39 protein-coding genes and 2 tRNA genes are annotated in these 43,527 nt (G+C 37.7%); 9 read left to right on the top strand and 32 right to left on the bottom strand.

The genetic code is table 11. The annotated features are described in order from the left end of the window. Positions 1-113: 113 nt before the first annotated feature. Together FB379_RS16260 and FB379_RS16255 are read right to left on the bottom strand one after the other, a co-directional pair. Positions 114-674 (bottom strand): AlwI family type II restriction endonuclease, encoded by a 561-nt coding sequence (locus FB379_RS16260; RefSeq protein ID WP_144598408.1) that lies wholly within the window; start codon positions 672-674, stop codon positions 114-116. Between the two features lies 1 nt (position 675). Further along, positions 676-2,490, bottom strand: coding sequence for an AlwI family type II restriction endonuclease (locus FB379_RS16255; protein WP_144598407.1), 1,815 nt, complete (start codon positions 2,488-2,490; stop codon positions 676-678). Positions 2,491-2,976: 486 nt separating this feature from the next. Here FB379_RS16255 and FB379_RS16245 point away from each other — a divergent pair, with 486 nt between their 5' ends. Then, entirely contained in the window at positions 2,977-3,837 is an 861-nt protein-coding gene (locus tag FB379_RS16245) for a nuclease-related domain-containing protein (protein WP_144598406.1), read from the top strand. 410 nt (positions 3,838-4,247) lie between these two features. Here FB379_RS16245 and rlmH read toward each other — a convergent pair whose 3' ends face one another. From rlmH to FB379_RS16145, 20 genes are all read right to left on the bottom strand, one after another. After that, positions 4,248-4,727, bottom strand: coding sequence for a 23S rRNA (pseudouridine(1915)-N(3))-methyltransferase RlmH (gene rlmH, locus FB379_RS16240; RefSeq protein ID WP_144598405.1), 480 nt, complete (start codon positions 4,725-4,727; stop codon positions 4,248-4,250). A gap of 125 nt (positions 4,728-4,852) precedes the next feature. After that, positions 4,853-5,008, bottom strand: coding sequence for a CxxH/CxxC protein (locus tag FB379_RS16235; RefSeq protein ID WP_144598404.1), 156 nt, complete (start codon positions 5,006-5,008; stop codon positions 4,853-4,855). A 56-nt stretch (positions 5,009-5,064) separates the two neighbouring features. Beyond that, positions 5,065-6,288, bottom strand: a complete 1,224-nt coding sequence (locus FB379_RS16230) for a S1C family serine protease (RefSeq protein WP_144598403.1) — start codon at positions 6,286-6,288, stop codon at positions 5,065-5,067. A gap of 120 nt (positions 6,289-6,408) precedes the next feature. Next, positions 6,409-7,203, bottom strand: coding sequence for an MBL fold metallo-hydrolase (locus FB379_RS16225; protein ID WP_144598402.1), 795 nt, complete (start codon positions 7,201-7,203; stop codon positions 6,409-6,411). A 9-nt stretch (positions 7,204-7,212) separates the two neighbouring features. Next, entirely contained in the window at positions 7,213-8,028 is an 816-nt protein-coding gene (locus tag FB379_RS16220) for a two-component system regulatory protein YycI (RefSeq protein WP_063387770.1), read from the bottom strand. Further along, positions 8,015-9,358 carry a YycH family regulatory protein gene (locus tag FB379_RS16215; RefSeq protein WP_066251767.1) on the bottom strand — a complete coding sequence of 448 codons (1,344 nt, stop codon included), beginning with the start codon at positions 9,356-9,358 and terminating at the stop codon, positions 8,015-8,017. The genes FB379_RS16220 and FB379_RS16215 overlap by 14 nt, the downstream gene beginning before the upstream one ends. Then, positions 9,355-11,187, bottom strand: a complete 1,833-nt coding sequence (walK, locus tag FB379_RS16210) for a cell wall metabolism sensor histidine kinase WalK (protein ID WP_144598401.1) — start codon at positions 11,185-11,187, stop codon at positions 9,355-9,357. Before walK ends, FB379_RS16215 begins: the two co-directional genes overlap by 4 nt. Before the next feature lie 2 nt (positions 11,188-11,189). Further along, complete coding sequence (yycF, locus tag FB379_RS16205) at positions 11,190-11,903, bottom strand: response regulator YycF (RefSeq protein ID WP_063387767.1); 714 nt, start codon at positions 11,901-11,903, stop codon at positions 11,190-11,192. A 309-nt stretch (positions 11,904-12,212) separates the two neighbouring features. Continuing rightward, positions 12,213-12,285: transfer RNA gene (locus FB379_RS16200), tRNA-Phe, on the bottom strand. A gap of 104 nt (positions 12,286-12,389) precedes the next feature. After that, positions 12,390-12,465 (bottom strand) — tRNA-Lys (locus FB379_RS16195). Between the two features lie 671 nt (positions 12,466-13,136). Beyond that, positions 13,137-14,429: an adenylosuccinate synthase gene (locus tag FB379_RS16190; protein ID WP_063387766.1), complete on the bottom strand. Its 1,293-nt coding sequence runs from the start codon at positions 14,427-14,429 to the stop codon at positions 13,137-13,139. 155 nt (positions 14,430-14,584) lie between these two features. After that, positions 14,585-15,955 (bottom strand): replicative DNA helicase, encoded by a 1,371-nt coding sequence (dnaB, locus tag FB379_RS16185; RefSeq protein ID WP_063387765.1) that lies wholly within the window; start codon positions 15,953-15,955, stop codon positions 14,585-14,587. A gap of 114 nt (positions 15,956-16,069) precedes the next feature. Then, a complete protein-coding gene (gene rplI / locus FB379_RS16180) occupies positions 16,070-16,516 on the bottom strand; it encodes a 50S ribosomal protein L9 (protein WP_063387764.1) in 447 nt (148 codons plus the stop codon). Then, positions 16,513-18,489: a DHH family phosphoesterase gene (locus FB379_RS16175; RefSeq protein ID WP_063387763.1), complete on the bottom strand. Its 1,977-nt coding sequence runs from the start codon at positions 18,487-18,489 to the stop codon at positions 16,513-16,515. Before FB379_RS16175 ends, rplI begins: the two co-directional genes overlap by 4 nt. 36 nt (positions 18,490-18,525) lie before the next feature. Further along, positions 18,526-19,452, bottom strand: coding sequence for a YybS family protein (locus tag FB379_RS16170; RefSeq protein WP_066251762.1), 927 nt, complete (start codon positions 19,450-19,452; stop codon positions 18,526-18,528). Between the two features lie 126 nt (positions 19,453-19,578). Next, positions 19,579-19,815, bottom strand: coding sequence for a 30S ribosomal protein S18 (gene rpsR / locus FB379_RS16165; protein ID WP_044748995.1), 237 nt, complete (start codon positions 19,813-19,815; stop codon positions 19,579-19,581). Between the two features lie 43 nt (positions 19,816-19,858). Further along, positions 19,859-20,356 (bottom strand): single-stranded DNA-binding protein, encoded by a 498-nt coding sequence (ssb, locus tag FB379_RS16160; protein WP_063387761.1) that lies wholly within the window; start codon positions 20,354-20,356, stop codon positions 19,859-19,861. Between the two features lie 66 nt (positions 20,357-20,422). Beyond that, positions 20,423-20,710, bottom strand: a complete 288-nt coding sequence (rpsF, locus tag FB379_RS16155) for a 30S ribosomal protein S6 (protein WP_063387760.1) — start codon at positions 20,708-20,710, stop codon at positions 20,423-20,425. Between the two features lie 103 nt (positions 20,711-20,813). After that, positions 20,814-21,911 (bottom strand): redox-regulated ATPase YchF, encoded by a 1,098-nt coding sequence (gene ychF, locus FB379_RS16150; RefSeq protein ID WP_063387759.1) that lies wholly within the window; start codon positions 21,909-21,911, stop codon positions 20,814-20,816. Between the two features lie 148 nt (positions 21,912-22,059). Continuing rightward, positions 22,060-22,266, bottom strand: coding sequence for a DUF951 domain-containing protein (locus tag FB379_RS16145; RefSeq protein ID WP_063387758.1), 207 nt, complete (start codon positions 22,264-22,266; stop codon positions 22,060-22,062). A gap of 250 nt (positions 22,267-22,516) precedes the next feature. Between FB379_RS16145 and yyaC the strand changes: the two genes are divergently transcribed. Then, positions 22,517-23,134, top strand: coding sequence for a spore protease YyaC (gene yyaC / locus FB379_RS16140; protein WP_063387757.1), 618 nt, complete (start codon positions 22,517-22,519; stop codon positions 23,132-23,134). A 13-nt stretch (positions 23,135-23,147) separates the two neighbouring features. On the opposite strand, the gene FB379_RS16135 is transcribed toward yyaC, so the two are convergent. The 10 genes from FB379_RS16135 to rpmH form a co-directional block, all read right to left on the bottom strand. Next, positions 23,148-24,002 carry a ParB/RepB/Spo0J family partition protein gene (locus FB379_RS16135; RefSeq protein WP_063387756.1) on the bottom strand — a complete coding sequence of 285 codons (855 nt, stop codon included), beginning with the start codon at positions 24,000-24,002 and terminating at the stop codon, positions 23,148-23,150. Further along, complete coding sequence (locus FB379_RS16130; RefSeq protein ID WP_063387755.1) at positions 23,995-24,756, bottom strand: ParA family protein; 762 nt, start codon at positions 24,754-24,756, stop codon at positions 23,995-23,997. Before FB379_RS16130 ends, FB379_RS16135 begins: the two co-directional genes overlap by 8 nt. A gap of 266 nt (positions 24,757-25,022) precedes the next feature. Then, positions 25,023-25,865 carry a nucleoid occlusion protein gene (noc, locus tag FB379_RS16125; RefSeq protein WP_063387754.1) on the bottom strand — a complete coding sequence of 281 codons (843 nt, stop codon included), beginning with the start codon at positions 25,863-25,865 and terminating at the stop codon, positions 25,023-25,025. 105 nt (positions 25,866-25,970) lie between these two features. Then, positions 25,971-26,687, bottom strand: a complete 717-nt coding sequence (rsmG, locus tag FB379_RS16120) for a 16S rRNA (guanine(527)-N(7))-methyltransferase RsmG (protein WP_063387753.1) — start codon at positions 26,685-26,687, stop codon at positions 25,971-25,973. A gap of 36 nt (positions 26,688-26,723) precedes the next feature. Then, positions 26,724-28,610: a tRNA uridine-5-carboxymethylaminomethyl(34) synthesis enzyme MnmG gene (gene mnmG / locus FB379_RS16115; protein WP_063387752.1), complete on the bottom strand. Its 1,887-nt coding sequence runs from the start codon at positions 28,608-28,610 to the stop codon at positions 26,724-26,726. Between the two features lie 17 nt (positions 28,611-28,627). After that, positions 28,628-30,013, bottom strand: a complete 1,386-nt coding sequence (mnmE, locus tag FB379_RS16110; protein ID WP_063387751.1) for a tRNA uridine-5-carboxymethylaminomethyl(34) synthesis GTPase MnmE — start codon at positions 30,011-30,013, stop codon at positions 28,628-28,630. A gap of 458 nt (positions 30,014-30,471) precedes the next feature. Continuing rightward, positions 30,472-31,140, bottom strand: a complete 669-nt coding sequence (gene jag / locus FB379_RS16105) for an RNA-binding cell elongation regulator Jag/EloR (protein WP_063387750.1) — start codon at positions 31,138-31,140, stop codon at positions 30,472-30,474. After that, entirely contained in the window at positions 31,137-31,910 is a 774-nt protein-coding gene (gene spoIIIJ, locus FB379_RS16100; RefSeq protein ID WP_063387749.1) for a YidC family membrane integrase SpoIIIJ, read from the bottom strand. Before spoIIIJ ends, jag begins: the two co-directional genes overlap by 4 nt. A gap of 102 nt (positions 31,911-32,012) precedes the next feature. Beyond that, on the bottom strand, positions 32,013-32,363 hold the full coding sequence (gene rnpA / locus FB379_RS16095) for a ribonuclease P protein component (RefSeq protein WP_063387748.1): 351 nt from the start codon (positions 32,361-32,363) through the stop codon (positions 32,013-32,015). Between the two features lie 86 nt (positions 32,364-32,449). Beyond that, a complete protein-coding gene (gene rpmH / locus FB379_RS16090) occupies positions 32,450-32,584 on the bottom strand; it encodes a 50S ribosomal protein L34 (protein WP_063387747.1) in 135 nt (44 codons plus the stop codon). Between the two features lie 499 nt (positions 32,585-33,083). On the opposite strand from rpmH, the gene dnaA reads away from it, so the two are divergent. The 7 genes from dnaA (at position 33,084) to FB379_RS16055 (ending at position 43,294) form a co-directional block, all read left to right on the top strand. Then, a complete protein-coding gene (gene dnaA, locus FB379_RS16085; protein ID WP_063387746.1) occupies positions 33,084-34,448 on the top strand; it encodes a chromosomal replication initiator protein DnaA in 1,365 nt (454 codons plus the stop codon). A gap of 204 nt (positions 34,449-34,652) precedes the next feature. Further along, the gene (gene dnaN / locus FB379_RS16080; RefSeq protein ID WP_066251628.1) at positions 34,653-35,789 is read left to right on the top strand and encodes a DNA polymerase III subunit beta; all 1,137 of its coding nucleotides are present in this window, start codon (positions 34,653-34,655) and stop codon (positions 35,787-35,789) included. 166 nt (positions 35,790-35,955) lie between these two features. After that, on the top strand, positions 35,956-36,171 hold the full coding sequence (gene yaaA, locus FB379_RS16075) for a S4 domain-containing protein YaaA (RefSeq protein WP_066251626.1): 216 nt from the start codon (positions 35,956-35,958) through the stop codon (positions 36,169-36,171). Positions 36,172-36,186: 15 nt separating this feature from the next. Beyond that, positions 36,187-37,296, top strand: coding sequence for a DNA replication/repair protein RecF (gene recF, locus FB379_RS16070; RefSeq protein ID WP_066251623.1), 1,110 nt, complete (start codon positions 36,187-36,189; stop codon positions 37,294-37,296). A gap of 195 nt (positions 37,297-37,491) precedes the next feature. Next, a complete protein-coding gene (gene gyrB, locus FB379_RS16065) occupies positions 37,492-39,417 on the top strand; it encodes a DNA topoisomerase (ATP-hydrolyzing) subunit B (RefSeq protein ID WP_063387742.1) in 1,926 nt (641 codons plus the stop codon). A gap of 80 nt (positions 39,418-39,497) precedes the next feature. Continuing rightward, complete coding sequence (gene gyrA / locus FB379_RS16060; RefSeq protein WP_066251621.1) at positions 39,498-41,954, top strand: DNA gyrase subunit A; 2,457 nt, start codon at positions 39,498-39,500, stop codon at positions 41,952-41,954. A 239-nt stretch (positions 41,955-42,193) separates the two neighbouring features. Beyond that, positions 42,194-43,294 carry an HD-GYP domain-containing protein gene (locus FB379_RS16055; RefSeq protein ID WP_066251618.1) on the top strand — a complete coding sequence of 367 codons (1,101 nt, stop codon included), beginning with the start codon at positions 42,194-42,196 and terminating at the stop codon, positions 43,292-43,294. Positions 43,295-43,527: the final 233 nt, after the last annotated feature.

Below are 43,527 nucleotides of genomic sequence, written 5' to 3'. Positions count from 1 at the left end.
TAGAAAGGACGATTTTTTTGTGCATTTTTTTTAAAAAGTGAAAAAATGAGGGGCTCCAAAAAGTCAGTTACCCTGACTTTTTGGACAGCCCCTTTTCAATTTCATTTTCAATTTCATTTTAAATTGTACTCAATGAAAGTTAGCCATTCTTCAGCTTGATCATATCCTAAGTCACTTCGTAATAATTTTATCAGTATTTCTTTTAGTTTATTAGGATTAAAGTGTTCTCCATCACCTTTTAGCTGTGTAACTAGCTTTTTAAACTGGTCTACTGTTAATGGAATTACAGGTTCTGATTCCTTGTTAAAACCTATATGTCTTGCAAAAGAAAGATCAATACTTTTTCCTAAGAAAAGAGTATATGCTTCTATTCCTTTTTTTTTATATTCTTGTAGGTGCCTGACTACTGAATCCCCTTCATAATCTAGTTGCTTTTCCCCTATCGTGAGGGAACATTCAATTAAAATTGAAAAATGCTCATATTCAACTAATATATCTTCAACACCTGGTATGGCATTACCAATTGGATGACCTGAATCATCAAGCTTAAAGTTTGGGACTAGATTCTTATAGGAACCTAGTTTTTTAAAAACTCTATATGTGTTCCACTCGAAGTAATTTGGAGGATTTATCGTTTTTTCAACTTCTTCATAAAAGTCCAGAATATCTTGCATTTTAAAACCTTACCTCCTTGTCAACAACCCAATTATTTAAAGTTTCTTCTAAACCAGCTTTAATTTGAGTATATTTTCTTTCACACTCTATAGTTGTTCGATATAATGAGACCATCAGATTCTTAATATCATAAGAAGATAACCTTCTTCCTTTTTCAATTAATTTCTTCTGTACCATTAGGAGCATGTTAAACTGTTTTAATGAGAGAGGGATAATTCTTGTGTTTTGAACAATATTGTATTTCATAAACTCCTCAAAAGTATTCTTATTGATTTCTGGCGCAATGAATAAACAATATAGTTCTTTCTCTACTCCTTGCTTTTCTAATTCTTTTTTCATGTTTAAATAATGCCTTGTTACTGGTTCTGATTCCATCTTAAACTGGGTTGCTCCCTTAGAAGTTGTTACTTCACCAAGAACAATAAAGTCTTCATATATAATTTCCATATCAGGCTGGTTACCTGCGGCATGAGTAACTGGTTGTAACTCTTCATCAATAACGAAGTTGTTTTTATATTCTAAAGCATTTCCAAGAATAATGAAGCCATTCCACGTAAGCCATTCAAATACAGTATTTTTATTTGCAATAAAGCGAGCTTTAATTTTCTCTTCAATCACATTCTTTTTCTCATGATATACCTCAAGAAGGTCAATGACTTCTTCAAGTTGACGTGGGTCATTAAAATCTGCTTGTAACTTTTTCTTTTTGAGTTCTAGCTGTAATTCCTTAGCATGGTAAATAACATCTTTTAATGTTTCTACATCAACTTTTTTATTAAGAGAATTATAAATGTCTTCAAGGACTTGTATTTCAACTTTAACATTTGGAAAATGTTCTACTAATTGCTCAGCTAGTCTGGTATTTTCATCTCGTATTCTATGGGCTAGATCTAAAAGTTGTTCTTTTGTCTCAAATGAAAACTGTGGTAAACTCGGATTTCCATAATATTCATGAAATTCCTCTACTCTCGTATAGTTCTTTACAACTTTTGATGAACTGATAATTTCATCAATTAAATCAGATTTTTCTGGATTTAAGACGAGTTGATTCCCTCTTGCAACAAATAGACCTGTATATCGAAAATATCTTGTGGTTGCATCTGCCACATCTCGTGCATTTCTCATTTTAGTTTCAATTTTTGACTTATGTGAAGAGTCAGATTTCCCTTCACGAATTTTACCTACATTTCCATAAATCTTTTCGAATCTTTTAAAAAAGTAATTCTCAGTAAACTCAAGTTTCTTATTTTGTCCTTTTATTTTTTCACGTTCATTACGGAACTGCATTATTTCCTCTGCAATTTCATCCACCTGATTATTATTTGTTGCTGTTAAACAGAACATAGCAATATCTAATTTACTGAGGCCGCCTACCTTTTTTAGTAAGCTAAGAACAAATACAAGAGGATTTATACTCCATTCCTCCTCGGGATATTCCTTACCTTTGTGTTGAAACGATGGATATTGCCACTTTACTAACTGTTTTAAGAAAACATCTTTGGGTCTTCGGTTATTTGCAAGCATTTTCCCTGCTTCAGTTATACGAAGATAACCTTCTTCATCTACAAATACGAAACCATAAGTTTTCATTGGTGCCACTCTGTCTCGAGTAGAAAATGCAGCTTCTTTTTTATAAGTAGTACCTAAGAATTGTGGTAAAGCAGCAAGTTCTTTAGCAAATGCCTCTTGTGCTTTATACCCTTTTACCCCTTTCCAATAACTTCCCTCAAAATTTGCTAGTACTTTTAACTCAGGCTGAATTTTTTCTGGACTTCTAGGTGAACAAGAAACATACCAATTAACTTTTTTAGCCATCTAATCCCTCCTGTAAGACCCATAAATGTGATGTATACCTAGATTATACTGATTAACCAAAAAAAGTAAATGTCCTTTACTCAAAAACTTTAATATTTTTCGTTTTTGAGTAAAAGACATAATAAATATTTATACACTTTATTGTTAAGTTGAACCATTTAGAAATAACTTTTATGCTTATAGTTAGAGTAGAATTTAAAAGGGGAATTTAAAAATTGAAGAAAAAAAATATATCAATAATAGGGGTTCCAATGGATTTAGGTTAAATGCGCAGAGGTGTTGATATGGGGCCAAGCGCAATTCGATATGCTGGTATAGTTGAGCGATTAGAGCGATTAAACTATTCAAATGAATCATATACAATCAAATCTTATTTTTCGTTGCAATACTCTGCACTTGTTTTTTTTCCATACATAGTCTTCTCGCATTATTGATAATCAACTCAACAACATATAACCAATTCCATTAAATGAAAGGACGTAGACTATGCTTTATAAAGCTCGAACTAAGTCTAAAGAATTGTTGATTATGGAGCTTTTGAACACTCGAATGGATTATGAAGGGGAAGTTTTATTTGATGCCTTAACAGAGAAACTTCAATGTGAATGCATTATTTTAAATGACTTACTACTAAATATAAATAATACCAACTTCCAAATTGATTCTTTAATTATAACTTCAGAGAAAAATTATTTATTTGAGGTCAAAAATTATGAAGGGGATTATTATCACGAATCAGATATGTTGTTTAAAATAACCAAATCCGAAATTATTAATCCTCTTCATCAATTGAATAGAAGTAATTATTTATTACGCCAGCTACTCCTTAATCTTGGTTTTAATCCTCAAATTGATGCTTCGGTTGTTTTTATCAATCCTAATTTTACCCTATATCAAGCACCTCTCGATAAACCATTTATTTTTCCTACTCAGCTAGACCAATATTTGGACAAACTAAATACCAAACCTTCAAAGTTAAATAGAAAACACAAGAAGCTAGCGGATAAGCTTATTTCCTTGCATATAACTGAATCGCCTTATCAACAGTTACCATCATATGATTATGAACAGGTACGAAAAGGAATCACCTGTGTTCAATGCAAGTCTTTTTCTATCTACATCGAAGGAAGAAAATGTGTATGTAAGGAATGTAGACACGAAGAATTAGTTACAGCTTCCGTAATGCGGAGTGTGAAGGAATTTAAGCTTCTTTTTCCAGATCATCGGATTACTACGAATGCAATTCATGAATGGTGTCAAATGGTACCATCTAAAAAAAGAATCAGAAGAATTCTAAACAATAATTTTAATCAAGTAGGAGTTCGTCAATGGACTTATTATGAGTAATAAGTAGAAGATCTATCCTTTAGTTAGACTGTATTATTCTTATTTTGGGGTTGTCCAGAAAGTCAAAATCCATTGAAAACGAAACATCATAAGCATTGATATATCAACGTTTCTAAAACATTAAAGGGGCGTCTATAAGCCGGAAAATCGACTTATTAGACAGCCCCTTTTCCTATGTTTCCTATCTTGTTTATGTCCTTCAGGAGTCTTATGAAGGACTTTTCTTATGCTCTCTTTCTTAATTATGTTCTTCAATAGTTTTATGACGGACATTTAGCATATACAATTGCTTCTTTTTGGACTTCATCGCCTCTATGAATGACATTTACAAATTTTATTAGATTATTTTTGTCCTTCACAGTGGCATTTCTCCAAAATCCATCTACTAAGCTATCTCCAAAAACCGCTATTCACTTATGGTACGGTTCCCCCCTCATAATCCGAAATGCCCGATAGATTTGTTCGAGCAAAATGAGGCGCATGAGCTGATGGGGGAAGGTCATTTTGGAAAAGGAGAGGGCTTCGTCCGCCCGTTTCATTACCTCTTTGCTTAAGCCGAGAGAGCCTCCGATTAGAAAGGCGATTTTGCTTTTTCCGTATGTGGCCAGTTTATCTATACTATGTGCGAACTCTTCCGAGGATTTCATCTTGCCTCCAATGGCAAGGGCGATGACGTATGCATCGGTCGGGATTTTGGCTAAAATTCGTTCGCCTTCTTTGTTTTTGATTAGTTCCATTTCCTGCGGGCTTATTTGTTCAGGAGCCTTTTCGTCAGGAAGTTCAATGATGTCAACTTTTGCGTACGATGAAAGACGCTTTAAATATTCGTCGATTCCCTGCTTTAAATATTTTTCCTTCAGCTTCCCAATCGCTATAATTTGAATGTTCAACTTTCATATTTCCCCTTTTTTATTTTATCAACATGTTGATAACTATTTCCCACATAAAATAACAAATATTCCACAGATTTTATCCACAATTGTGGATGAATACCTCTATATTTCGTGTCCGAAAATCAGTTCCCAACTATATATACTGCGGTTTTTTCGCACAATTCACAGGTTGTGGATAAGCTGTGATTAAATTCAATTTTTTGAATATTTGGTGCTGTTTCATACTGGTCTACATACATGTCGATTGCTAAATCAATATGATCCTCGCAGCAATACATTTATAATCCTCCTACCCCATAATGAAAACAGGAAAGCTGATTCGCCTTCCTGTTCTTTAAAAAGATTTTTGTTCAACGAGCTTCAGCTTCACTGTTTTCAACTCGCCGTTTCGATAGAATTTTACTTCCACTGTGCTTCCAACCTTTTGGCTGTATAGCTGCTTTCGAAGCTGGAGAACATTTTCGACCTTTTTCCCAGCAAGCTCTATAATTACGTCCTTCTCTCTCAAACCTGCGCGTTGAGCTGGCGACATCGGCTCAACACTCATCACAATCACGCCGTTTTTAACGTCCTTTGGCAAATTTAATGCCTCTTCCCAATAATAGCTTGGGATGTCTTCAAGAGACTGAAGACCGATTCCCATATATGGACGCTTCACTTCGCCGAATTTTTCAAGATCATTAATAATCGGAATTGCAATGTTAATTGGGATAGACAGTCCGATTCCTTCCACCGCGGATTCAGCAATTTTCATGGAATTAATTCCAATTACTTTCCCGTCTAAATTCACAAGTGCTCCGCCGCTGTTTCCGGGATTAATTGCGGCATCCGTCTGCAGCACTTCCGCCTGCCAATCCACTGTTCCGTTTTCATCAATATCAACAGGAATGGTCCGTTCTGTTCCGGAAATAATCCCTTGTGTAACAGACCCAGCAAATTGCAAGCCGAGCGGGTTTCCGATTGCCAGCACCGGCTCACCCGGTTTGACTGTGTCCGAATTGCCGAATTCAGCAACCTTCTTAACATGCTTTGCATCCACAACCAATACTGCTAAATCCATCAGCTGATCACTGCCGACAAGTTCAGCGGGAATGCGTGTTTCGTCGTTTAATACAACTTCCAATTGATGCGCTCCGGCTACAACATGGTGATTTGTTACAATATAGGCTTTATCGCCTTCCTTTTTGTAGATGACCCCTGATCCTGTTCCTGCTTCTCCCTCTTGTGTTTGATCCCAGAAGCTTACTTGCTGAATATTGACGACTCCGACAACCGCATCACTCACTTTATTAACTGCTTCTGTAACTGCTGAATTCACATTTACATTTACTGTTTTGACTGGCCCTTGGACATTTCCTGTTTCCCCTTCCTCATTTTGCTCTGGACTGATGTTCAGATCATATGGAAGAATATTGAATTGTGCTAATGCTGGAAGGGAGAAAATAACTAATAACGCGCCTAACACGGCTCCGATTAACCCAGCCAATAATGATCCGCCCCGGTTTCCCCTTTGTTTTCTGTTATTATACCGTTCAAAATCATCATCATAATATCCCATCGCCTCATCATTCCTTTCCGATGACGAATGATTTTATCTACATTATTATAGTATAACGCGAGCTGGCAGGAAAAATATATGACAACATTAACATACCCAACGATGGGGAAATTCAAACATTTAAACAGCTACGAGAGGCGTCGGTTTCTTTGGATCTGTATCATATAATTCAAATTGTTCTCCAACAACGAGTCCTTTTTTCTCTAATACTTGCTGGACAGACATTCGTGCGAGCTCTTTCATATTATTTTCTTTACTTAAATGCGCCAAATAAATTCGTTTCGTCTTGTCGCCAATGACATCAGCCATAGCAAGTGCAGCATCTTCATTTGAAACATGTCCAACATCAGATAAAATTCTTCGTTTTACATTCCAAGGATACCGGCACATTCGCAGCATTTCTACGTCATGGTTGCTTTCAAAAATAAAAACATCTGCACCGCGTATGATCCCTTTCATTCTGTCGCTTACATATCCAGTATCAGTAATTAACGCTAGTTTTTTTCCATTGTGGTGAAACACAAAAAACATTGGTTCTGCTGCATCATGGGAAACGCCAAATGATTCAACCTCTAAACTTCCAAACGATTTCGTTTCGCCGATTTCAAAAGTAAACTTTTGTTCTAAATGAATTTCGCCGATTTCTCTCTCCATTGCTTTCCACGTTTTTTCATTCGCGAAAATCGGAATTTCGTATTTTCTCGCTAAAATTCCAAGTCCCTTGATGTGATCGCTATGCTCATGGGTGACTAATATACCGCTTAAATTTTTTATGTCCCGTTGAATTTCTTGAAACAAATTTTCCATTTGTTTACCACTTAATCCTGCATCGATTAACAGGGAATGTTCATCTGTTTCTACATAAATGGCATTCCCTGTGCTGCCGCTCGCAAGAACACTGAAATTAAGGCTCATTTCCTTCACTCACTCCAAATTATTATTCTCTTTCTCCGGTTTAATGACCTGACCTTCCAATGCATTCACATAATAATCTTCTGTTTTATTGACAACTACATGCCATGTCGGAGCCAAAATTTGCTGTTCCGACAGCGGGTATTGTGTGTAATATCCGTATTCTACATCGGTTACTTTACTGTTAGATTTCAAATCATTTTTTTCATAAAGAGCTTCCAATGCTTTAATCGCAGGCAATATTTCCTGCTTCTCCAATTCTTTTATATCTTCTAGCAATGTTTGCTGATAAGACACAATTTCATTTTTATCATTTAAATAAAAGACAATCATACCGATTCCATCACTTACATCTTGAAAAATAATTTTTCCTTTGTATTCCTGCAGACAAATAATTTCCCTTGTTTCTTTGCTGTAGCGCCAAAACTTGTATTGACTGCCCGCAATGATTTGTGTTGTTAAAATTTGCTTGATCTTATTTTCGATATTTTCTCCTACAATTGGAATCGGTTTGTCAAAACTCATCCGAAGCTTTGTTACCGAACGAGTCAACTCCTCATCAGGCAGCATCGGCTTTTGATTTTTCAGTTGTTCGATTTCTTCTTCCTTAAATATTTTACTTTCTGCCGTTATATAAGAACCTTCTATTACTTCTTTTGGAAGCTTCCCAAATTGTATATTTTCCGCTGCAAACTGCTCTTCAATCGTCGTTTTCGTGATCATATCATATTTGGAGCTTTTGATTTTTTCAACATACTGAAAAGCTAAATAAATATCAAGGATCAGGAAGGCAATAATAAACACCGTTTTCGTTTTACTCCAATCCAATACCTTCCCCTCCTTTACCCGCTTTTTTCACATTCAGCCTTTGATATTTATCGTTTTCGAGTTCAATGCACCATATCGGCTCCAAATTTACGATATTTTGCCGTGACGACTGTTGTATGTCATAAGCGGGAAAAATACGTTTTATTTTGTCGGCTTCAATGCTTGGATTATCCTTAATTGCTTCAATTATATCTGCTGCTTTAGGCAAAGTCGTTTTATCTTCCCGGATAAAATCATCCAAATAAAATAACGGACGCTGATATAAGGCAATATCATTCTTTCCCCAGCTTTGCATGATCGTCGTGATCGAATAATGCGAATCGCTGAACGAAAATACTGGCAAATTTCGAACCGTTAGACGAAAATAAATTTTCTGTTCTTGATCCGTTTTTTCGAAGCGATAATCATTTAATCCTGACAGCCAACCGCCATGTTTGTTCAAAAAATCAATGCTCTGCAAGATCAATTTTCCTTTTTCCGTCGTTAAAGACTGGTCAATTGTCGGATTAACGTAAACAACCCTTTCTTTATCTTCGTTGATGACAAGCTGACGGGAGCTGTCTGTATACACAAATTCGGAAGCATTGACATCCCGTTTTACATAACTTGGATCATTAAACAATGCATTTTTAATCTGCTCACCGCTCATTGATTTTGTAAAATATTGAAGGCGATGAATCGGAAACGGCTTTTCAGGCAAAAATAATCCGTTCCAAAACACGTAGCTTTCAAAGTTTTCTTTTTCTTTATACACTTCCGTCCACAAATTGCTTAAAACGGTTTTCACCTGTGCTTCTACAACATATTTATGCTCGTAGTCGACTAAATAAAGTTTTCGGTTCGCTTTCTCGTTTGTCAGAGGAATGTAAATCCGATCAAATTCTATATTGAAATCTTCTTCATCCGTCCAGTCGGTTATTGATAAGAGGGCTGACATCGGAATCGAGTCGTTAAAAATAACTTCAAAGTTAGGGGTTGAATTATGTATTTCCCTGTTTATCCATTGATTAAAACCATATTGCTTTTCAATCTCTCCAGAAATATTTTTGAATTCCTCTAGCTCCCACTGACGAATATCCTTCCAAAGTCTTTCGATGACGATTTCGTCATAAGTTGCGTAATGTTTTATTTTTTCATGAATCATAATATGATCCGGCTGCACGACTTCATAAGGCTTTTTTGTTACATTACTTAACGGGTTGTTTTCAATATAGTTGGAGTTTGAAATTTCCCCGTAGTTTGGCTGATATGTCCAAATATTCCAGGTGAAGAATAAACTTGTCAGCACTAAAAATGTTAAAATAATGGATTTTATCGTTTCCCGGTTCATAGCCAATCATCCTCTTGGTTCTGTTCATATGGCAATGTGAAAAATACAATCGTGCCTTTTCCTTCTTCACTTTCCACCCAAATTTCTCCTCCGTGTGCTTCCACCATCTCTTTTGCAATTGCAAGACCAAGACCGGTTCCGCCCATTTTGCGTGATCTAGCCTTATCAACACGATAAAAACGTTCAAAAATTTTTTTCACACTTTCTTTTGGAATTCCAATGCCTTCATCTTTTACACTGACTTCAATATGGTCAACTTGTTCTTTTACTTGAAAAGAGATTTTTCCGCCTTCAGGAGAATATTTCAAAGCATTGGAAATAATATTATCGAGCACTTGCGTAATTTTATCGGGTTCAATTTCTACATAAAGGCTTTTTTTCGGAATGTTTCGTACAAATGTGACATGCTGCTGCTTAGACATTTCAAAACGATCAATAATTTTGTGGAAAAAGTCTGTGAAATTCACCATGTCTTTATTTAATTGATAATCTTTACTATCTAGTTTTGATAGCTGGAGCAAGTCATTAACAAGCCTAATCATCCGCTCCGTTTCGTTTTGCGTCACTTGTAAAAATTTTGGTGCGATCGTTTCGTCTTTCCAAGCCCCTTCCGCCAATGCTTCCAAATAACTGCGCATTGTAGTAAGCGGCGTCCGCAGCTCATGAGAAACGTTTGCGACAAATTCACGCCGCTCTTGGTTGATTCGTTCCTGCTCTGTTACATCGTAAACTACTGCAATCAATCCGTTAATATGATCTTCATCAATTTGTATTGTAGAAAAGCTGATTCGTAATATATACGGTTTTTCCTCTGTGCTGAAATCTAACAGCATCGGTTCTTGCTGGTTCACTAAATCTTCAAAAGTACATTCATCCGTTAAATCTAAAAGCTCCACAATTGATTTTCCTAAGGCTGTTTCACGTGAAACATTCAACATTTCATGGGCCGGATTGTTCATGACAATTACTTTTCCATGCCGATCTGTAGCTATGACACCTTCTGTCATATGAGTAATAATAGACGCCAGCTTTCTGCGCTCTTCTTCAGTTGTTTCCTGTGCTTCCTCCAATTTTTCCGTGAGATGATTGAACGTTAATGCAAGCTGTCCAATTTCATCTTCTCCATACACTTTTACTTTTCTGGAAAAATTCCCTTTTGCCAGCTCCAACGCTTGCCTTCTCATATCTGACAACGGACGGGTTATAGTGCGGGCAAGAAAAATTCCTAGCGCCGCGGTAATAAGAAGGGACATCCCTGTGCCTGTTGCAAAAATTTTGTTAATCGTCCGCAATTGTGAAAAAACTTCCTCCATTGAGGCAACGACATAAACAACGCCAATTGTTTCTCGTTTATAATCTGTGACGATCGGAGTCGCTGATACGTACATTCGATGCTTCGTTTGCGGATCAAGCAAAATATTGCTTTCAGGCGAACCGACGATTAAAGTCCGTTTAATCATATTTTCAGTTGTTCTTTTCCCGATCACATCTTTGTTGTAATCAGATGTCCCGATGACACGCGCATCTTGGTCCACTACGCGAACTTCATGAATTTCCTCCCGTTTAAAATCTTGCAAAATAGCAGATATCTCATCTTCCATATTCAATGATTCGTCCACTTCTTCATTCGTCATCGCTTGCTCAATCTGGTAAGCCAGCAAATCAATCCGCTGCGAAAGGGAAGATTTAAAATTTTCTATAAGAGAAGATTCCAATTCCTTAACGAAGTAAATACCGATGATTTGCATAGCCAAAATAATCAGAAGCACATAGATCAGCACAATTTTAAAATGTATCGAACGGAAAAAACTCACTCGACTGCTATACATGTTCACTGCTCCTGTTCAGGATTGCGCAAATAATAACCTACCCCTCTTCTTGTCACAATCCATATTGGATGGCTTGGGTTGTCTTCAATTTTTTCCCTAAGTCTTCTAACCGTGACATCTACAGTTCTGACGTCTCCGAAATAGTCATATCCCCAAACGGTTTGCAGCAAATGCTCTCGGGTCATGACCTGTCCAATGTGCTTCGCTAAATAGTGAAGCAATTCAAACTCACGATGAGTAAGCTCGATCGTTTCTCCCCGTTTTGAAACGACATATGCATCAGGATGAATAACGAGAGAGCCGATTTGAATTTCCGACTGTTCAGAAGCCGCTTCCCTTGCAGCATTTGTTTGCTGTCTTCGTAAATTTGCCTTTACCCTTGCCAAGAGCTCTCTTGTGCTGAATGGTTTTGTCACATAATCATCAGCACCAAGCTCCAGACCAAGCACTTTATCGATTTCTGAATCTTTCGCAGTCAACATAATAATCGGCATTTCATATTTTTTTCGAACTTCCCGGCACACTTCCATTCCATCCTTGCTGGGAAGCATAATATCTAACAATATCAAGTCAGGTTTAATTTCTTCCACCATTTCAATCGCGCTTGTTCCATCATAAGCACAGTATACATCAAAACCTTCTTTTTTAAGATTAAACTCTAATATATCTGCAATTGGTTTTTCATCATCAACAACTAATATTTTTTTATTTTCCATCATTTTCTCCCCTTTTGATCTATTAACTTTACTTTACCACGATTACATTCATCTCATCATCAACTTTCAATACAAATGGAAAAAACAAGCAGAAAACCCCTAGCTATTGCTAGAGGTCTTAAATTCAATAGGTTTTGGAACTTAGAGTAAACCCCTGTAAATTCCTATCAAACCTATTATATCAATTTTTATCTTATTGTAACAGCTTGAGATGAGAAATCAAATTTCTATTTACAACCACAAATGTTACCAATTTTGGTTTAACTTACTTATAGCCAAAAATAGCACGGATAAACCGTGCGTATGAAGTGGCTCGGGACGGAATCGAACCGCCGACACAAGGATTTTCAGTCCTTTGCTCTACCGACTGAGCTACCGAGCCGTATAAAGTTTTCAAGAATGCGAACTCTTTTTCCCTCTCTCAAGCCTTTCATATATGTGGATTCTCGAATGTGAGGCAGCTTGTATAATATTTCTCGATTGTAATGGTGAGCCATGGAGGATTCGAACCTCCGACCCTCTGATTAAAAGTCAGATGCTCTACCTACTGAGCTAATGGCTCATAAAAAATTTTTTCCTTCTAATCCATTTTAAAATTTGTCAGATGTCCCTTCCTCTTCTAGCTTTTTCGAGGATGATGGATGCGTCGGGACAACTCGTCGCTTATTCGATGAAGCCTTGCTCGTTGCTCTACCGACTGAGCTAATGGCTCATAAAAAAATTTTTTTCTATCTAATCCATTTTTCATTTGTCAGATGTCCCTTCCTCTTCTAGCTTTTTCGAGGATGATGGATGCGTCGGGACAACTCGTCGCCTATTCGATGAAGCCTTGCTCGTTGCTCTACCGACTGAGCTAATGGCTCATAAAATTTTTTTTTCTTCTAATCCATTTTAAAATTTGTCAGATGTCCCTTCCTCTTCCGGCTTTTTCGAGGATGATGGATGCGTCGGGACAACTCGTCGCCTATTCGATGAAGCCTTACTCGTTGCTCTACCGACTGAGCTAATGGCTCATAAAAAAATTTTTTCTATCTAACCCATTTTAAAATTTGTCAGATGTCCCTTCCTCTTCCGGCTTTTTCGAGGATGTTAGATGCATTGTGCGAACAGTTCGGAGCCAATACGCTCATTTTTCTCAAGACGTGTATAATAATATCATTTCTAGAGGGACAAAACAACGATTTTTTTTAATTTCACAAAAAAAAGAGGGAACAGCCGATCCCTCCAAGTTTATTATATTGGACTGTATACACTGCGGACAACATTTGTTTGTGAACGATCTGGACCAACTGAAAAGATGGAAAGTGGGATACCTGTTAACTGGGAAATCCGTTCAACATAATGGCGTGCATTGTCAGGAAGATCGTCCAAGCTTTTTGCCCCCGTAATGTCTTCCTTCCAACCCGGCAATTCCTCATAGACAGGTTCGCACTGTGCAAGTACTTTTAAACTTGCTGGAAATTCTTCTAAAATTTCACCTTTGTATTTGTAGGCGATGCATATTTTTAATGTTTCGATTCCTGTCAATACATCGATGGAATTTAAAGATAAATCAGTTATTCCGCTTACCCGGCGCGCATGGCGAACAACAACGCTGTCAAACCAGCCCACTCGACGTGGACGTCCTGTTGTTGTGCCATATTCCCGTCCAACTTCACGAATTTGATCGCCAATTTCATCGTGGAGCTCTGTCGGAAACGGACCGTCTCCTACACGAGTTGTATAAGCTTTTGATACGCCGACAACATGTTTAATTTTCGTAGGACCTACACCTGCTCCAATTGTCACACCGCCTGCTACTGGATTGGAAGATGTAACAAAAGGATATGTACCTTGATCGATATCAAGCATAACGCCTTGAGCTCCTTCAAATAAAACACGGCGTCCTTCATCAAGCGCGTCGTTCAGCACAACAGATGTGTCGCATACATATTGTTTGATTTGTTGGCCGTACTCGTAGTATTCATTTAAAATCTCTTCCAGTTTAAACCCTTCAACTTCGTATACTTTTTCAAACAGGCGATTTTTTTCTTCTAAATTTCTTCTCAATTTTTCTTCAAAGACTTCACGATCCAATAAATCGGCGATGCGGATGCCAATACGGGCTGCTTTATCCATATAGGCTGGACCTATTCCTTTTTTCGTCGTCCCGATCTTGTTGGCTCCTTTTCGTTCTTCTTCCACTTCATCCAATTTTAAATGATAAGGCAAAATGACGTGAGCGCGGTTGGAAATTCGCAGATTATTTGTTTGAATTCCCCGTTTATGCAAACCGTTCAACTCTTCTACCAGCGCTTTAGGATCGACAACCATTCCGTTTCCGATGACACAAATTTTATCTTGATAAAAAATACCGGATGGGATTAAATGCAGTTTATATGTTTCACCGTTAAATTTGATTGTATGGCCAGCATTGTTTCCACCTTGGTAACGGGCGATCACTTCCGCATTTTGAGAAAGGAAATCGGTTATTTTCCCTTTTCCTTCATCCCCCCATTGTGTACCAACAACAACAACTGATGACATGTGTGCACCTCCGTGTTCACCAAAAATCCAATACAAAGAAACAAGTTTATTCTACCAATTGTAGCAAGTAGAGTCAATAAAATCCGAACGTTCACTTTATTATTAAATATTTTGTTCGTGTTATATAAGATGCTTACAAAAAAACAACTGCCTCATCAAGAGACAGCAGGAGGAATATGATCGTCTTCATATCTCCTTTCAAGATTTACAAATTTATTATATTCTTTTACAAATGCAAGCTGAACAGTTCCTACAGGGCCGTTCCGCTGCTTGGCTATAATGATTTCAATAATATTTTTGTTTTCTGATTCCGTATTGTAGTAATCATCTCTGTATAAAAAGGCGACGATATCTGCATCCTGCTCAATACTACCGGACTCCCGAATATCTGACATCATCGGGCGTTTATCTTGACGCTGCTCGACGCTTCGTGATAGCTGGGATAATGCGATGACCGGCACTTCCAATTCACGTGCCAAAGCCTTAAGAGATCTTGATATTTCCGAAACTTCCTGCTGGCGGTTTTCCCGATTCCGCCCGCTTCCTTGAATTAATTGCAAATAATCTATGATAATTAAACCAAGGCCCTTTTCCTGTTTTAACCGTCTGCATTTGGCGCGAATATCACTCACTCTTATGCCAGGTGTATCATCAATATAAATGCCGGCATTTGATAAACTCCCCATTGCCATCGTCAACTTTCCCCAATCATCCGGGGTTAAATTTCCCGTTCGCAAATTTTGGGCATCTATGTTTCCTTCTGCGCATAGCATACGCATGACAAGCTGTTCCGCACCCATTTCCAAGCTAAAAATCGCTACATTTTCGTCCGTTTTCGTCGCAACATTTTGAGCGATGTTTAAGGCAAATGCAGTTTTACCGACAGACGGGCGGGCCGCTACGATAATTAAATCATTTCGCTGAAAGCCGGCCGTCATACGATCCAATTCGGAAAAGCCTGTAGGAATTCCTGTAATTTCCCCTTTGCGATTGTGGAGCATTTCAATTTTATCGTATGTTCGAACAAGAATATCTTTAATGTTTTGAAACAATCCGGCTTTTCTCCGCTGCGCCACTTCCATGATGCTTTTTTCGGCTTCTGTTAAAAGTGTTTCCACATCGTCTTCCCGATTATAGCCTTCTTGAGCTATAGCCGTTGCTGTTCGTATAAGTCTTCTTAATATCGATTTTTCTTCAACAATTTTCGCATAATATTCGATATTTGCTGCTGTAGGAACGGATCCCGCTAAATCGCTTAAATAAGAAACCCCGCCAACCTCTTCCAAAATTTTCGCATCCGCCAAGTCTTTTGTCACAGTTACTAAATCGACGGGCTCTCCTTTTTCCGAAAGCCTCAACATCGATTGAAAAATCTTTTGATGGCTGGATCGATAAAAATCTTCAGGAACTAATATTTCGGAAGCTAACATAAGCGCTTCAGGTTCTAAAAAAATTGCCCCAAGCACTGCCTGCTCTGCTTCTATATTTTGTGGTGGAATTCGATCACTGACCAGAAGATCATTCAAGATGATCACCGCCTTACCGTGGACACATAAATTTTTTCTCCAAAAAGTATAAAGAGAAATGTGGCATTACTTCAAGATCAACTTCTTTCCATAATACCACATTGCTCCTTGCCATTATTCTTCTGTAACATGTACCTTTAACGTCGCCGTCACTTCCGAATGAAGCTTAATCGGAACATTTGTATAGCCTAAAGAACGAATCGCATCTGGAAGATCAATCTTCCGTTTATCGATTTGAATATTATGTGCTTTTTTTAATTGATCAGCAATTTGTTTGCTTGTTACGGAACCAAATAATCTTCCGCCCTCACCGGCTTTCGCTTTTAATTCAACCGTGATTTTTTCAAGCTGTTCTTTTAATTTTTTTGCCTGCGCTAATTCTTCCGCTGCCTCTTTTTCTTCTTTTTTCTTTTGCGCTTCCAGCTGTTTTAAATTGGCACTTGTCGCTTCAACAGCCAAACCTTTTTTAAAAAGATAATTTTGGGCATAGCCGTCAGCTACATTTTTTACTTCACCTTTTTTCCCTTTCCCCTTTACATCTTGTAAAAAAATCACTTTCATTCTTCATTTCTCCCTTCTAAATATTGTTGAACAGCTTCTTTTAATCGTTTTTCTGCTTCATTTATCGTAACATGCTCCAGCTGGGTCGCGGCATTTGTTAAATGCCCTCCACCTCCAAGTGCTTCCATTATTAATTGAACATTAAAATCGCCCAATGATCTAGCACTAATACCGACTGTATGTTCATCACGCTTCGCAATGACAAACGACGCCAATACGCCGTTCATTGATAAAAGAGTGTCAGCTGCCTGAGCAATGATCACTTGATCGTAATATTCATCTTCTCGATCTGCTTTTGCTATTGCAACCCCATTATTCATAATCTCTGTGTTTTGAATGAACTTGGCACGTTGAACAAATTGTTGAATATCCTCTTTCAACAATTTTTGGACAAGGATTGTATCCGCTCCTTTTGATCGCAAATAAGACGCCGCATCGAATGTTCTAGAGCCTGTTCGAAGCGTGAAGCATTTTGTATCTACCGTAATACCTGCCAACAATGCAGTTGCCTCTATTGTACTCATTTTAAATTCTGCAGGCTGATATACTAAAATTTCCGTAACAAGTTCAGATGTAGATGATGCATAAGGTTCTATATAAACAAGCAGTGGATCTTGAATAAATTCTTCTCCCCTGCGATGATGGTCAATGACTACTACATGGTCAATTTCGCTCAGCAATTTTTGTTCAGCCACCATTGAAGGTTTATTCGTATCTAGAATCACGAGAAGAGAATGATCTGTTGCAATATTCAGGGCTTCATCCGGAGTGATGAATCTGGACCATAACTCAGCGTCCTTCTTTACTTCCTCCACAAGCTTTTGAAGTCCTTGGCCGAATTCTTCATGATTTACAACAATAAAACCTTCTTTATGATTGATTTGCGCCACCTTCAATATTCCAATTGCTGAACCAATTGAATCCATGTCAGGATTTTTATGACCCATAATAAATACTTTATCACTTTCACGAATGATTTCTTTTAATGCATGAGAAATCACTCGAGCTCTAACGCGTGTGCGTTTTTCGATCGGATTTGTTTGTCCGCCGTAAAATTTAACCTTGCCATTTCCCCGTTTAATAGCAACTTGGTCTCCTCCGCGGCCTAAAGCAAGATCTAGACTCGACTGCGCCAGATGCCCCAATTCAGACAGATCTTTAATGCCGGCTCCAATCCCGATGCTTAAGGTGAGAGAAACATTTTGAATAACCGCTTTTTCTCTGACTTCATCTAAAATAGAAAATTTCGTTTTTTCAAGCTCAGCCAAAATTTTTTCATTAAAAACCGCAATAAAACGTTCAGAGGAAACTCTTTTTAAAAAAATACCGTTATCGACTGCCCATTTATTTAATATGGATGTCACAAGGCTGTTTAAATTGCTCCGCTTTTGATCGTCGAGCCCTTGTGCGATTTCATCATAATTATCTAAAAATATATAAGCTAAAACAATCCGTTCGCTTTCATACTGCTTTTTTAGTTCCGTGTGGTCCGTTTCATCAAAAAAATAAAGAAGCCTTTCTTCTTTTTTGACAATGACGCGAAATTTACGGTTTTGAAGAGTCACGATATCGGAATCTATCCCTTTTTGAAATAACACTTTTAATGTTTCAGAAATTTCGTCAAGAGGACGACCGACCAGCTTGTCGTTCTTAAAATATGAAGCTAAAAATGGATTGACCCATTCCACGGCAAATTGATCGTTGATAAGCATAATGCCAATCGGCATCTTCATAAAAACTTCATCGCCAGCTTTTTTCAAACGAAACGTTAAATCAGAAATAGAATGTTCCAATTCCAATTTCAATCGTTTAACAGCATAAAAGAAAAAAAACAACAGACAACCTGCAACGATTGCGCTAATACAGCCAATCACCCAATTATAAAATAACAGAAAACCGATCATTGCCGCTATTACGCCAATGAGTGCGTATAACGGGTAAAAGAATAAAGGTTTTTCAAAAAAACTCGGCATTTTATTCAGCTCCTTGCAAAAAGAACGAACCAAGGCCTAACGTATTTTTTCGCGGAGATTAAACCCTAAATCAATGATTCCCAATATTCGTACTGGATAAAGAAGAATTGGCAAAATAAATGTTCCAATTACAATCAATACCGGCACTGCTTTCGAAAGTTTTTTCACATGACAAAAATAAAAAATAAAGGAAAACCCTTGAATTAAAAGCACAGTCTGTAAAACAAACACAATATTGTAAAGCGCGATATTTAAAAAAGATTCTTTAGGCAAATTGATAAGCATAAGGAGAGTGGCGATTAAATAATACCAAATAATACTTTTTGGAAATTTCCAGTCGCGGAAAGGGGTGATTGTTCCAACATTCAATTTTAATCTTTTTATAATTCCAATGTTCAATATATGTATAATCACGGCTAACATAAATGACACAATGACAAACATGCTCGGAAGCAAGTTCATTAATAAATCAAACTGCTCGTTCATTTGCTCCATCATTGTTTTTTTCATTTCTTCATCCATTGAAGGGAATGCGGCTAATGTTTCCCTTACTGAAGACTTGGTTTGTTGTATAACATCACTAAAAAGATCAACGCCCAAAAAAACAATTGATAACGCATAATCAAGAACGAAATTGATGAGCAATGAAATGGTGCCGCCTATTAACGCAAACAGCTGCCGTTTTTGACGATAAAAGTATGCCATTATGATACCTGTCACACTGAACATGAGCCCAATCGGCAGCGAAACGATGGAGCCGACCAAAAATGTCATCACGATTGATGCTAATAATAAAACAAAAGACTGCTTGATTCCGTGGCGGATACCGAAAATAATAAACGGCGTCGAAAGGAAAAATATTGATATAACGCTTAATATCGGAACATATAAAGTAATTAATAGAAAAACGGTATAAATAGCAACGAATATAGCACCTTCTGTTAAAACATTCGTACGTTTCACAGACTCACCTCAATCAAGACTCATACCATTATTTTAATCTAGACTTTTTAAACAATCAAATCATGGTTTCATTTAACGGACAAGAAAAAAGCAACAAGGGATTCACCTTGCTGCCTTTGAAATTTCTTATTTATCATCTGCAACATAAGGAAGCAATGCCATTTGACGGGCCCGTTTAATGGCAACTGTTAATTTCCGTTGATATTTTGCACTCGTTCCTGTTACACGGCGAGGCAAAATTTTTCCGCGTTCAGAAATGAATTTTTTAAGCAAATCAACATCTTTGTAATCAATGTGCGTAATGCCGTTTGCTGTGAAATAGCACACTTTCCGGCGTTTACCGCGGCCTCTGCGTCCAGCCATTACAATTCCTCCCTTCTTTACATTTATCTAGGCGTACAATCGGTTAAAATGGTAAATCATCATCTGAAATATCAATCGGTTGTCCATCATTAGCAAATGGATCATCGTCAAAGTTTTGGTGGTTCTGATTATTCCGGTTTGGATCAAATGGTGCACCGCCATATGGATTTGCATTTCCTTGATTTCCTGCAAAAAATCCCGAATTATTCCCGACTGCGGCACTCTTCGGTTCTAAAAATTGAACGCTGTCCGCCACAACCTCTGTTACAAATACTCTTCTTCCCGTTTGATCTTCATAGCTGCGTGTTTGAAGACGGCCATCAACACCCGCAAGGCTGCCTTTTTTTAAATAGTTGGCTACGTTTTCCGCAGGACGCCGCCAAACGACACAGTTGATAAAATCTGCTTCGCGTTCCCCTTGCTGATTTGTAAAATTTCGATTAACTGCCAATGTAAAGGTTGCAACGGCTACACCGCTGGGCGTGTATCGTAATTCGGGATCTCTTGTAAGCCGACCGACCAAAACGACACGATTCATCATTTCAGAACCACTCCTAAAATGTCTTTTAAGATGATATTACCATTTTAACACGTATATTGGAACAAATTACTCTTCTTCTTTAACAATGATATGACGTAAAATATCTTCATTGATTCTTGCCAAACGGTTAAATTCTTCAACCGCTTGAGGTGAAGCTTGAACGTTTAAAATCATGTAAATACCATCTCGGAAGTCTTTAATTTCATAAGCGAGACGGCGTTTTCCCCATTCCTTCACCTCTGTAATCTCCGCACCATTGTTCACAAGAATGCCGTTAAAACGCTCAACTAGCTCTTTTTTAGCATCCTCTTCAATGTTTGGACGGATAATATACATAATTTCGTATTTTCTCATTCTCTTACACCTCCTTTTGGTCTTGACGGCCCAATTCGGGCAAGGAGTAATTATCATTACTCACAAACCAAGATTATAGCAAAATTTTATTGATCCCGCAACATTAGACATTGAATCGAAAATGAATAATATCTCCGTCTTGAACCTCGTAATCTTTTCCTTCCAATCGAACCTTTCCAGCTTCTCTTGCAGCAGCCATCGAACCTGCCTCAATTAAGTCTGTATAGGAAACTGTTTCGGCCCGAATAAATCCCCGTTCAAAATCAGAATGAATGATGCCTGCGCACTCAGGTGCTTTCATTCCTTTGCGGAACGTCCATGCCCGAACCTCTTGTTCCCCAGCAGTAAAATATGTGGCGAGTCCCAGCAAGCTGTAAGATGCTTTAATTAATTGATCTAAACCAGATTCTTGAATTCCAAGCTCCTGCAAAAACATTTCTTTTTCTTCCGAATCAAGCTCGACCATTTCAGATTCAATTTTTGCACATACGACAATTACTTCGGCATTTTCCGCAGCAACATATTTGCGCACTTTTTCCACATATTCATTACTTCCAGAGGATATATCTTCCTCACTAACATTTGCTACATAAAGTACAGGTTTAATGGTGAGCAAATGAAGCTGTTTTACATATTTCATCTGTTCTTCCGTGAATGAAACAGAACGGGCGGGCTTTTCATTTTCAAACGCTTCTTTTAACTTCATTAAAATTTCATATTCAAACATAGCTTGCTTGTCTTTTTGTTTTGCTATTTTGGCAACGCGATCGATCCGTTTATCAACTGTTTCCAAATCGGCCAAAATTAACTCGATGTTAATTGTTTCAATATCTGCAATCGGATCCACTTTTCCGTCAACATGCGTAATATTTTCATCATCAAAACAGCGAACAACATGGCAAATTGCATCCACTTGGCGAATGTGAGACAAAAATTTATTGCCAAGGCCTTCTCCCTTGCTTGCCCCTTTGACAATTCCTGCGATATCAGTAAATTCAAATGTTGTCGGAACCGTTCTTTTCGGCTTAAATAATTCTGAAAGCTTTTGCAGGCGATAATCAGGCACTTCAACAATTCCTACGTTCGGATCAATGGTGCAAAACGGATAGTTCGCACTCTCGGCCCCCGCTTGTGTGATCGCATTAAACAGCGTTGATTTTCCAACATTCGGAAGACCAACAATACCAGCAGTTAATCCCATGAATTTTCCACTCCTCTTTTTGTACGGACACTATCTCATCAACTAATCTTCACCCATTATAGATAGGAACAAGAAAAATGACAAGCTTTCATCCTCCAAATCGATCAGCTCTATAAAAAAAAGACTGCCGATTTAAGGCAGCAGTCTTTCATTGTTGCTTCTCACTATGTTTTTCAATGACTTTTTTCATCTTTCTTACAAATTCTTTTCTCGGCATGAGAACACTATGGCTGCAACCTTCACATTTAATACGGATATCCATTCCCATTCGGATCACTTTCCAGCGATTTTCTCCGCAAGGATGAGGTTTCTTCATTTCAACAATATCATAAAGGTCAAATTCCTTGTTAACCATCTAAGCCGTCATCATCCCTTCCTTAAATATTCCATTTATAGCAAACATACAGTATATCTTTTTAGTTAAAGCGAAAAGCCATCTATACTTAGATGGCGCCATGATAGATTTATTTTAACAAGTTTTGTATTTGATTTGTACCTTTCATCAAGCCAATTCCGTTTGAAGGTATAAACACTATTCATTTTTAGGTATAGAAAATTTAAATATTCCGTATACTGGTAATACTATTTCAGGGGGTGAATGGCCGATGAATGTAAAAACAAATTTTTTCCCTTATAAAAAAGAAAAAGAAAGAATCTTTTATCATCATACAGATGCTGTTACTAAATTATCACTAAAAATTGGAAGTCTTATACCAAAAGAACATCAAGATTCCATCGTCGTTTTATGCATTGGAACAGATCGTTCAACAGGAGATGCGTTAGGTCCGATAGTCGGAACGAAGCTAATGGAACAAAATTTAACTCATGTTCATATATTTGGGACTTTGAAATCTCCGGTTCATGCTGTCAATTTAGGAGAAACGATTGAGACAATAAACAATCAGTTCGAACATCCCTTCATCATTGCTGTGGATGCTTGTTTAGGTCTCTATCAAAACATTGGTTCTTTTCAAGTAGCGGAAGGTCCCTTAAAGCCAGGTGCAGCTGTCAATAAATCGCTTCCGGCGGTCGGAGACATGCACATCACTGGAATCGTTAATGTCAGCGGCTTTATGGAGTTTTTTGTTTTGCAAAATACGAGGCTCCATCTTGTTATGAGCATGGCTGACGTCATCTCAGCAAGTTTGATCAATACCTTCAATTCTATAAGGGAATCTGAACAATCAAACGTATCGCTATTTCGAAGAGGGTTTGAATTTTAGCTGTTCTTCAACATCAAGATGATACTTTTACATCCAACAGTTCTAAAATACGCACCAAATCTTCTTTCGAAAAAAACTCAATCTCTATTTTACCTTTCTTCTTTTGCTGCTTAATGGAAACGGATGTTCCAAATTTTTCTCGTAAAAACGATTCTTGTTCACGTATAAAAGCATCTTTTTTCTCTATCTTTTTCTTTGTTTCACGTGAAACACTTTCATTCATCTGCTGCACTAACTGTTCTACTTGCCGGACATTTAAATTTTCTTTTAAAATTTTATTCACTAAATATTCAAGTTTCTCTTTTTTCTTTATGCCAAGCAATGTTCTCCCATGACCCATTGATAGCTTGCCTTCAGATATCAATGTTTGGACGAACGGTGGAAGGCTTAGGAGCCGCAAATGATTGGCAATATGCGGACGGCTTTTGCCAAGACGTTTTGCCAATTCTTCTTGTGTAATGTTCAAATGCTCCAAAAGCGATTGGTACGCTTTCGCCTCTTCGATCGGGGTTAAATCTTCCCTTTGCAAATTTTCTAATAGAGCGATTTCCATCATTTGCTCATCTGTCAACTCTTTCACAACTGCCGGAACTGTCTTAAGCTTCGCTTCTTTTGCTGCTCGATAACGGCGTTCACCGACTACAATTTCATAGCCTTTTATGCTCTTTCGGACTATCAGCGGCTGTAAAATTCCGTGCTGCAAAATGGATTGCTTAAGCTCTTCAATCGAACCAGGGTCAAATGTTTTTCGCGGTTGATAAGGATTTGGACGTAAATCCCCTATTTTAATATCTTGCACCACTTCTTCCTTATTCAGTTCTAAATTGGCAAAAAGTGCATTAATTCCTTTCCCTAATCCTCTAGCCATTTGCCACCACTTCCTTTGCTAATTCTAAATAAACCTCTGCTCCTTTGGATCTTGAATCATAAAGGATAATAGGCTGTCCATGGCTCGGTGCTTCACTAAGCCGCACATTTCGTGGAATAATGGTTTGATACACTTTGTCTTGAAAGTATTTTTTTACCTCATCAATTACTTGAATGCCTAAATTAGTCCGCGCATCAAGCATTGTCAGCAATACACCTTCAATCATCAAATCCGAATTCAAATGTTTTTGAACCAACCGAATAGTATTTAACAGCTGGCTTAATCCTTCCAAAGCATAGTACTCGCATTGAACTGGAATAATGACCGAATCCGAAGCCGTTAGCGCATTGAGTGTTAAAAGTCCGAGCGAAGGCGGGCAATCTATTAATATGTAATCATATTGCTGCTTCACTGGTTCAAGCGCTCTTTTTAATCGGACTTCACGGGAAATCGTCGGAACTAATTCAATTTCAGCACCTGCAAGTTGAATAGTTGCTGGAATCACATCAAGATTTTCAATCTGTGTTGTTTTAATGACTTTTTTTACATCTGCATCCTCTACTAAAAGATCATACACACAAAGGTCGACATCCGCTTTTTCAATACCAACCCCACTTGTCGCATTACCTTGAGGGTCTATATCGACTAATAGAACCCGCTTTCCTGTGTATGCTAAGCAAGCTCCGAGGTTAACGGAAGTTGTTGTTTTTCCAACGCCGCCTTTTTGGTTCGCTATGGAAATGATCTTACACACGGTGTCACCTGCTTTCTCCTACTTCAAATGTTCTATTGTATTTTATTTTATCACGAAAATGCTTAATTGTAGGTGATATCTTTGGGGATGTTTCACAAACTTTTTTCTTTTGTAGGTGGAAATGCTAGGAATTCATCCTTTTTTCGAAAAAAATAAAATATTGTCGTATTTCCCGGAAAATAATTTGTTGCTGTCGAACATTCTGTCCAAGTCTTTTTGCTAAGTTTTTTTATAATAAAAAACTCTTCACGAAAAAGTGTGAAGAGTTATTTTGGAATTTTGATCGTTAATTGTATATAGTTTTCAAATTCTTCTTCTTTTGAATCTATTTTAACTCCTGTTTCAGCCACCATAGTCAAAGATTTCCGAATCGTATTCAAAGCAATTCTCGTATCTCTGCTGAAAGCTTTTCTTTTCGGTTTTTGCTTTTCTTCTTTTTGGTCTAACATTTTAACTACGCGATCTTCTGTTTGTTTAACATTTAACTGTTTTTCAATAATTTCGTTTAACAATTTAATTTGCAATTCATGATCTTTTAAAGGAATGAGTGCTCGCGCATGACGTTCCGTAATGGATTTGTTTAACAATGCCTCTTGAACTTCTTTTGGGAGCTTCAGCAGACGTAGTTTATTGGCAATCGTCGATTGTCCTTTTCCAAGCCTTTGAGCTAGCGCTTCTTGAGTCAGCTGATGGAGTTCAATTAATTTTGCATAAGCAACTGCTTCTTCAATGGCTGATAATTCTTCCCGCTGCAAGTTTTCAATTAAGGCGATTGAAGCGGTTTCTTTATCATTATAATTTTTTACTATAGCCGGAATTTCCATCCATCCAAGTTTTTTGACAGCTCTCCATCTTCTTTCCCCGGCAATAATTTCATACCGTTCATCCGTTTTTCTGACAACAATCGGCTGTATAATGCCATGAGTTCGGATTGTTTGCGCCAATTCATCAATTTTATCTTCAGAAAAAACAGTTCTCGGCTGAAATGGATTAGGGACGATCTCATCAACAGGAATATGCAAAATTTCTTCTTTTACATCTTTTTCTTCTTCAAAGTCCGTCACATCTTTTTCCCCAAAGCCAAATAATCGAGAAAAAGGATGCTTCATATGCTGACACCACCTTTAGAAACTACCAGCATTTATTAAATTTCTCGTTTTCTAGACAAATTTCCTGCTAAAAATGACAAACAAAAAATATTATTTTCGAACAAGTTACTCAATAGGCATTTTATTTGGTGTGCCGGGCTTCCTAGGATACTTTTTCGGAGTAGCACGATGTTTATGAATCACAATGATATTGCGCTGACTTTTTTCAATGGGCAATTGAAAGGAATGAATCGTCTGGACTTGTCCGCCAAATAATGAGATCGCTTTATTTGCCCCTTTTAATTCTTCTTTTACCGATTGAGCCTTCAATGCCAAAAAATCACCATTTACTTTCACGAGCGGGATACAAAGTTCACTTAGTACGGATAATCGTGCTACAGCCCTAGCTGTCACGATATCAAAAGATTCCCGAAATATTTTCTTTTGACCGAACGTTTCCGCACGATCGTGGTATAAAAAGACATTTTCCAAATTTAGTTGAGCAGTTAAATGCTCTAAAAACGTAATTCGTTTTTTCAAAGAGTCAACGATTGTCAACTGCAAATGAGGAAAGCAAATTTTCAGCGGAATGCCGGGAAAACCAGCACCCGCTCCAACATCGCAAACGGAAAGAGGTCTGTTAAAATCATAAAAAAAAGCAGCCGAAATAGAATCATAAAAATGTTTGATATACACTTCTGTCCGATCCGTTATGGACGTCAAATTCACTTTTTCATTCCATTCCGTTAGGAGCTTAAAATATGCTTCAAATTGTTCCAATGCTTGTGAGGAAAGTGAAATCCCTCTTTCCTCCAGCAACGTTTGAAACTGAATACTGTCCATCGCTCTATCCTTTCGTCTCCATTGTAATAAATCTCTTTATTCATTAGACACGCGGGCGATACGGCCTTGTTCCAAATAAACAAGTAAAATAGAAATATCCGCCGGATTGACGCCTGATATGCGTGAAGCCTGTGCAACTGATATCGGCCGAACCTGTTTTAATTTTTGCCGCGCTTCTGTTGCAAGTCCATTGATAGCGTCATAATCAATGTCTTCTGGTATTTTTTTGTTTTCCATGCGTTTTAATTTCTCTACTTGCTGCAACGATTTTTCAATATATCCTTCATATTTGATTTGAATTTCTACCTGCTCCTCCACTTCTTTAGGCAAAGCTTCACTTTCGGTAAGCATTTTTATATGTTCATAATTTATTTCTGGACGCTTCAAAAGGTCTGAGGCACGGATGCCGTCTTTTAACGGACTTCCTCCGACTTCTTCAATCAATTTTTGAGTCTGTTCATTCGGCTTGATAATGATGGAACGGAGGCGTTTTTTCTCATTTTCTATCGCTTCTTTTTTGGCCAAAAACTTTTCATACCGCTCTTTTTTAATCAAACCGATTTTGTATCCGAGTTCTGTCAAACGCAAATCCGCATTGTCATGGCGAAGGAGAAGACGGTATTCGGCTCTTGATGTTAAAAGACGGTATGGTTCGTTCGTTCCTTTTGTCACCAAATCGTCTATTAATACACCGATGTAAGCATCAGAACGGCTGAGAATGATCTCTTCTTTATTCAACGCTCTTCTAGCAGCATTAATACCGGCCATAATTCCTTGACCAGCTGCTTCTTCATATCCTGAAGTTCCGTTAATTTGTCCTGCCGTATATAAATTTTTCACTTTTTTCGTTTCTAGCGTCGGCCATAGCTGTGTTGGTACGATCGCATCATATTCAATGGCATATCCAGCTCTCATGATTTGTGCATTTTCAAGCCCCGGAATGGTAGATATCATACGGCGCTGTACATCTTCCGGCAGGCTTGTAGAAAGCCCTTGAACATAGACTTCTTCCGTATTACGGCCCTCAGGCTCCAAAAAGATTTGGTGGCGCGGTTTATCATGGAAACGGACAATTTTATCTTCAATAGACGGACAATAACGAGGTCCTGTCCCTTTGATCATACCAGAATACATGGGCGATCTGTGCAAATTTTCGTCAATGATTTTATGAGTTTCACTGCTTGTATACGTCAGCCAACAAGGAAGCTGATCGGTAATATATTTCGTTGTTTCGTAGGAGAATGCACGCGGCTCCTCGTCTCCAGGTTGAATTTCTGTTTTGCTGTAATCAATGGTTTTACTGTTGACTCTTGGAGGTGTCCCTGTTTTAAAACGAACAAGTTCGAATCCAAGCTTTTCTAAATGCTCTGACAGCTTAATGGACGGCTGTTGATTGTTTGGTCCGCTTGAATAAGAAAGGTCGCCGATAATGATTCTTCCACGCAAAAACGTCCCTGTTGTTAAAACAACTGTTTTCGAACGGTATTCGGCTCCTGTCTGCGTCACGATCCCTTTGCATATACCGTCTTCTACAATTAATTCTTCGACCATTCCTTGAAGCAATGTTAAATTTTCTTCCTGCTCCAGCGTCTTTTTCATTTCCCTTTGATATAAAACTTTATCGGCTTGTGCCCGAAGTGCACGAACAGCAGGTCCTTTTCCTGTATTTAACATTCTCATTTGAATATATGTTTTATCAATGTTTTTTCCCATTTCTCCGCCAAGCGCGTCAATCTCACGGACGACAATTCCTTTTGCCGGCCCGCCGATTGAAGGATTACATGGCATAAAAGCTACCATATCCAAATTAATGGTCACTACTAATGTTTTAGCACCAAGCCTTGCAGCCGCAAGACCCGCCTCACAGCCCGCATGACCTGCGCCAACCACGATTACATCATATTCACCGGCTTGATATCGCATCAAATTCACACCCTTTCCTATTTACCTAAACAAAATTGCGAAAACAACTGATCAATTAAGCTTTCATGTACACTGTCGCCAATAATTTCGCCGAGGAGTTCCCACGTTCTTGTTAAGTCGATTTGAACAATATCGATTGGGACGCCTTGTTCTATTCCCTCTATAGCCTCTTCAACAGCTTTTTTGGCCTGAGATAACAACGCAATATGGCGTGTATTGGAAACATAAGTTAAATCATCTGCTTGAAGATCCCCTTTAAAAAACAAAGAACTGATCTGTTGTTCCAATTCATCGATCCCTCTATCTTCCTTTAAGGAAGTGGTCACAATTGGATGTCCATTGGCTAGCTTCTGCACTTCATCCATATCGATTTTCTTCGGCAAATCAGTTTTATTGACAATGACAATAAAATCCGTTCCCTTCACGGCTTCAAACAATTTTTTATCTTCTTCCGAGAGCTCTTCGTTATAGTTTAGCACAAATAAAATTAAATCAGCTTCTTTCAATACCTGTCGGGATCGTTCCACACCGATTTTTTCTACAATGTCTTCCGTCTCACGAATTCCAGCCGTGTCGATAAGACGGAGAGGAACACCTCTCACATTGACATATTCTTCTATTACATCCCTTGTCGTTCCTGGTATATCAGTTACAATCGCTTTATTTTCATGAACGAGTCCATTGAGCAAAGAAGATTTGCCAACGTTTGGCCGCCCAATTATAACGGTTGATAAGCCTTCCCTCAATATTTTCCCTTGGTTAGAAGTTGAAAGCAGTTTTTCAATTTCGTCTCGCACGTACGAAGCTTTTTCAATTAACATATTATGTGTCATTTCTTCGACATCATCATATTCGGGGTAATCGATGTTGACTTCAACATGTGCAAGCGTTTCAAGAATTTCCTGACGCAGCCGTTTGATGCGCTTTGAAAGACGGCCTTCCATTTGCCCAAGAGCAACATTCATTGCTTTATCGGTTTTAGCCCGAATTAAATCAATCACAGCTTCCGCTTGAGACAAATCAATTCTTCCATTTAAAAATGCTCTCTTCGTAAATTCTCCTGGTTCCGCCAAACGAGCGCCGTGCTTAAGAACTAGCTGCAAAACGCGGTTAACTGTTACGAGACCTCCATGGCAATTGATCTCAACAACATCTTCTCTTGTAAATGTTTTAGGCGCCCGCATGACAGAAACCATCACTTCTTCAACCATTTCTTGCGTATCGGGATCAATTATTTTTCCATAATGAATCGTATGGGTTGGAACATCTTTTAATTGTTTCTTTGCAGGGCTTTGAAAAATGCGATCCGCAATGTCCACCGCCTCATCGCCGCTTAAGCGGACAATCGCAATGGCTCCCTCTCCCATCGGGGTGGAAATTGCTGCTATTGTATCAAATTCCATTGTCTCACCTCGCTTTTTGTTGCGATCTATCATAAACCAATCCGGCAGTTGTTTTCATTCACCAAAGTTTAAAAATACCATATAGTCTAGAAAAAAGAAAAGCACAATGTTTATCCACAAAAAAATTATCTAATTTATTATTTTAACTTATCCACATGTTCATAACAATATTTCGCTACTTTTCACTTATTCACAATACCGTAACGTTTAAGAAACAAGCCAGATAATCTTCCATGGGGTTAGATCTGCATGTCTCGTAATTCAAAATAATGAACAACGAAATGATTGATAACTGGAGAAACAGCTTAAAAAACTGCTGGGCTTGAAAAATCAAAGAGGTACCAAAAAAGTTGAAGAGTCTTTAATAGAGGTTGACAGAAACCGAAAATTTCTTTTTAAAGGCATCAATTTGGAGGCTAAAAAAAATGATGAATTGGCTTTCCAATTCATCAAAAAACTTATTTTGGTGCGATGACGACATATCGATTGGGCTCTGTTCCGACTGAATACGTTTGAACCCTTTCATCTTCCATTAACGTTGAATGAATGATTTTTCTTTCAAAAGAAGGCATGGGCTCCAAAGAAAATTCCTTATTTGTTTTTACAACTTTATCTGCCAATTTTACCGCCAATTGAGTCAAAGTCTCTCGGCGCTTTTCACGATAATTTTCAGCATCCAAAATAATGGGTACGTAATCGGTTGACGTTTTATTCGCTACAAGCTGTGTCAAATATTGCAAGGAATTTAACGTTTGTCCTCTTTTTCCAATTAGAATTGCCAAATTTTCCCCTTTAATATTAAAATACGCTGTTTTTTCTTCAAGTTTAATATCAACGGAAGCTGTAATTCCCATTTCTTTTATAACCTGCTCAAGGAAATTTTTCGCCTCGTCCAATGGATTAAGGTCCGTATTCTCGTTCCATTTTAACAAAGCACCCGTCAATTCGCTTGTTTCCTTTAATTTCACATGGACAATGGCAGGTTTTTGGCCAAATATCCCAAAAAGCCCTTTTTTTCCTTCATCGATAATTCGAATATCCACTTGTTCCTGCTCAACATTTAATTCTTTTAAGGCTTTCTTCACAGCATCCTCAACGGTCTGTCCAGTAGACGTTATTTCTCTCACTTTTGAGCTCCTCCTGCCTTTTCAGAAGCTTTGCGTATATCTGAACCTTTGATCACAAGAGTTTGGACAATCATAAAAATATTTCCGACTACCCAATAAAGTGATAAAGCTGCTGGGAACGACACCGCAAAAATGACAATCATAATCGGCATCATCCAAAGCATTGTTTGCATTTGCGGATTTATGTTTTCTGTTCCTGCCATCATTAATTTTTGCTGAACAAATGTCAAAATGCCTGCTAAAAGAGGTAGAATAAAATAAGGATCTCTCTCACCTAGATCGAACCATAAAAAGCTGTGTTCAGCAATTTCCCGGGTTCTCATAATGGCATGGTAAAATCCAATTAAAATTGGCATTTGAATTAATAGTGGTAAACAACCGGCAAGAGGATTAACACCATGCTTTTGAAATAAAGCCATTGTTTCTTGTTGAAGCTTTTGCTGTGTTTTTTGGTCTTTCGAACTGTATTTCTCACGCAACTTTAAAATTTCCGGCTGAATTTCCTGCATGGCCTTTGAATTTTGAATTTGTTTGATCATTAACGGCAAAATCGCTAATCGAATTAAAATGGTTACGATGATAATGGATAAACCATAATCATTTCCAAATAGCTGCGCAAAATATGTAATTAACCAAGAAAGCGGATAAACAATGTACTGGTTCCAAAAACCTTCACTGTCTTTTGTAATCGGTTCATTTATTTCCGTACACCCGGACAAAACAGATGCTAGTCCAAGAATAGCCAGCAATAATACTATTCGCTTCTTCAAAAAAACTTCCTCCTAACAAATTCTATATATCATAATTAAAAATAATCCGTTTCCATTCAAAAAGTATTTTACCATCTTTTTTGTAAAATTGCTTTTGATTTCTTAATGATTTTTTGTCTGATAAATGTTCATTTTTATAAAAAGATGAACAAGACTTTTTTTTACCTCATGATAATTCATTTGCGCAGACGGTTTCCTCGCAATAATAATATAATCCTTCCCTTTAGCGATATTGTCCTTCTCTTCTAAAAATACTTGACGAATCAAACGTTTTACTTTATTTCTCGTCACGGCATTGCCAATTTTTTTACTGACAGACAGCCCGATCCGAAAATCTTTTATATCCGGCTGATCAAGCATATAAATAACGAACTGTCTATTCGCCATTGACTTTCCTTTTTGAAATACTTTTTGAAAGTCCTTATTTTTTTTTATCCGGTTCCTTTTTTTCATTCCATTCACTCCGACTCTCCGATTTACTCGAGAGATCAAGTAACTTCATTTTGTGTAAAAAAGACCACTGACTTTTTTTCAGTGGTCTACGCTGATAATACTTTTCTTCCTTTACGGCGTCTCCGAGCTAAAACCTTTCGACCGTTTTTTGTGCTCATCCGGCTGCGGAATCCGTGAACTTTGCTGCGTTTTCTTTTATTTGGTTGATATGTTCTTTTCATTCTATGACACCTCCCCGAGGATTAACTCTAAAAAGACAGTCTTTCTAATTATAGTAAAGGAATATCCTAATTGTCAACTAAGGTCCATTGTACTATCGGCAAACAACATTGTGGATATTTTTTTATAAAAAATACAGTTTTACAGCAATTATCGACATTTTTTTCACACATTTATCGACATGTGAATATTTTTTTCAACAGCATGTTGTCTTGTGGATAAACTTTCAAAACCCATTGCAACACATAGGTTATTTTGATATGATATTTGTGTTTTACCTCTGAATATCTTTCATTTATCATTATATTATCCACACGTTGTGGATAAATTGTGGAAAGTTGTTAACGGCCCTGTGAAGGAAGTTTTCCACACTCTCTGAATTTTGTAGAAAAGTTATTTTTCTACTATATTAAATATTTTTGTGCAAACATATGTGGAATGCATATTTATTCATTGTTCATTTTTTACAGCCGATGTAAAGGAGGGTGACCCCAAAGAGCCATGGAGAACATAGAGGACTTGTGGAATCGGGTGCTTGCCGAAATTAAAAAAAAGGTCAGTAAACCGAGCTTTGATACCTGGCTAAAATCTACAAAAGCACACGCTTTACAAGGTGATTTGCTCATCATTACTGCTCCAAATGAATTTGCGAGAGATTGGTTGGAATCCAGGTACCTGCATTTAATCGCGAACACAATATATGATTTAACAGGAGAAGAAATCGGTATAAAATTTATCATTCCGCAAAATTTGACAGACGATGAATTTATGCCTAAAGCCCCCATTAAAACATCGCCAAAAAAAGGGGAAGAGACAAATGAATTTCCCCAAAACTTGCTGAATCCAAAATATACTTTTGATACGTTTGTTATCGGCTCAGGAAATCGATTTGCCCATGCTGCATCCCTGGCTGTTGCGGAAGCGCCGGCAAAAGCATACAACCCGCTGTTTATTTATGGTGGCGTCGGTCTCGGAAAAACTCATTTAATGCATGCAATCGGCCATTATGTATTAGAACATAATCCTTCCGCGAGAGTCGTCTATTTGTCATCAGAAAAATTTACGAATGAATTTATTAACTCAATCCGTGACAATAAAGCCGATGAATTTCGCAATAAATACCGGAATGTTGATGTTCTATTGATAGATGATATTCAATTTCTTGCTGGAAAAGAACAAACACAAGAGGAATTTTTCCATACGTTCAACACACTTCACGAGGAAAGCAAGCAAATAGTCATTTCAAGCGACAGGCCGCCAAAGGAAATTCCTACTCTTGAAGACCGGCTGAGATCACGTTTTGAATGGGGGCTCATAACAGATATTACTCCTCCTGACCTCGAAACAAGAATTGCCATTTTAAGAAAAAAAGCGAAAGCTGATGGATTGGATATTCCAAATGAAGTCATGCTTTATATTGCCAACCAAATTGATACAAATATTCGTGAGCTAGAAGGTGCCCTTATACGCGTAGTAGCTTATTCTTCTCTCATTAATAAAGATATTAACGCGGATCTCGCGGCAGAAGCATTAAAAGACATTATACCGAGCTCCAAGCCTAAAATTATTACCATTCAAGAAATTCAACGTGTAGTTGGACAGCATTTTAATGTTAAATTGGAAGATTTTAAAGCAAAAAAGAGAACAAAGTCTGTTGCATTTCCAAGACAGATTGCCATGTACTTATCAAGAGAATTAACCGACTCTTCTTTGCCGAAAATTGGAGAAGAATTTGGAGGAAGAGACCATACAACAGTCATTCATGCTCATGAAAAAATTTCAAAGCTATTAGAAGAAGACCCACAGCTGCAAAATCAAATAAATGAAATAAAAGAACAGTTAAAGCATTCCATTCATTATCATTAGTTGAGGACATTGTGAATAACTTTGACATTGGCATGCACAGTTTATCCACATGTGGATAGACTGTGCTTCCTTTCATTAACATTGTTATCAACATATCCACAAGCCCTATTACTACTTATACTATATTTTTTAATTAAAAAATAATAATAATATAAAATGTATTTGTTTGATAGATGGCAGTGCAGCCTTAGAAGGAGGATTTACATGCAAGTTATTGTCCAAAAAAATAAGCTTGTTGAAAGCGTCCAAGATGTCATGAAGGCCGTCTCCTCTAGAACAACCATACCTATATTGACCGGAATAAAAATTGTCGCAACAGAAGAGGGCATTTCATTAACAGGCAGTGATTCAGACATTTCGATTGAGTCCTTTATACCTGCAGAAGAAAATGGAACGATTCAAGCGGAAATTATCGAGCCCGGAAGCATTGTTTTGCAAGCTCGTTTTTTTAGTGATATTGTGAGGAAGCTTCCGCAGGATAAAGTGGAAATGAAAGTGGAAAACCACTTTCTAACTATTATTCGATCAGGAAGTGCGGAATTTAATCTGCATGGTTTGGATGCAGAAGAATATCCAAGATTGCCGGAAATTGAGGAGCAAAACGTTTTTAAAATTCCATCAGATCTATTAAAAACCTTAATTCGACAAACAGTTTTTGCTGTTTCGGTTTCAGAAACAAGACCAATTTTAACCGGTGTAAACTGGCGTTTAGAAAATGGCGAATTAACATGTATTGCAACGGACAGCCATCGATTAGCTTTACGGAAAGCAAAAGTGGAAACCAATATTTCTGAAGCGCATAATGTCGTTATTCCGGGAAAAAGCTTAAATGAGCTGAATAAAATTCTTGATGAAAACGATGATCTTGTCGAAATTGTCATTACAGAAAATCAAGTTTTGTTTAAGACGAAAAACATATTATTCTTTTCACGTCTCTTAGACGGAAATTACCCTGATACGAGCAGACTTATTCCAATGGAAAGTAAAACGGATATTGTTCTTGACGCAAAAGATTTTTTACAAGCTATAGACCGCGCATCTCTTCTTGCAAGAGAAGGACGCAATAACGTCGTCAAGTTGACAACATTTCCTAACGGGAAGGTTGAAATCTTGTCAAATTCACCGGAAATTGGGAAGGTTGTCGAAGAAATTCATGCCAAAAATGTACAAGGAGAAGATTTAAAAATCTCCTTTAGTGCAAAATATATGATAGATGCATTAAAAGCTGTGGAAGGATCAGAAATTCGCATCAGCTTTACGGGGGCGATGAGGCCGTTTTTAATTCGTGTTCCCGAAGATGAAACAGTTTTGCAACTGATTCTTCCTGTCCGAACATATTAAACAGCTGTCACCGGTTCTTTATGATAAATTCTTCTATTTTGAAGTACTGGAAATAAAAATGAAAGCTACTAGTAATCAAAAAAGCTAGTAGCTTTCTTTTCGAATTGGGAAATATTTAGTAAAATAAAAAGTTAGAGACTATTTTGAGAAAGCGGATGAAATTCAGATGAAGCGTATGATTCAAATTAAAGGTGAATATATTACACTCGGACAATTTTTAAAATTAGCGGATGTCATCCAAACTGGCGGAATGGCAAAATGGTTTCTGCAAGAGCATGAAGTGCTCGTAAATTCTGAGAGGGAACAGCGCCGGGGAAGAAAATTAAGAGACGGAGACATCGTAGAAGTAAAAGAGATTGGAACCTTTATTGTAAAAAACTGAAGTTGGTGACCTTCATTGTATTTAAAAGAATTCAGTTTAAAGAACTACCGTAATTATGAGTCCCTTCATGTACAGTTTGAAAACAAAGTCAATGTGATAATTGGAGAAAATGCCCAAGGGAAAACAAATATGATGGAGGGCATCTATGTTTTGGCGATGGCGAAATCCCATCGAACCAGCAATGATAAAGAGCTCATTCAATGGGAGAAGGAATATGCTAAAATAGAAGGGAGAATAGAAAAACAAAATCGTTTTTCTACGGTTGAATTAATTATTTCCAACAAAGGGAAAAAAGCTAAATTAAATCATTTAGAACAAAAAAAATTAAGTGAATATGTCGGTCACGTCAATGTGATTATGTTTGCTCCGGAAGATTTGAATTTAGTTAAAGGAAGTCCGCAAATTCGCAGGCGTTTTATCAATATGGAAATTGGACAAGTTTCTCCTGTTTATTTGCACCAACTGAACAAATATCAAAAAATCATTCAGCAGAGAAATCATTATTTAAAGCTTCTCCAAACGAGAAAGCAGAAGGATGAAAAAATGTTGGATGTGCTTACACTTCAGCTGTGTGAGACAGCGAGCAATATCATTAAAAAAAGATATTTGTTTGTTAAACAGCTTGAAAAATGGGCACAACCGATTCATTCCAGCATTTCAAGGGGAATGGAGGAATTAAGAATTCAGTATAAGCCTTCTGTTGATGTATCAGAAGAAGCAGACTTGTCGAAAATAGTAGAAGTATACTATGACAGGTTTGCTAAAATAAGAGAAAAGGAAATAGAACGTGGAACGACGTTAGCCGGTCCCCACAGAGATGACCTTATTTTTTATGTGAACGGCCGGGATGTTCAAACATTCGGATCGCAAGGCCAGCAGCGCACAACAGCTCTTTCGCTGAAATTGGCCGAAATAGATTTGATCCATGAAGAGATTGGCGATTATCCTGTATTATTGTTGGACGATGTTTTATCAGAATTAGATGATTTTAGGCAATCTCATTTATTAAATGCCATTCAAGGGAAAGTGCAAACATTTGTGACAACAACAAGCGTAGATGGAATTGATCACAAAACCTTGAAGGAAGCGGCTATCTATCGTGTATCTTCCGGACAATTAATATAAATTATTTTTTTTTGAAACAGATCATGATGCTATTAAGAATTTTAACATCTGCAGCTTGTTTTTTACTCATGCATAGATCGTGTCATTACTTTGAAAAAAGCGGATCAATCCATTTAGATTTTTTTGTGGAAAAAAGATTTTTTTATCTATTCAATCGATTTTATGTTTATAAAAGTGTAGGTGATCATTGTGGCGATGGAACAAAATCATGAGGAACAAACAACATATGATGAAAACCAGATTCAAGTGCTGGAAGGGTTGGAAGCTGTTCGAAAAAGACCTGGAATGTATATTGGATCTACCAGTTCCAAAGGTCTTCATCATCTCGTTTGGGAAATTGTCGATAATAGTATAGATGAGGCTTTAGCGGGTTTTTGTACAGAAATAAATGTGACGATCGAAGAAGACAATAGCATAACAGTAAAAGATAATGGACGGGGAATACCCGTCGGAATACAAGAAAAAATGGGAAGACCAGCCGTTGAAGTCATCATGACTGTACTTCATGCCGGAGGAAAATTCGGAGGCGGAGGCTATAAAGTTTCTGGTGGACTCCACGGTGTAGGAGCTTCAGTTGTGAATGCACTGTCAACAGAACTGGAGGTATTTGTTCATCGTGATGGAAATATTTACTATCAAAAATATCGCCGAGGTGTCCCTTGTGAAGATTTGAAAATTGTCGGAAAAACGGATACGACAGGAACCATTGTGCATTTCAAGCCTGATCCTGAAATTTTTAAAGAAACAACTGAATATGATTATGATACGTTGGCGTCGCGTTTGCGAGAACTTGCCTTTTTAAACCGCGGAATCAAGATCACATTAGAAGATAAGCGGGACGAAAAAGGACGGCAAAATTTATATTACTATGAAGGCGGCATTATCTCCTATGTAAAGCATCTCAACCGTACAAAAGAGGTTCTTCATGAAGAACCGATTTACATTGAAGGAGACAGAGATGGAATAAAAATAGAAATCGCTCTTCAATACAATGATGGATATACAAGTAATATTTACTCTTTTGCTAATAATATTCACACTTATGAGGGCGGTACTCACGAATCCGGCTTTAAAACTGCTTTAACTCGCGTCATTAATGATTACGCTAGAAAAACTGGATCTATTAAAGAAAACGATCAAAATTTATCAGGTGAAGATGTTCGTGAGGGGTTAACCGCGATCATTTCTGTCAAACATCCTAATCCTCAATTTGAGGGACAAACGAAAACAAAGCTCGGGAATTCCGAAGTAAGAACAATTACTGATTCCATTTTCTCGGAAATGTTCGAAACGTTTCTTTTTGAGCATCCGCAAACAGCCAAAAAAATTGTGGAAAAAGGTCTGATGGCGGCAAGAGCCCGTTTAGCTGCCAAAAAAGCAAGGGAATTAACGAGAAGAAAAAGCGCATTAGAAGTTTCAAATTTGCCTGGGAAATTAGCAGATTGTTCGTCAAAAGATCCATCCATCTCAGAATTGTTTGTCGTTGAGGGTGATTCTGCCGGCGGTTCTGCAAAGCAGGGACGGGACAGACATTTCCAAGCTATTTTGCCCTTGAGAGGAAAAATTTTAAATGTTGAGAAAGCACGTCTTGACAAAATATTATCTAACAATGAAGTGCGTGCTATAATCACTGCCATTGGAACAGGGATTGGCGAAGATTTCGATGTTTCGAAGGCGAGATACCATAAAGTAGTGATCATGACGGATGCCGATGTGGACGGAGCGCATATTCGTACATTGCTGCTTACCTTTTTCTATCGGTACATGAGGGGAATTATTGAAAAAGGATATGTTTATATTGCGCAGCCTCCTTTATATAGAATTCAACAAGGCAAAAAGGTTGAATATGCGTACAATGATCGTCAACTCAATAAAATTTTGTCCAATCTTCCAAGCCAACCGAAGCCAAGCATTCAACGCTACAAAGGACTTGGAGAAATGAATGCTGAGCAGCTTTGGGAAACAACAATGAATCCGTCAACTAGAACTCTGCTGCAAGTAACGTTGCAGGATGCGATCGATGCGGATGAAACGTTTGAAATTTTAATGGGAGATAAAGTTGAGCCTCGCCGCCAGTTTATTGAAGAAAATGCACGCTATGTAAAAAATTTGGATATTTAATCGATTTGTTCACCCCATTCTCATTTTGATTTCTCCATTAAGTGAGGTTTGGGAATTGCTTTTTACGGAGGTAATAAAAAATGGCTGAAAACAAAGAATCGCAAATACAGGAAGTCAATATAAGCCAAGAAATGCGTTCATCCTTCCTCGATTATGCGATGAGCGTCATCGTGTCGCGCGCCTTACCTGACGTCCGTGACGGACTTAAGCCTGTTCACCGGAGGATTCTTTATGCCATGCATGACCTTGGCATGACTCCGGATAAACCGTATAAAAAATCTGCAAGGATTGTAGGAGATGTGATCGGTAAGTACCATCCACACGGAGATTCAGCTGTTTACGAGACGATGGTGAGAATGGCCCAAGATTTTAACTATCGCTATATGCTGGTGGATGGTCACGGAAACTTTGGATCCGTTGATGGAGACGCCGCAGCTGCGATGCGTTATACAGAGGCGAGAATGTCAAAAATTTCAATGGAACTTTTGCGTGACATTAATAAAGACACCATTGATTATCAAGATAATTATGACGGATCGGAAAAGGAGCCTGTCGTTCTTCCTTCCCGTTTCCCGCACTTGCTCGTAAATGGCGCATCCGGAATTGCAGTAGGAATGGCGACCAACATTCCTCCACATCAAATCGGCGAAGTAATCGACGGTGTTCTGGCATTAAGTAAAAATCCAGACATCACCATTGGAGAGCTAATGGAAATCATTCCTGGACCGGACTTTCCGACGGCAGGACAAATAATGGGGAAAAGCGGCATTCGGAAAGCTTATGAGACCGGACGAGGATCGATCACGCTCCGGGCAAAGGTTGAAATTGAAGAAAGAGAAAACGGGAAACAGGCAATTATAGTGACTGAGATTCCGTACCAAGTAAATAAAGCAAAACTTATTGAAAAGATTGCAGAGCTTGTCCGTGAGAAAAAAATTGACGGTATCTCCGATTTAAGAGATGAATCTGATAGAAAAGGTATGCGCATTGTCATCGAAGTTCGGAGAGATGCAAATGTCAACGTGCTTTTGAATAATTTATATAAACAGACGGCATTACAAACAAGCTTTGGAATTAATATGCTTGCTTTAGTAGACGGAGAACCGAAAGTATTAAATTTAAAACAAATTTTAGAGCATTATTTAGATCATCAAAAAGTCGTTATTAGAAGACGTACTGCTTTTGAATTAAGAAAGGCTGAAGCGCGAGCGCATATTTTGGAAGGGTTAAGAATTGCATTAGATCATATCGATGAAGTGATTAACCTGATTCGAAGCTCCAAAACAACAGATATTGCCCGCGAAGGATTGATGGAAAAATTCAGCTTAACGGAAAAGCAAGCACAGGCCATCTTGGATATGCGGCTCCAGCGCCTGACAGGCCTTGAACGAGAAAAAATAGAAGAGGAATATAATGAGCTTATAAAGCTAATTGAAGAGTTAAAAGGTATATTAGCCAGCGAAGAAAAGGTTTTAGACATTATTCGCGAGGAATTGGAAGAAATAAAAGAGCGTTTTAATGATGAACGCCGTACAGAAATAATCGCAACAGGTTTAGAATCTTTTGAAGACGAAGATTTGATTCCAAAAGAGAATATTGTCATTACGCTTACCCATAAAGGCTATATTAAGCGCCTCCCTGTTTCTACTTACCGCAGTCAAAAGCGTGGCGGAAGAGGCATTCAAGGAATGGGAACTAATGCTGACGACTTTGTTGAGCATCTTTTAACAACTTGTACACACGATACTATTTTATTTTTTACAAATAAAGGAAAAGTTTATCGAGCAAAAGGATATGAAATCCCTGAATATGGACGAACAGCTAAAGGGCTTCCGATCATTAATTTATTGGAAATAGACCAAGATGAATGGATCAATGCCATCATCCCTGTTCCAGGATTTGTTGATGATTGGTTTTTATTTTTTGCGACAAAAGAAGGAATATGTAAACGATCACCGCTTTCTCAATTTTCCAATATACGTAACAGCGGTTTAATTGCGCTGCACTTACGCGAAGGGGACGAGCTTATCTCCGTACATTTGACAGATGGTACAAAAGATATTGTAATTGGAACAAAAAATGGAATGTTAATTCGTTTTCATGAACAAGATGTCCGGTCAATGGGCCGCACAGCTACGGGCGTAAAGGGAATTACGTTGGAAAAAAATGATGAAGTTGTCGGCATGGAAGTGCTGGACCCAGGTGTCGATGTATTAGTCGTAACTGAAAATGGGTACGGAAAACGTACGCACGAAAGCGAGTACCGAATCCAAACCCGGGGCGGCAAAGGTTTAAAAACATGCAACATTACCCCTAAAAATGGATCGGTAGTTTCTGTAAAAGCTGTTCGCGGTGACGAAGATTTAATGATCATTACTGGGAACGGCGTTCTGATTCGCATGGATGTCAATGATATTTCTTCAATGGGACGTAATACAGTCGGTGTAAAGCTTATTAAACTTGATGAAAATGAACATGTTTCAACGGTTGCGCTCGTTGAAAAGGAAGAGCAAGAGGAACAACAGGAAGAAGAATAAAAAGTGCTCTTTTTTGAAGGGTGATATCTGCTGAAACATATTCTGCCATCGGAAGGAAAAAATACTAATTTTAGGTCTACCACAGCTTTCAAAGCTGTGGTATTGTTAATTTATGGAGATCAAACGAATATTTCCTGATCTATATTCTGTGAAAAAAAGGTATTTTTCATTTTGAGGTTTGTTTACGTTCCTAAATGAATGGGTGCTAATTGATTTTTATTTAAAGGAGGGGGGTTCATTTGCGGATTCATGTCAAAAAATTGAAGCCGGGATTTGTCTTAGCAGAAGATGTTTATTCTTTGTCACCAAAACCAATTGCGAAAAAAGGCACTGTTATTAATGAGGAACATATTGAATTTTTTCGTGCATTTTTAATTAAAGAAGTTCAAGTCCGGACTTCTACTACTACAGGAGTAAAAGAAGCGAAAGAAGATATTTCCACTGATCAACCTCAAAAAAATGAGGCTGACGTTCAAAAAACGGAAAGTTCATCAAAAACTGCTTTTGAAGAAATTTTTGTACATTCAGTAGAACAGCTCCAAAAGTATTTTTTATCTTGGCAGTCGGGTGCTTCAGTAGATATTTACAAAATTAGAACTTTACTCCTCCCAGTATTAAAAGCTGGGTTTGATCAACCAGGCAAAATAATGGAGACTTATACAACATGTGATGCAAAAAATTATATTTGCCATCATTCTGTTTCTGTCTCTTTATTAAGCGCTTTAATTGCAAAAAAAATGGGATTTTTAACTGGAGAAGTAAATCAAATTGCTCTTGCAGGTCTGTTAAGTGATTGTGGGATGGCAAAAATTACTCCAGCAATTTTAACAAAAAAAGAAGCGCTAACAGAAAAAGAGTTCCTCGAGGTTAGAGAACATCCTATTCACAGCTATAATTTATTAAAAGATTTACCAGCTTTAACAGAAGGTGCGAAAGTTGCAGTCTTGCAGCATCATGAACGATTTGATGGATCAGGTTATCCTTTAGGAATTAAAGGCGTTCAAATTCATCCTTTTGCTAAAATCATTTCGTTTGCAGACGCATATCAAGCAATGATTTCTCCTCGTCCATATCGCAATGGACAATCGCCGTTTCACGTGTTGGATCAAATAGAAAAAGACCAATTTGGAAAATTTGATTTATCGGTTGTTCAAGCTTTCAAAAAAATATTTATAAAAGATATGGTAGGACGAACAGTAAGGCTTTCTAATGGAGCTTATGGGAAAATCGTTTTTATAAATGAAAAAATGGTTACAAAGCCGATGGTACAAGCAGAAGATTCCGATCAAATTATATCTTTGGAAAAGAGCAAGGATTTGTCGATTATAAAGGTTTTTTAGTTTTTTCGAAGATATAAAATAATGCTTGTCAAAAACGATTGAAACTGCTATAATCACTGAAGTCAGCAATTAAAATAAAAAAAGTGTTGACAACTATAAAGTATGATTTTATAATGTAAAAGTCGCTGTTTTTGATATATGATCTTTGAAAACTGAACAAAACGAAAAGCGTGCCTGTTGATTCTAAAAGAGCATTTGGTGACAAACTTTTTTTGGAGAGTTTGATCCTGGCT

The organism is Aeribacillus composti (assembly GCF_007827555.1).
Taxonomy (GTDB): domain Bacteria; phylum Bacillota; class Bacilli; order Bacillales; family Aeribacillaceae; genus Aeribacillus; species Aeribacillus composti.
The sequence above is the reverse complement of the archived record's forward strand: the minus strand, read 5'-3'. Positions and strand labels throughout refer to the sequence as shown.

Bases quoted from the DNA above. Each gene is read 5' to 3' on its own strand.
- FB379_RS16260 (WP_144598408.1), bottom strand. From the start codon at position 674: ATGCAAGATATTCTGGACTTTTATGAAGAAGTTGAAAAAACGATAAAT.
- FB379_RS16255 (WP_144598407.1), bottom strand. From the start codon at position 2,490: ATGGCTAAAAAAGTTAATTGGTATGTTTCTTGTTCACCTAGAAGTCCA.
- FB379_RS16245 (WP_144598406.1), top strand. From the start codon at position 2,977: ATGCTTTATAAAGCTCGAACTAAGTCTAAAGAATTGTTGATTATGGAG.
- FB379_RS16235 (WP_144598404.1), bottom strand. From the start codon at position 5,008: ATGTATTGCTGCGAGGATCATATTGATTTAGCAATCGACATGTATGTA.
- FB379_RS16230 (WP_144598403.1), bottom strand. From the start codon at position 6,288: ATGGGATATTATGATGATGATTTTGAACGGTATAATAACAGAAAACAA.
- FB379_RS16225 (WP_144598402.1), bottom strand. From the start codon at position 7,203: ATGAGCCTTAATTTCAGTGTTCTTGCGAGCGGCAGCACAGGGAATGCC.
- FB379_RS16215 (WP_066251767.1), bottom strand. From the start codon at position 9,358: ATGAACCGGGAAACGATAAAATCCATTATTTTAACATTTTTAGTGCTG.
- walK (WP_144598401.1), bottom strand. From the start codon at position 11,187: ATGTATAGCAGTCGAGTGAGTTTTTTCCGTTCGATACATTTTAAAATT.
- yycF (WP_063387767.1), bottom strand. From the start codon at position 11,903: ATGGAAAATAAAAAAATATTAGTTGTTGATGATGAAAAACCAATTGCA.
- FB379_RS16190 (WP_063387766.1), bottom strand. From the start codon at position 14,429: ATGTCATCAGTTGTTGTTGTTGGTACACAATGGGGGGATGAAGGAAAA.
- rplI (WP_063387764.1), bottom strand. From the start codon at position 16,516: ATGAAAGTGATTTTTTTACAAGATGTAAAGGGGAAAGGGAAAAAAGGT.
- FB379_RS16175 (WP_063387763.1), bottom strand. From the start codon at position 18,489: ATGCCGAGTTTTTTTGAAAAACCTTTATTCTTTTACCCGTTATACGCA.
- rpsR (WP_044748995.1), bottom strand. From the start codon at position 19,815: ATGGCTGGACGCAGAGGCCGCGGTAAACGCCGGAAAGTGTGCTATTTC.
- ssb (WP_063387761.1), bottom strand. From the start codon at position 20,356: ATGATGAATCGTGTCGTTTTGGTCGGTCGGCTTACAAGAGATCCCGAA.
- rpsF (WP_063387760.1), bottom strand. From the start codon at position 20,710: ATGAGAAAATACGAAATTATGTATATTATCCGTCCAAACATTGAAGAG.
- ychF (WP_063387759.1), bottom strand. From the start codon at position 21,911: ATGGGATTAACTGCTGGTATTGTTGGTCTTCCGAATGTTGGAAAATCA.
- FB379_RS16145 (WP_063387758.1), bottom strand. From the start codon at position 22,266: ATGGTTAACAAGGAATTTGACCTTTATGATATTGTTGAAATGAAGAAA.
- yyaC (WP_063387757.1), top strand. From the start codon at position 22,517: ATGAATGTAAAAACAAATTTTTTCCCTTATAAAAAAGAAAAAGAAAGA.
- FB379_RS16135 (WP_063387756.1), bottom strand. From the start codon at position 24,002: ATGGCTAGAGGATTAGGGAAAGGAATTAATGCACTTTTTGCCAATTTA.
- noc (WP_063387754.1), bottom strand. From the start codon at position 25,865: ATGAAGCATCCTTTTTCTCGATTATTTGGCTTTGGGGAAAAAGATGTG.
- rsmG (WP_063387753.1), bottom strand. From the start codon at position 26,687: ATGGACAGTATTCAGTTTCAAACGTTGCTGGAGGAAAGAGGGATTTCA.
- mnmG (WP_063387752.1), bottom strand. From the start codon at position 28,610: ATGCGATATCAAGCCGGTGAATATGATGTAATCGTGGTTGGCGCAGGT.
- mnmE (WP_063387751.1), bottom strand. From the start codon at position 30,013: ATGGAATTTGATACAATAGCAGCAATTTCCACCCCGATGGGAGAGGGA.
- rnpA (WP_063387748.1), bottom strand. From the start codon at position 32,363: ATGAAAAAAAGGAACCGGATAAAAAAAAATAAGGACTTTCAAAAAGTA.
- rpmH (WP_063387747.1), bottom strand. From the start codon at position 32,584: ATGAAAAGAACATATCAACCAAATAAAAGAAAACGCAGCAAAGTTCAC.
- dnaA (WP_063387746.1), top strand. From the start codon at position 33,084: ATGGAGAACATAGAGGACTTGTGGAATCGGGTGCTTGCCGAAATTAAA.
- dnaN (WP_066251628.1), top strand. From the start codon at position 34,653: ATGCAAGTTATTGTCCAAAAAAATAAGCTTGTTGAAAGCGTCCAAGAT.
- yaaA (WP_066251626.1), top strand. From the start codon at position 35,956: ATGAAGCGTATGATTCAAATTAAAGGTGAATATATTACACTCGGACAA.
- gyrB (WP_063387742.1), top strand. From the start codon at position 37,492: ATGGAACAAAATCATGAGGAACAAACAACATATGATGAAAACCAGATT.
- gyrA (WP_066251621.1), top strand. From the start codon at position 39,498: ATGGCTGAAAACAAAGAATCGCAAATACAGGAAGTCAATATAAGCCAA.